32 protein-coding genes and 1 tRNA gene are annotated in these 43924 nt (G+C 35.2%); 10 read left to right on the plus strand and 23 right to left on the minus strand.

The genetic code is table 11. The annotated features are described in order from the left end of the window. Both GOQ24_RS02585 and GOQ24_RS02590 read left to right on the plus strand, forming a co-directional pair. On the plus strand, nt 1–702 hold a 702-nt coding region (locus GOQ24_RS02585), incomplete at its 5' end, for a hypothetical protein (RefSeq protein ID WP_208103206.1). Between the two features lie 15 nt (nt 703–717). Next, nucleotides 718–1416 carry a hypothetical protein gene (locus GOQ24_RS02590; RefSeq protein WP_155090718.1) on the plus strand — a complete coding sequence of 233 codons (699 nt, stop codon included), beginning with the start codon at nt 718–720 and terminating at the stop codon, nt 1414–1416. A gap of 94 nt (nt 1417–1510) precedes the next feature. Here the strand turns inward: GOQ24_RS02590 and GOQ24_RS02595 are convergent, their stop codons facing one another. The 10 genes from GOQ24_RS02595 to uvrC form a co-directional block, all read right to left on the minus strand. Continuing rightward, complete coding sequence (locus GOQ24_RS02595) at nt 1511–2461, minus strand: aldo/keto reductase (protein ID WP_155090717.1); 951 nt, start codon at nt 2459–2461, stop codon at nt 1511–1513. A 90-nt stretch (nt 2462–2551) separates the two neighbouring features. Further along, entirely contained in the window at nt 2552–5326 is a 2775-nt protein-coding gene (locus tag GOQ24_RS02600) for a TonB-dependent receptor (protein WP_155090716.1), read from the minus strand. A gap of 118 nt (nt 5327–5444) precedes the next feature. Beyond that, nucleotides 5445–7055 carry a glucose-6-phosphate isomerase gene (gene pgi / locus GOQ24_RS02605; RefSeq protein WP_155090715.1) on the minus strand — a complete coding sequence of 537 codons (1611 nt, stop codon included), beginning with the start codon at nt 7053–7055 and terminating at the stop codon, nt 5445–5447. 4 nt (nt 7056–7059) lie between these two features. Further along, entirely contained in the window at nt 7060–8307 is a 1248-nt protein-coding gene (locus GOQ24_RS02610; protein ID WP_230381470.1) for a M23 family metallopeptidase, read from the minus strand. A 30-nt stretch (nt 8308–8337) separates the two neighbouring features. Further along, entirely contained in the window at nt 8338–9237 is a 900-nt protein-coding gene (locus GOQ24_RS02615) for a tryptophan 2,3-dioxygenase family protein (RefSeq protein ID WP_230381474.1), read from the minus strand. A gap of 18 nt (nt 9238–9255) precedes the next feature. Further along, nucleotides 9256–10035, minus strand: coding sequence for a DUF3108 domain-containing protein (locus tag GOQ24_RS02620; protein WP_155090713.1), 780 nt, complete (start codon nt 10033–10035; stop codon nt 9256–9258). Between the two features lie 260 nt (nt 10036–10295). Further along, the gene (gene hppD, locus GOQ24_RS02625; RefSeq protein ID WP_155090712.1) at nt 10296–11456 is read right to left on the minus strand and encodes a 4-hydroxyphenylpyruvate dioxygenase; all 1161 of its coding nucleotides are present in this window, start codon (nt 11454–11456) and stop codon (nt 10296–10298) included. 30 nt (nt 11457–11486) lie between these two features. Beyond that, on the minus strand, nt 11487–12653 hold the full coding sequence (locus tag GOQ24_RS02630; protein WP_155090711.1) for a homogentisate 1,2-dioxygenase: 1167 nt from the start codon (nt 12651–12653) through the stop codon (nt 11487–11489). A gap of 280 nt (nt 12654–12933) precedes the next feature. Continuing rightward, nucleotides 12934–15171 (minus strand): patatin-like phospholipase family protein, encoded by a 2238-nt coding sequence (locus GOQ24_RS02635; RefSeq protein ID WP_155090710.1) that lies wholly within the window; start codon nt 15169–15171, stop codon nt 12934–12936. 19 nt (nt 15172–15190) lie between these two features. Beyond that, complete coding sequence (gene uvrC, locus GOQ24_RS02640) at nt 15191–16987, minus strand: excinuclease ABC subunit UvrC (RefSeq protein ID WP_155090709.1); 1797 nt, start codon at nt 16985–16987, stop codon at nt 15191–15193. Between the two features lie 356 nt (nt 16988–17343). Between uvrC and GOQ24_RS02645 the strand changes: the two genes are divergently transcribed. From GOQ24_RS02645 to GOQ24_RS02655, 3 genes are all read left to right on the plus strand, one after another. Further along, nucleotides 17344–18294, plus strand: a complete 951-nt coding sequence (locus GOQ24_RS02645; RefSeq protein WP_155090708.1) for a succinylglutamate desuccinylase/aspartoacylase family protein — start codon at nt 17344–17346, stop codon at nt 18292–18294. Then, complete coding sequence (locus tag GOQ24_RS02650) at nt 18291–18854, plus strand: 5-formyltetrahydrofolate cyclo-ligase (RefSeq protein WP_155090707.1); 564 nt, start codon at nt 18291–18293, stop codon at nt 18852–18854. Before GOQ24_RS02645 ends, GOQ24_RS02650 begins: the two co-directional genes overlap by 4 nt. Nucleotides 18855–19013: 159 nt before the next feature. Next, on the plus strand, nt 19014–22178 hold the full coding sequence (locus tag GOQ24_RS02655) for a S41 family peptidase (RefSeq protein WP_155090706.1): 3165 nt from the start codon (nt 19014–19016) through the stop codon (nt 22176–22178). A gap of 41 nt (nt 22179–22219) precedes the next feature. Here the strand turns inward: GOQ24_RS02655 and GOQ24_RS02660 are convergent, their stop codons facing one another. From GOQ24_RS02660 to recO, 4 genes are all read right to left on the minus strand, one after another. After that, nucleotides 22220–22819: a lipoprotein signal peptidase gene (locus GOQ24_RS02660; RefSeq protein WP_155090705.1), complete on the minus strand. Its 600-nt coding sequence runs from the start codon at nt 22817–22819 to the stop codon at nt 22220–22222. Between the two features lie 85 nt (nt 22820–22904). Next, nucleotides 22905–23291 carry a TraR/DksA family transcriptional regulator gene (locus GOQ24_RS02665; RefSeq protein WP_155090704.1) on the minus strand — a complete coding sequence of 129 codons (387 nt, stop codon included), beginning with the start codon at nt 23289–23291 and terminating at the stop codon, nt 22905–22907. A gap of 9 nt (nt 23292–23300) precedes the next feature. Continuing rightward, nucleotides 23301–26702, minus strand: a complete 3402-nt coding sequence (gene ileS / locus GOQ24_RS02670) for an isoleucine--tRNA ligase (RefSeq protein ID WP_155090703.1) — start codon at nt 26700–26702, stop codon at nt 23301–23303. A gap of 94 nt (nt 26703–26796) precedes the next feature. Further along, nucleotides 26797–27513, minus strand: a complete 717-nt coding sequence (gene recO, locus GOQ24_RS02675; RefSeq protein ID WP_155090702.1) for a DNA repair protein RecO — start codon at nt 27511–27513, stop codon at nt 26797–26799. A gap of 275 nt (nt 27514–27788) precedes the next feature. On the opposite strand from recO, the gene GOQ24_RS02680 reads away from it, so the two are divergent. After that, nucleotides 27789–28541, plus strand: a complete 753-nt coding sequence (locus GOQ24_RS02680; RefSeq protein WP_155090701.1) for a PdaC/SigV domain-containing protein — start codon at nt 27789–27791, stop codon at nt 28539–28541. A 42-nt stretch (nt 28542–28583) separates the two neighbouring features. After that, entirely contained in the window at nt 28584–30041 is a 1458-nt protein-coding gene (locus GOQ24_RS02685; RefSeq protein WP_160339052.1) for a lipopolysaccharide biosynthesis protein, read from the plus strand. Nucleotides 30042–30123: 82 nt separating this feature from the next. On the opposite strand, the gene GOQ24_RS02690 is transcribed toward GOQ24_RS02685, so the two are convergent. The 8 genes from GOQ24_RS02690 to GOQ24_RS02725 all read right to left on the minus strand — a co-directional run bounded on the left by GOQ24_RS02690 (nt 30124) and on the right by GOQ24_RS02725 (nt 40852). Beyond that, nucleotides 30124–30921: a M48 family metallopeptidase gene (locus GOQ24_RS02690; protein WP_155090700.1), complete on the minus strand. Its 798-nt coding sequence runs from the start codon at nt 30919–30921 to the stop codon at nt 30124–30126. Nucleotides 30922–31075: 154 nt separating this feature from the next. Then, nucleotides 31076–32719, minus strand: a complete 1644-nt coding sequence (locus GOQ24_RS02695; protein ID WP_155090699.1) for a DUF4139 domain-containing protein — start codon at nt 32717–32719, stop codon at nt 31076–31078. A gap of 16 nt (nt 32720–32735) precedes the next feature. Beyond that, on the minus strand, nt 32736–34106 hold the full coding sequence (gene radA, locus GOQ24_RS02700; protein WP_155090698.1) for a DNA repair protein RadA: 1371 nt from the start codon (nt 34104–34106) through the stop codon (nt 32736–32738). Nucleotides 34107–34528: 422 nt separating this feature from the next. Beyond that, on the minus strand, nt 34529–34810 hold the full coding sequence (locus tag GOQ24_RS02705) for a F0F1 ATP synthase subunit epsilon (RefSeq protein WP_155090697.1): 282 nt from the start codon (nt 34808–34810) through the stop codon (nt 34529–34531). Nucleotides 34811–34830: 20 nt separating this feature from the next. After that, nucleotides 34831–36345, minus strand: coding sequence for a F0F1 ATP synthase subunit beta (atpD, locus tag GOQ24_RS02710; RefSeq protein ID WP_155090696.1), 1515 nt, complete (start codon nt 36343–36345; stop codon nt 34831–34833). 152 nt (nt 36346–36497) lie between these two features. After that, nucleotides 36498–38342, minus strand: a complete 1845-nt coding sequence (gene glmS / locus GOQ24_RS02715) for a glutamine--fructose-6-phosphate transaminase (isomerizing) (protein WP_155090695.1) — start codon at nt 38340–38342, stop codon at nt 36498–36500. A 20-nt stretch (nt 38343–38362) separates the two neighbouring features. After that, nucleotides 38363–40015 (minus strand): DUF4270 family protein, encoded by a 1653-nt coding sequence (locus GOQ24_RS02720; RefSeq protein ID WP_155090694.1) that lies wholly within the window; start codon nt 40013–40015, stop codon nt 38363–38365. 33 nt (nt 40016–40048) lie between these two features. Beyond that, a complete protein-coding gene (locus GOQ24_RS02725; RefSeq protein WP_160339053.1) occupies nt 40049–40852 on the minus strand; it encodes a glycogen/starch synthase in 804 nt (267 codons plus the stop codon). A 109-nt stretch (nt 40853–40961) separates the two neighbouring features. Here GOQ24_RS02725 and panC point away from each other — a divergent pair, with 109 nt between their 5' ends. From panC to GOQ24_RS02740, 3 genes are read left to right on the plus strand one after another with little or no spacing between them, the layout of a single operon-like run. Then, nucleotides 40962–41810: a pantoate--beta-alanine ligase gene (gene panC / locus GOQ24_RS02730; RefSeq protein WP_155090692.1), complete on the plus strand. Its 849-nt coding sequence runs from the start codon at nt 40962–40964 to the stop codon at nt 41808–41810. An 11-nt stretch (nt 41811–41821) separates the two neighbouring features. Further along, the gene (gene panD, locus GOQ24_RS02735; protein WP_155090691.1) at nt 41822–42172 is read left to right on the plus strand and encodes an aspartate 1-decarboxylase; all 351 of its coding nucleotides are present in this window, start codon (nt 41822–41824) and stop codon (nt 42170–42172) included. 8 nt (nt 42173–42180) lie between these two features. Beyond that, nucleotides 42181–43143 carry a YbhN family protein gene (locus GOQ24_RS02740; protein ID WP_155090690.1) on the plus strand — a complete coding sequence of 321 codons (963 nt, stop codon included), beginning with the start codon at nt 42181–42183 and terminating at the stop codon, nt 43141–43143. Between the two features lie 694 nt (nt 43144–43837). Here GOQ24_RS02740 and GOQ24_RS02745 read toward each other — a convergent pair. Further along, a tRNA-Asn gene (locus GOQ24_RS02745) sits at nt 43838–43911 on the minus strand. Nucleotides 43912–43924: the final 13 nt, after the last annotated feature.

Below are 43924 nucleotides of genomic sequence, written 5' to 3' on the forward strand. Positions count from 1 at the left end.
ATATATACAAATTTAACATTGAAGTTTTTTAAATATATTTTCCTTCTTGCTGTAGGTGTATTTCTTTACTATTTATTAAAGGATACTGCACCTTTTATGTATAAAGTATACAAGGAGTTCTTTTCAACAGAATCAGCTATACCAACAGCTATAAAGAAAATGGTTACTTACAAAAAGTATGAAACGACAATTATTGCAAAAGGGAGAATAGAATCTGATATAACTGTATTTTCGTATCAACCAGAACAGGTTACTTTAAAACTGCAAACAGCTGATCAAGAGGTTTTCGAATATGTAACAGTTAGAGACGGTATAAATTACTATCAATTAGGAGATCAAGTAAACTTATATCGCGATACCAAAACAAGTAAGCAATATATATTCGATTATGATCAGCAAACTGACATACTAATACAACTCGCAGTTATTCAATTAGTTCTTTACTCTATTGGTAAAATGTCCACCTCGTTAAAAGGACGCTATGGAAGTCTTATAATTGTAGGTGTTCAATATATACTTAGACTTCCTACATTTACTTGTCTAATGCTTTTGTTAATATATCTCAATATCGATCTGGCCAATAGGGTAGAAAATGGAGATAGGATACCAATATATTTAGTTACATTCTTTGGAAGTATCCTATACATAGTCTTTATTATTAAGCTTTATCTCTATATCTCAGAAGCTAAAAAAGACAAATAAGCTCATTTCCTAAATATGAAAAAATATATTATCAAGAAGATTCCACTTATTGCGTTAGTTTTATTCTTAATCTTTGTACTATATCCCTATCGTCACTTTCCGATGGCATTTGTCAATATGATTTCTTCTTCAGAAATGCCATTAGGTAAGCATATCATAGCAATTACCTCTTATGACAAATTAAAAGGAACAGTACAAGATATAAAACAAAATAGGAGAGAGATTGAGAAACATATAGGTCTACTCAATGAGAAAGGGGAATACATAAAACACAAAGTAGATTCTAACGAATACGATTTCTACAAAACAGGCAAACAGATAACTTATTACCAAAATCCTTTCAGTCAAGAAACTTATGTCTTTGATTTGGAAACCCAAATATACCTGATAATTCAGATAGGTTTTGGATTGTTAGTTGTTTTTTTCTTAATGTCTAAACTCAGAAAGCTATTAAGTACGAAGTTTAAGTTTATTTATCTATTGTATATCTACTTATTTAAACCACTATTTTACACTCCTTTAGCTGCACTTATCATCTATACTAATATAACCCTTTATCAGTCTGTAACTGAAGAATCCATAGATTATCCCTTGAGTATCGTTATACATATCTTATCTGGTATCGCTTTGATAATCTATTTATATGATATGATCATACTTTTGTACTACTATACGAAAACTAAAAATAAAAGAATAATTAATTCACTTCAGTAGAATATTAGTTTTTAAGAGAATAATAAACAACAAAGGGACACAGTACGCATCCCTTTATTATTTTGCTATCCAATATGGTATTATTCGAAATCACCTAATATTCACTTGCTTTATCTAACAACACTAATTCATCACTTGTTAGCGCAATTTCTAATGCCTTAAACAAACTGTTCAATTGTTTATCAGAAGTAGCACTCACTATGGGAGTACTTATTGTTGGTTGATGTAATTGCCACGCAATCGCTATTTCTGCAATTGTTGCATTATGCTGCTTTGCTACATCCTCGCATTGAGCGATTATGCGAAGTCCCCTTTCATTGATATATCCCTTAACCATTTCTCCTCTCGAACTACCTTCAATATCTTTTAATGATTGGTACTTCCCACTTAAGAAGCCACTCGCTAAGGCAAAATAAGGCATTACAGCCAGCTTATCTTGTGTAACAAAGTCAATATACTCTTGCTCATACTTCTGGCGGTCATAAAGGTTATACAATGGCTGGAGCGCAATATACTCAGACCAGCCTTTATCTCTGGCAATAGAGTTACTACTTTGTATGCGGTCAACCTCCAAGTTAGATGCACCAAGATATCTAACTTTACCTGCTCTTACTAAGTCATTAAAAGCATTCATCGTCTCTTCAACACTTGTACCCAAATCATCGTGATGAGAGAAATACAAATCGATATAGTCTGTGTTTAATCTCTTTAGGGAAGCATCAACACCCTCTATGATCTGTTTTGTTGATAAACCACGTTCAACGCCTTTCATACTTCCTCCTACTTTAGTAGATAGCACAATGTCGTGACGACGTTTATTTTGCTTTAACCACTTACCTATTATAGTTTCTGATTCGCCTCCTGAATTTCCTGTTACCCAATGAGAATAATTATTTGCCGTATCTATGAATACCAAGTCATTATCAAAAAGCTGATCTAACATCCGAAATGATTCCCTTTCATCTAATGTCCAACCAAATACATTGCCCCCAAACGACAACCTTGGAACCATTAAGTCCGATTTACCTAATCTATATTTACTCATAATTTACTTATCATTTACCTCTCTAAATTACACAATAAAAAAAGGAGATCATTACTGACCTCCTTTTTTATGATATATTTTGTATAACTCTTAGAAGTTATAACGCAATGTAAAGTTCCAAGCTCTACCGTTTCCGAAGAAAACTTCGTTAGCAGTGTCAACACCTTTCCAGTTGTTACCTGTTGCTTTTGAATCACCTTCGTGAATATTAGTTCTTGAATAAGAAATATAAGTAGTATCAAATACGTTGTTTACGTTTACACGCATAGTAACGCTATTTTGTTTTTCTTTTCCTACTTCCATTTTATAAGATAATCCAGCATCAAATAAATTGAATGCAGGTAACTTAATAGATCCTTTATGTTTTGAAGTACCAAAGTCATTTGGATTAATAGCTGCATAGAATTTATCATTGTAACGGAAGTTACCATCTACTTTTAATCCTGGTAAAATTTCATAAGCTGCTCCTAAATTGAAGATAAACTGTGGTGCATCACCAACTTTAACACCATCTAAGTATAAAGTCTTGTTCATTGGAGCATTTGTATTTGGATCAAGAATTGGTTGATTAGTTCCCTCATCTAAGAAATCTGCAGAAACATTACCTTTATATTGCCAATCTCCCCAAGATAAAGATCCTGTAATATCTAAACGATCAATTGGATTATAAATAAAGTCAAGTTCCATTCCCACGTGTACTTGTTCAATTCCATAAAGGTTAGCATAACCTGGAGTCTGTACACCATCTTTTCCTACACCAAAGATATCTCTTTCAAATACACGTTGAATTCTATCTTTCCAAGATGTGCGGTATAAGTTAAGGTTAGCTCTGAAGTTATCAAGACGCAAACCATACCCTAACTCTAATCCAAAAATCTTTTCATTTTTCAAACTTGGGTTAATATCATTGCTATTATTGATATAAACACCATTGTTCATAAATGGCTGACGAGAGAAGTACCCAGAGTTAACGAACACATTGTGGTTCTCGTTAATATTGTAGTTAAAACCTCCTTTTACACTACCTCCTGAAAGACTTTTCCAAGAAGTTTTATATGTATCAGCACCTTCAGCTTCATTTCTATTATATCTCATATAGTCAATTCTTCTGAACCACTGATTTGAGATAGACCCTTGAACAAACACAGTTAAATTGTCTTTGCTGTACTCTACTTGACCAAATCCACCTAACCATTTAACGTTACCGTCATTGTCATAAGCAACTTTATCTCTTTTACTCCAATCAACCCAAGGATTAGCAGGAGCTTTACTGTTATAAGTAGAAGAAATAACTCTTTGTCCATCAGTTTTGTGTTCAACATCCACATACCCTTGTGCACCTAATAAATCATCTAAAACTTGGAAGTGGTATCCAACATAAGTACGAGCATCAACTCCAATATCAAAATTCCAATTCTCGTTAACTTTAGCGTTTAAGTTCATCACAGTTCCATACCAGTCATGTGAATTTACACTTGTACGACGAACAAAACCATTGTTTTTATCAGAATAATACTCTCCGTTGATACGCTTTTTATCAGCTCCAAAATCTGCTACATGCTTTCCTGAGTTCCAAGCAGCGATATCATCGAAACGAATATTACCGTACATGTCCTTAAACATTGCATCTCTTTGGCTTTTACCGTTGATTTTACCAATTGAACCATTTCCTCCTCCACGGCCCCAAGAACCATAAGCAACAGTATTCAAAGTAAAAATATCATTAATTTTATAATCCCAGTTTAATGAAGCTACTGGTTTGTTATAGAAGTTACGAGCCCAAGAATAACCTTCTCCATTATACGTTCCATAATCAGGATTATATCTTCTATTTGGCTTACCGTCTCCACTATACTTTAAGTAATCTTCAATTGTTGGGTTAGTACTTCTTTGATTGTGCCATTGATTTGCACCTGTAAAAGTAAACTGTACATTGTGTTTACTATCTTTTGATCTATACCCTAAACCTAAGAAATAAGCAACACTTTCGAAATCTGTCCCTTGAACATAACCATCACCTCTTGTATAAGACATCAAGATAGAAGCAGACAATCCGTTATCTAAAATTCCTGTATTATACGAAGCTGATCCTTTGAAATAGTTATCATTACCGATACCAGCAGATAATGAACCTCCTTCTTTCATATCAGACGTTTTTGTCAAGATATTCATTGTACCTCCTACAGAAGAAATAGCAATTTTAGAAGATCCTAATCCACGTTGTACTTGTACTGCTGAAGCCACATCTTGAGCACCAGCCCAGTTAGACCAATACACAGAACCACCTTCCATATCGTTAACAGGCATACCATTAACTAATACAGCAACGTTCTTTTGGTCAAATCCACGGATATTAATTTTAGAATCTCCAAATCCTCCTCCTCCTTGAGAAGCATACACTGATGGAGTAGTGTTTAAAATTTCAGGAAACTCTTGAGAACCAAGTTTTTCTTGAATAACAGAAGCTTTAATTGTAGAAACAGCTACTGGTGTCTTACGGTCTTTTGCTACGTCAGCAACTCCCATAATAACAATGTCCTCAAGCATATTTTCATCTGCGTTTAGAACAATTGTTCCCAAGTTAATTTTATTGTCAGCCCCAACTTTAAAAGGTACTGTTTTTGTTTTAAATCCAATGAAAGAGATCGTAATCTCACCACTGTCTTTTGAAACATTTAGTTCAAAATCTCCATCCATTCCTGTCGATGTACCATTTTGACTACCTTTAACTAATACTGTAGAACCTGGTAAACCTTGTTTAAACTCATGGTCTACTACAATACCTGTTACTTTGTTTTGTGAAAGTGCAGATGCTGATGCGAGTACAACTACGCAAGATAGCATCCAGTTCTTCAAATTTTTCATTGTAAAAGTGTAAGTGATAAATTATTTTTTTCGCAACAAATGTACAAAAACATATAACCTTAATGTTATGTAGACATTAATTTTAACTTTTTACTTCTATTTAGAAAAATTCTAAATCCTAATTCGATAAATAATAGTTGATTAAGAAGCTTGTAGAACAGTCGTGCTCACTGACTTTTTTTGACTTTATCTCCTCCTGAATATTCTTTGCTAAAACTTTTCCATACTCCACGCCAAATTGATCAAAGCTAAAAATGTTCCAAATAATTCCCTGAACAAAAGTCTTGTGTTCATACATTGCAATAATCTGACCTAAAGTTTCAGGGGTCAACTGTTCAAACAAAAAGGTATTTGTTGGCTTATTTCCTTCAAAATCTCTGAAATTCCTCAACATTTCTAATTCGCCTTCTTGCCTTTTTCGACCGCGCTTCCCTTTTAACAAAGCTTCAGTTTGTCCAAAAAAATTAGACATCAATATATCGTGGTTTGTCTTGTCCTTGTCGTGAAATGGTTTTATAAATCCAATAAAGTCAATAGGAACAACCTTCGTACCCTGATGAAATAATTGGAAAAATGCGTGTTGGGCTGTAGCTCCAACTTCTCCCCATATCAAAGTACCTGTTTGATAATTTACAGGCTGACCTTCTCTGGTTTTATCCTTGCCATTGCTCTCCATGATCATCTGCTGTAAGTGAGCAGGCAGACTGCGTAGTAAACTGCTATAAGGCACAATAGCTTCAGTCTCGTATTGATAGAAATTATTATACCATACACTAAGCAATGCCAGAATAACAGGAATATTTTGATCAAAATCAGACTGTCTAAAGTGCGTATCCATTTGATAAGCCCCCTTCAACAATCGCTCATAATTGTCATACCCTAAAGCCAAAGAAATAGAAATACCTACTGAGCTCCATAAAGAAAATCTTCCCCCAATAAAATCCCACATAGGGAAAATATTAGTTTCTTTAATACCAAAAGCAATCGCTTCTTGATTGGCAGAAGTTACAGCAACAAAGTGCTGTTCAACACTCCCTATAATATTTGAATCTAACCAAGCTTTGACATGCTTAGCATTTTCAATTGTTTCTTGCGTAGTAAATGTTTTAGATACAACCAAAACCAAAGTAGTTTCAGCATTTAGTTTTGCCAATAGAGGAAACAAATAATCATCATCTATATTCGATACAAAGTGAACGTTGAGCTGATTACTATAATTATCCAATGCCTCGACAACCATCTTTGGCCCCAAATCAGATCCACCTATACCGATATTTATAACATCTGTTATTGCCTTACCTGTAGCTCCAAGATACCTGCCTGAAATGACATCATTCGAAAATAACTTTATCTTTTCTCTTGTCTTGTAAACCTCTTTTGAAACATCCTCTCCGTCGACAAAAATAGGTTGCTGAGAAAAATCTCTTGATACAGTATGAAGAACCGCCCTATCTTCAGTTACATTAATCTTATCACCCGTAAACAGAGCCTCTATAGACTGTTTTAAATCTACTTCATTAGCTAAATCCAGCAGCAACTTCATTGTTTCTGCAGTCACCTTATTCTTTGAATAATCTAACAACAATGAATTCCATTTTACATGAAAGTCATTAACTCTATCAGCATTTTCAGCAAACAAATGCTGCATCTGTACAAATTCCATCGATTTAAAATGCTCACTTAACTTCTTCCAAGCATCTGTTCTTGATGGATTAACACTTTTCAACATGTAACTACTCTTGTAAAAATTTTGTTTGTATAACCTTATCTAATTCTGCTTTCAAAGGTACGATATGTTCTTTAAATGACGGTATATCTTTTTTATCCATTGGTTCAGAATTAGGTAAAACTTGTGAAAGTGGATCTACTTGCACGCCATTTTTCCAAAATCTATAACAAACGTGAGGGCCTGTTGCTAAACCAGTACTACCAACTAAACCAATTGTTTGCCCTTGGTCAACATACTGACCAACTTTCACTAAAATCTTTGACATGTGTAGATACTGTGTTGAATATGTTCCGTTATGTCTAACTTTTACATAATTTCCATTCCCAGCAGTATAACCAGCTCTTTCAACTACTCCTGAAGCAGTTGACATAATAGGTGTTCCTGTAGGAGCCGCATAATCAGTACCATTGTGAGATTTCCATCTTTTTTGTACGGGGTGAAAACGATTCTTAGTATATCGCGATGTTATTCTAAAGAATTTCAAAGGAGCTTTCAAGAACATACTCTTCATTGGACGACCTTCTTCATCGTAATAATCAGTACTCTTAGCACCAGATCGTTTATATGGGAATGAATATAAATCCTTACCTCTGTAATTAAAGTACGCAGCATCAATTTTTGAAATACCAACATACACAGTATCATTGATATACTTTTCCTCAATCGTAACAGCAAATCGATCATCTGGTTGCAACTTAAAAAAGTCAATCGACCATGCAAAAATCTGCGACATTCGCGTTGCCAAAGATTGATCCACACCCTCCTTCTGAAGACTCATTGATAGAGACCCTTCAATAGTTGACGCTATAGTTCTTCGTTTTATCGTAACAGGATAAGTGATTGTATATGCAGTAATAGAATCGCGCAAATCTATCACTTGATATCCAGCAATACTCGGATGGTATATAAATGCAGCTAACTTCTCTGGATCATTTTTATACTTCACTAAAGAATAAGGCTGTCCTACACGCATACCACGCACATTAATCGTATCTTTTACTTTAGTTACGATATTGTGAACTTCAGTAGCTCCAATATTATTCTCTCCAAATATCTTTCCAAGGTTATCTCCACTGCGAATCGTATCATCGACAACTTCAAAATCCTTTAAACTAAATCCATATAATTCAGCGACTACTTCATCAATATGTTCCGAATTATCACTCTCCTCAATTATAACATCATTATTATTATTCTCTTTACAAGCATAAAGAGATAAAACCATCAAAAAACCACAAAAAACTCGCTTCAAACCCTATCTTTTTTTCAACTTAACTTTTACTTACTTTCCCCAATTCTCAATTTCCTCAGAAGACCAAAGTTCTGGAAAGAAAATTCGCTTTTGGTATTGAGGCAACATATACTTCTTCCAATCGCTTCCTCCCGTTGCTTCAGAGGTACCTTCTGGTCCTTCCAAATACTTTAAAGCAGCATTATAATGACCCATTACCCAAGTAATATTAACTGTCCTATCATAATACCTCATCGCCTCAATCAAAGAAGGGGTATCTCTTACTTCTTGAGGCAATTCAACAAATTTCTGCCATAAATTTGTTTTTTCATAATCTTTCATGGCATTAATGAAAACTTTTTTGTACTTATTTTCAAACTCAGCTAACAAATATGACTTTTTACCTGTCTTATAGTCTTTACCGGCTGCCTGCCAATACATCAATTCTAACGCATCCTCCTCTGAAATATTTTGACTTAGTGTACTTTTAAAGCGAAAATCAATCAAATTTCTCCAATCCGTAGAGCCAAACTCTATTAAACGGTACTGAGCACTCTGAAATCCACTTGCTGGAGTTAGTGTCGTTCGAAATTGCATATACTGATTTCGATCCATACCATCCCCCATGATATCAAAAGAGGAAGTAAGCATATCAAAATAACGTGTGATACGCTGTAAACGCTCGACAAAAAAATCAGCTGTTATGTTTTCTTGACTCCCCACTTGATCAATCTCCCATAAAATCATTTTGAACAAAAGTTCATTTATTTGATGATACAGGATAAAGACCATTTCGTCTTTCACAGTAGTTCGTTGTGTTTGCAGGGACAACAGAGAATCAACTTGAATATAGTCCCAATAGGTAAGCGGCTTAGCATATACCAGACCTTCTAAATGCGTATCTAAATTCTGATTAATAGCACCAAACTTATCCTTTAGCGCATCTAACATTTTATCGTGTTCCATAAACTATTTACCTATAACTTCCAACTTCGACACTAAACCACTAAACTCTTCCAAATCTGCTTTCAAAGACCCTACTGCTAAACTGGCTTTAATTCGCAAAGGCACTTTATTATTGTCAGCCGAAACCCATACTGTCAAACTTTCCTTTTCCTTAAAAACGCGACCTGCCATAACGTAAGGTCTAAACTTTAGTGTTTTTATTTTTCCAAAATTAGTCTTTAAAGTCTCCTCTCCTAAATATTTCAACTTAAATCGAAATACCTCCCCATCAAAGAACATATCAATTTCTACTGATTCATTCTTTTTCAGTTCATTCAACTTGGGATATTTTCTCAAATAGTAAAATGCAGAAACAATATCCTGTACGTTTTTCACGATAGGATAAGTATTCTCCTTAGACTTTTCGTAGTCTTTCACTAAAACTTTATTGGATTTGTAATCAAAAAAACCTTCTTGATCCTTCGTATATCCTCCTTCGTCAATTTTTCGAACAAAGCGATGTGGGATCACTTTATCGCGTTCAAAATAACTTTGATAATCATCATATACTTTAAAAAACATCTTTGGCACTCCAGTAGTATAGCCAATTCCTTGTGCATGAAATACAGGAACACCATTCTGAACGGTCTCTGTTAATTTCAATGTTGCAATACCCGCATTCAAAATTCCATAGCTGATACGAAACTTCAAAAACTCACCGGCGTCAAATGCCTTTACATTTTTCTGAGCTGCAACACTTCCAATTTGGAAGAAGATTACAAGAAGAAGAAATAGTTTTTTCATAGTTGATTCTAATTTTATTCAAAAATAGCAAACAAAAAAACCCAGCCAAATAAATGACTGAGTTTTTATGCTATTAACCAACCAAAAAACTATAAATTATGAAAAATTTATTACACTCAAATAAAGCTTATGACGACCTTATTTTTGCGAGTGCAAATGTATAACTTTTTCATTAGCAAGTCAACTCATAATTAGCTTTAACTTACATTTAACTTAATAGTTCTCAAATGTTGGTTTTTTAAGTTTTAATTAACTGAATTTTAAAGGGTTCCTCGCTTTTCTTGCTCCCTTTCAATTGATTCAAATAACGCCTTAAAGTTACCAGCACCAAAACCGCGGGCACCCATTCTTTGGATTATTTCAAAAAACAATGTCGGTCTATCTTCTACAGGTTTTGTAAATATTTGCAATAGATAACCTTCCTCATCAGCATCAATCATTATGCCTAACTTCTGCAATTCTTTAATATCTTCTTTCATCATGTCCATGTGAACACCTAAGCGATTGGGAATCATATCGTAGTAAGATTGCGGTGGAGCTGATAAAAATTCAACACCTCTACGCTTCATAGCAGCAACTGTCTTGATAATATCATCTGTAGCTACAGCAATATGTTGTACCCCCGCCCCATTATAGAAGTCAAGATACTCCTCGACTTGAGATTTTTTCATTCCCTCTGCAGGTTCATTAATTGGAAACTTAATCCTTCCATTTCCATTCGACATTACTTTACTCATCAGTGCAGAGTACTCAGTATTAATTTGTTTGTCATCAAAAGACAAGAAGTTTACAAACCCCATGACATCCTCATACCACTTTACCCAAGTATTCATTTGGTTCCAACCAACATTTCCCACCATGTGATCGACATATTTTAATCCTACTGGTTCAGGGTTATAATCTGTTTCCCACTTTACAAAACCAGGCAAAAATACACCATTGTAGTTCTTGCGTTCTACAAACATATGAACCGTTTCTCCGTATGTATATATACCCGCTCTAACGGTTTCACCAAATTCATCCTTCTCTACGATTGGCTCCAAATAAGATTTCGCACCACGGCTTGTTGTTTCCTCATAAGCTTTACGCGCATCTTCAACCCACAAAGCCACGACTTTTACACCATCTCCATGTTGTACAATATGATTATTCAATTCAGATTCTGCAGTCAACGGAGTAGTCAAAACAATGCGTATTTTATCCTGTACTAATACATAAGATGCTCTATCTCTCACTCCCGTTTCCAATCCTGCATAAGCTAAAGACTGAAAACCAAAAGCGGTTTTATAAAAATGGGCTGCTTGTTTCGCATTCCCAACAATAAATTCAACGTAATCTGTTCCTAACAATGGCAAAAAATCTTGAGCTCCCTCAAATATTTTTTCCAAGCCAAATTCTACAGACTTGACTTCTTTACTCATAATTTATAGTTTTTTAAGTTGTTGTTTTTCTTAATTTTCTGGATCTAACCAAGACTGGTAATATTGCTCATCAGCAATCTTCATCGCTTCTTCTGTTACCATCAATGGCTTAAATGTATCAACCATCACGGCTAACTCTTCCGTGCTAACTTTACCAATAGATCGCTCTGCCGCACCAGGGTGTGGTCCATGAGGGATTCCGGCAGGATGAAGTGAAATATGTCCCGCAGCAATATCATTTCTACTCATAAAATCACCATCTACATAATAGAGAACTTCATCACTATCTATGTTTGAATGATTATATGGTGCAGGTATCGCTTCTGGATGATAGTCATATAGTCTTGGCACAAATGAACAAATTACAAAGGCATCGGTTTCGAATGTTTGATGCACAGGAGGTGGTTGGTGAATCCTCCCTGTAATAGGTTCAAAATCGTGAATAGAAAAAGCATATGGATAATTATAACCATCATATCCCACGACATCAAATGGATGTGTAGCATAGATCATATCAAATATCTCATCTTGTTTGCGTACCTTAATCAAGAAATCACCTTTTTCATCGTGTGTTTCAAGTTTATCTGGTCTGCGAATATCGCGTTCACAAAAAGGTGAATGTTCAAGTAGTTGTCCAAACCAATTGCGGTATCTTTTCGGTGTGTAAATAGGCCTACGCGACTCGACAATAAACAATCTATTGTCCTGCGTATCAAAGTCCATTTTATAAATTATTCCACGGGGAATTAATAGGTAATCTCCGTATTCAAATTTTAAGTTACCCAACATGGTGCGCAACGTTCCCGTGCCACGATGAACAAAGATTAACTCATCTGAATCCGTATTTTTATAAAAGTAATCCTCAGTTGATTTCTTAGGAGCAGCCAAAACAATGGTACAGTCGCTATTGGTCAAGACAGCTTTACGGCTTTCTAAAAAATCATCCTCCGGTCGAACTTCAAACCCTCTAAAACGATAAGATTGAATATTATTTGATTTGGCTACTTTTGGCGCAACACTATACTGCCCCAAAATCTTCTTTACCTGTGTAGGTCGGTGTACATGGTACATATTGGTAGACATTCCGTCAAATCCAATGGTACCGAATAATTGTTCGTAGTACAAGTCCCCATTCTCTTTTCGGAAAATGGTGTGACGTTTAGGGGGAACTTTCCCTAATTGATGATATAAAGGCATACTTATTTATATTTTTTGGTTGGTAATAGATAATATAAAAGTAATGTTACCTCATTCAGGATTTCTCTTGATGAGGAACTTTAAATAAGCCAATAAACCGTCCCATTGTATTTTCATAATATCACAAATATCGAAATAATTTTATCTTATGCAAATTTTTATCCAAATATTATTTCACATACCACAATTTTAATACCTCAACATTAACTATATCACAAAAAAGGGGCACTTGGTAAAACCAAATGCCCCGAAAATTATAATTTCATCATTGAATCTTCTTCTAAAACCAAAAACCAACGGCAAATACTGTGTAAGTTCGACCCGTATCAGGCGAATACGTAAATTTTGCTTCGATTGGTCCCAAAACGGTTTGCATACCATATCCTACAGCATATCCAGAGTATTTAATCTTCGAAAACCAATTCGAAGTTGAAAAAATATCTTCTCCTGCATTAGCGTAGTTTGCTGAGAAATTGATGTGGTGCTTTTTAAAAATTTCATAATCTAACTGTATGGTACCAGCAATAAATGAATCTCCTCCAATCCCCAACAAATCATATCCATAGAATGGAATCAAATTATCGCGATCTGCAAAACCATAGCCTCCCAAAGCATATCCAAATCCAAAGCTCGGTAGATTTCCGATTACTGCACCTAATCTTGATTTTAAATCAATCGCTAATTTGTCCGTTATGCGCGTTGCATACCCTACTTGACCAGTTATAGTAGAAAAGTTCTTAAAATTATCTCTAAAATCACTGGAAAGGAAGAAATTCCTATACTCTCCCTTCAACAGAAAACCGCTGCGAGGAAAATACATATTGTCATAGGTATCAACTAAGACATTTACAAAACCTCCCAAATAATGACTCGCGTCAAAACGCGCATCTTCTTGCCTTAAGGTCTTACTCTTTATATCTAAATATCTATGCTCAAATCCAACGCTTAACAAATACTTTTGTTGATAAAAAGTCTGAAAGTACAACCTGTTTTCAAGATCTGCATAATCGACATTGAACTTACTTGGAGCACCATCTATATCAAGATCCCCGCCTGTTGCTTCTACCATCATGCTATAAGGTAAATCTCGACTAAACTTATTGTACTTTGAATTGATTCCAACACTCCAATAAAAACCGTTATCGACAAAATAATTAAAATTATATCGCACATTATCGCCAAGAGCTAAATCAATCGAGGCAACGTCACTTTTCAAGAATAGCTTCTTCTGTGTAACATTTACTAATGCAGCTGCTTTATACAAAGCGTCATAATGCACCCCTAATTTTAAATAGCGATTCACCGGATTCTCTACAAGATCCATATCTAAGTCATCTCCTTCTCCAGTAGTACTGCGATTAAACTTATAGGAAATGCTACTGAAGTTTTCTGTTCCGTTCAATTGTGTAATCCCCTTGTCTAACTGATCAAAAGAAACTTTGCTAAATGGCTTAAAACCAAGCTTACCGTGAACATAACGCTGAGTGTACTTGCTTAAACCATCAATATTAATATCTTTTATATTCAGAGAGTCAGTGTATTTCTCAACATAGTGATTCTCCTTTACTTTTGGAGTACCACCTATCGCTCTAAGTTCATCTATCACCTTTTCTGTCGCTTCCTCTCCTCTTTTAATAATCACCTCACCGGAGTCAAAAGATACCACAGAATACCCTACAATATCAGGTTTAATATAAATATTCGTAAAAGGCTTTTTAGCGTTCATTTGGTTGATTGTCGAGAAATTTGAAATCTGCAATAACAAATCTGGAGCGCCTTCCATCTCTTCACTCGTTTTCAAACCATCTTGCACATCAACCCCGATAATAACCTCAGCCCCCATCTTCTTAAGCTCGTGAAGTGGGTAGTTATTAACAACTCCTCCGTCAATTAAAAATCGACCGTCGATCTCTACTGGCGCAAATAATGAAGGAAAAGCACCACTGGCCAAAATAGCTTGGGGCAGATACCCTTTATCTAATACAACCGCCTCCCCTGTCTCAGCATCTGTAGCAATACATAAAAACGGGGTCTTTAATTCGCTAAAATCTCTTATATGACGGACATGTGCCAACAACTTATTCATCAAGTTATAATTGTACATCCCACGTGATAAAGCTTTTGGAAAACCTATTTTAAAATTGTTAAATGGCAGCGTCAAAGCGTATATTTCGTCATTCTTCTTTTCATAGAATGACTTGGAAATACGAGGAATATAATCCTTTATAAGAGCCGACACATCAATTGAGTTAAAAATGGAATCCAGCTCCGAAGAAGTATACCCTGCAGCATAAAGTCCTCCAACAATTGCACCCATACTCGTACCTGCAACATAGTCTACCTTTATCCCTTCTCTTTCCAAAACTTTCAACACCCCAATATGTGCTAACCCTTTCGCACCTCCTCCACTTAAAACAAGTCCTATTTTAGGCTTGTGATTTGTCAACGTATCATTCTGGGCTTTAACTCCTGCGGAACCCAACAGAAAAAGTAAAACAAATAGGTATATTTTTTTCATATATTGCTCATTTTGAGCGCTAATTTACTTTAAAATATTCAATTAATAGTTTAGTTTTTGATTTTCCTACCACCTTTTCTAACTCTTCTTCTGAAGCTTCTTTAATCTTTTTGGTAGATTTAAAATGATTCATCAATGTTACTTTTGTCTTTTCACCTATTCCTGGTATATTATCCAATATACTCGTGATCGCATTTTTACTGCGTTGATTGCGGTGAAAGGTAAGCCCAAATCGATGCGCTTCATCTCGAAGGTGAATTATTACTTTCATCGTTTCAGAACGCTTGTCTAAATACATCGGAATGCTGTCTCCAGGATAAAAAATCTCCTCTAATCGCTCTGCCAAACTAATAATAGGAACTTTTCCTCTAATTCCGAGCTTCTCAAGACTTTTTAATGCGACACCTAATTGTCCCTTACCTCCATCTATGACAATCAAATCCGGTAATGCCTCGCCTTCTTCAATCACCCTTTTATAACGGCGATAAACGATTTCCTCCATTGTGTCATAGTCATTTGGCCCAACTACAGTCTTCACATTAAAGTGTCTGTAATCCTTTTTGCTTGGCTTTCCATCTTTAAATACAACACAAGCAGAAACGGGATTTGTCCCTTGAATATTCGAGTTATCAAAACATTCAATATGCCTTGGTTCGCGATTCAAGCGCAAATCCTTTTGCATTTGTTGCATTATTCGATTTACATGGCGTTCTGGATCGACAATTTTAATCTGCTTCATCAAGTCAACACGGTAATATTTAGCATTGCGTTCAGACAAATCTAACAGCTGTTTCTTATCACCTAATTTGGGTACAGTCACTTTTATACTATCTGCCACCTCAACCTCAAACGGAACGATAATCTCTTTTGAATTCAAATTAAAACGCGTTCTCATCTCCGTAATAGCCAGTTCAAGCAACTCTACATCGGTCTCGTCTAACTTCTTCTTCAACTCCATAGTATGTGATCGAATAATAGCCCCATAAGACACTTGCAAAAAATTGACATAGGCTGCAGATTCGTCAGAAATGATGCTAAAAACATCAACATTGCTAATTTTAGGATTGACAATAGTCGATTTGGATTGATAATTTTCCAACAAGTCTATTTTATCTTTCACCTTTTGAGCTTCCTCGAACCTTAAATCCGAAGCTAATTCAAGCATATAGGATTTGAACCCTTTTAAACTCTCTTTGAAATTACCCTTTAAAATATCGCGGATTTCTAAAATTTTCTTTTCATACTGTTGCTCCGTTTCATAGCCCTCACAGGGTCCCATACAATTTCCAATATGATATTCTAAACAAACTTTAAACTTACCAGAACGAATATTACTCGATGTCAAATCTAAAGTACAAGTACGCAAAGGATACAACTCTTTGATTAAATCAATCAAAGTGTGTACGGTCTTAATATTTGTATATGGTCCAAAATACTCAGATCCATCCTTAACCATTCTCCTGGTCATAAAAACACGGGGAAAGGGCTCTCTTTTTATGCAAATCCAAGGATAACTCTTGTCATCTTTAAGCAATACATTATAGCGCGGTTGAAGTCTTTTAATCAAATTATTCTCCAACAATAAGGCATCCGTCTCTGTGGGTACGACGATATGCTTTATGGTCACAATTTTCTTCACTAATACGTTCGTCTTCGCGTTATCGTGAACCTTGTTAAAATAAGAACTAACTCTCTTTTTTAGATTCTTTGCCTTACCGACATACAATATCTTATCGTCCTTATCATAGTATTGATAAACGCCTGGTTGATCAGGTAATGTCTGTATCTGAATCGCTAAAGAAGGGGAAACTTGCATAAGTAAATATTATACTCACAAAAATACTAAAACTATTTATACTCCATACGGATTACAAATCTACGAGAACTGTTAGACGCAATATATTATATCTCTACTGTCGAGTTCCCGATATCACAGATTTAAAATCCATGATACTCTACTCCCTATCATCCCTATATGTTCGGCAGATGATAGCATAGTGATAGGCTTATTATGGTACTTTTTAGCCGACCACAAGCCTATCAATAGCCGACCACAAGCCGACCACCCTTTAAATAAAAGCTAAAAACACCATTATTCATGATTTGTCTGGGTCGATTAAAACGCAAATCCGAAACTTTTAATATCTTCACATTTTGAAAAGCAAGAGTACTATGAAGATACTTGAAGAAACGATACAACCGGGAGAAACTAAAACACTGAACCTCGAAATCGCACGACTACATACAGCGACGAAACTTAAAATACCTGTTATAGTATCAAGGGCAAGAATAGAAGGCCCTACAGTATTGCTCTCTGCTGGACTACATGGAGATGAATTAAATGGAGTAGATATCGTACGTCAGATTGTACATCGCGGAATGAATGTTCCTAAAAGAGGAACTATTATCTGTATCCCAGTTATTAATATATTCGGATTCATCAACCAGTCAAGAGAATTTCCTGACGGTAGAGACATGAATAGGGTGTTCCCTGGTAGTAAAACGGGGTCACTTGCAGGGCGTTTTGCTCATTATCTCGTGAACTATATCTTACCACATGTGGATTACGCAATTGACTTTCACGCTGGAGGTGCGAGCAGATTTAATGCTCCGCAGATTAGAATCGCTCCAGAAAACTTGGAGTTAGAGGAATTAGCAACCATCTTCCACCCTCCCTTCTTATTGTACTCAGCACAGATTGCGGGATCTTTTAGAAATGCTTGTGCCAAGAAAGGAATCAAGATGTTGTTATTCGAAGGAGGAAAGTCCTTGGATATCAATTCTGAGGTATCAGAAATGGGAGTTGAAGGAACTAAGCGATTCTTGCATTCTTTTGATATGTTGAAAGACGAATTTAGTACCTGTCTGCCTAAAGAGAAAATGACTATTATCACCAACTCTATTTGGGTTAGAGCAAAGCGATCAGGCTTACTACACGATCAGGTTAAAATAGGTTCGTATGTAGAAAAAGGAGCTGTATTAGCTGAAATTTCAGATCCTTATGGAAAGGAAAATACTGCAATTAAAGCACCTAATGCAGGCTATATCATCAATGTTAATGATGCCCCTATTGTCTATCAAGGAGATGCTGTATTTCACATCTCAAAAACATTAAAAAAATGAATAAAGAAGAATTAAGATTAAAATATAAAACCTTACGCGATAACTTAGAACTCAATAGAATAGATGACCTCAGTTTAGAGATTGCCAATCAAGTATTACAATTACCCATTTGGGATAAAGTGAACTACCATCTATTTCTAAGTATTCGCAACAAGAAAGAAATAGATACAGAATACCTACTGCAGATATTAGCGGGCAAGGATAAGAATGTAGTCTTATCTAAATCTAATTTTAAAGAGGGAACATTATCACACTACCTCTTGACGGATAACACTACAATAAAAGTCAATAGTTATGGGATTCCAGAACCTATAGACGGCATCCAAGTAAGCGAACAACAACTTGATGTAATCTTCGTTCCTCTATTAGCCTATGACAAGAAGGGAAATAGAATCGGTTATGGCAAGGGGTTCTATGATAGATTCTTAGCAAAATGCAAGCCTGATGTAATTAAAGTAGGATTAAGTTTCTTCCCTCCAGAAGACCTTGTCATCGATGTAAGAGAAGGAGATATCCCCCTTGACTATTGCATCACACCAACAGAAGTATATCGATTTTAAATCATTATAAAACGGGACATTATTAAATTATTGTCTCGTTCTTTTTTTAAGTTCATTTCATCAGACAACGTTACACTTAGCATAATATGATTACATAAAAGGCATTCTATATTAGTCCATTACCGAAAATATTTTTATGTTTAATAAAAATATTAACCAATGATTAAAAATACAATCACTTTACTAACACTTTCTCTTCTAAGTGTAGCATGGGGACAGCATTCGCCAAAATTTGCTTCAACTCCATCGCTAAGTCCCGATGGCAAAACTACTTACTTTAGCTATAACGGCGATATATGGCAAGCTCCAACTGCTGGAGGAGAAGCCTTAAGAATAACAGCATTAGAAGGCAATGAAACTAATCCCCGCGTGTCACCTGATGGCAAGTGGTTAGCATTCACCTCAGGGCAATACGGCAATAAAGATGTTTTCTTGATGCCCCTAACTGGCGGACAAATCACACAGCTAACTTACCACCAGGCCTCTGACGAAGTAGAAAGCTGGAGCTGGGACAGCAAACAAATATACATTACCTCAAATGCCAATAACAACTTTGGCTCCTATGTGATTGACCTAAATGGCGGTACTCCAAAACCCTTATTTACCAACTACTTTAACAACACAAATGGATTAGTCGTTACTCCATCTGGTGAATACCTTTTTACAAGCTCTATGGAAAGCGCAAGTCAGACGACTCGTAAGCGCTATAAAGGAGAGAACAACCCAGACATACTTGGCTATAATCCAACTACGAAAGAATTCAAATCCTACACAGATTATGAAGGAAAGGATTTTAATCCTACCGTTGATAAGCAAGGTAAAATATACTTTATTTCAGATGAGAACAATGGTAACTATAACTTATACACCTTCGACAACGGGAAAAAAGTAGCCTTGACTAATTTCGATACTTCTATCAAAAAGCCTTATGTATCTGCTGATGGTAGCAAAGTTGTCTTTGAAAAAGACTATATGATTTACGTATTTGACACAGCTACGAAATCTGTCACTCCGTTAACTACTACTGTAAATACAAATAAGGCTATTGAAAAGGAACAGTCCTATGTAGTTGAAGATAATATCAGCTACTTCGATGTTTCACCCGATACAAAGAAGATTGCATTCGTTAGTCGTGGGATATTATTCGTATCTGACATCGAAGGAAAATTCATTCAAGCAGTAACGGATGGCAAAGAACGCGTTATGGAAGTAAAGTGGCTAAAAGACAACGAGACTTTGTTGTATAGTCAGACTTTTAATGGATATCAAAACTGGTTTAAAAGATCCGCTAATGGCAAGGGAAATCCCACTCAATTAACTAATGATAATCGCAACAACAGAGATATTACTTTAAACAAAGAAATGACTAAGGCGGTCTATCTTAGTGGACGAGATGAAGTGAGACTATTAAACCTAAAGGACAATACTTCTAAAGTAATTGTCAAAGACGAAATATGGGCATTCCAAAACTCAACTCCTTCTTTCTCTCCTAATGGGGAATATGTACTATTCACTGCTAAGCGCAATTTTGAAGAGGACATCTTTATTCACCACATCACAAAGAATGAGACAATCAACTTAACGAATACTGGAGTAGCCGAGTCTGCGCCATATTGGTCTCCTAATGGCAAGCATATCTACTTTATGAGTGATCGACTTAATCCTTCTTATCCATTGGGAATGCAGAATCCGAGTATCTACCGTTTCGCTGTTGATTGGCAAACAGAAGCCTTTAAATCTGATCAATTTGACAAGTTATTTGTCGATAAGAAAGAGGAAATCAAAAGTGAAATAACAAAGAAGGATAAAAAAACACAAGATAAAAAGGCAAATTCAACAAAGATAGACGGCAAGATCGTCACTTCTATCAAAGTAAATACGGATGGATTACTTGACCGAATAGAATTAGTAAGTGATCGCTTTGGCAATCAATATAATCCGATCGTATTTGCAGATGATACGAAAGAAGTGGTATTCTATAACACAAATCAAGAAAACGGAAAAAGCAATTTATACAAGACAGTTTACGAGGACTTTGAAGATAACAAAAGTGAAAAAGTATTTGACAAACGCGCTGATCAATTGCTGAAACGAAATAAGAATGTGTACGCTTTAATCGGAGGTAATATCTATAGCTTCGAGTTAAGTAAAGGAAAACCTGAGCAGATTAAAATCAAGCACAACTTTACAAAAAACTTAGCAGATGAGTTTAACCAAATGTATTATGAAACATGGGCTGGTGTAGAGGAAAACTTCTACGATGAGACGTTTCACGGCATAGATTGGAATAAAATGAAAGACCATTTCGCTCAGTATTTACCTCATGTAAACAGTAGAAGTGACCTCCGTATCTTACTGAACGATATGTTGGGGGAATTGGGATCTTCTCACTTGGGATTCAATACTACGGGAACGGAGGAGAAAACCAAACTGAACTATAGAACATACGACACAGGTATTGTATTTAGTACGGACAAGCCATATGAAGTAGAACGCATTGTGCGTAAATCTCCAGCTTATGCCACAGATATAAACATTAAACCAGGGGATGTATTAACCAAAGTGAATGGCCAAGAGGTAGCAGACAAAGTGAATAGAGATACTTATTTTACCTTCGCAAATACACAAGAAGAAATAAGCTTAACTTTCAATAGAGCAGGTAAAGAAATTACCTCTAAACTACATCCAATTTCCTTCATAGAAATGAAATCACTTTTGTATGACGAATGGATATATACAAACAAACAACGCGTAAATGACCTTAGCAACAATCGCATTGCCTATTCGTATATGAAAAATATGACGTCAACTGAGTTAGACAGATTCTTACTTGATATGGTAGAACAAGAAGCTAACAAGGAAGGGGTTATCTTAGACTTGCGTTACAATACTGGGGGCAACGTACACGACAAGGTATTAAACTTCTTATCACAAAGACCATATTTACAATGGAAATACAGAGAAGGGAAGTTAACAGTACAGAGTAACTTCACTCCAAGTGGCAAACCAATAGTACTGCTTATCAATGAATCATCTCTGAGTGATGCCGAGATGACTGCTGCAGGATTTAAAGCGTTAAAGCTTGGTAAAATTATCGGTCAAGAGACTTATAGATGGATTATCTTTACCTCTGGCAAGAGCTTAGTTGACGGTTCTTCGTATAGACTACCTTCGTGGGGTACATATACTTTAGACGGGCAAAACTTAGAAAAAACAGGTGTTGCACCAGATATTTACGTTAAAAACACTTTCGTAGATAGATTAAACAACAATGATCCTCAACTTGAAAGAGCTGTACAAGAAATTTTAAAAGAAATCAAATAGCCCTATAACAAAAATGAGCTTCCAAATGGAAGCTCATTTTTTTATGAATTTTTAAAAATCTTTTTATTAAATACGATTAGGATACCTACTCCGACAGATATTGCCACATCAGCTAAATTAAATATAGCATTAAAAAAGGTAAAATACTTACCTCCCCATATAGGTAACCACTCTGGCAATGTACCTCTCCAAATAGGGAAATAAAACATATCTACAACCTTTCCGTGAAACCAAGTACCATAAGGATCATCCGAAAACAATGTCGCTATTTGTGAAGGCGTACTCTCATTGAATATTACACCATAAAAAACAGAATCAATTATATTTCCTAAAGCCCCAGCTAATATCAAAGCAATCGCCACTATCAAATAATTTGACTGTCTCTTTTTTATTGAATCATTTAACCACCAAAAAATACCACAAACAGTGACAATGCGAAAAGTAGTTAAGGCTAATTTTCCATACATTCCGGGTAAAGCTACTCCCCAGGCCATTCCCTCATTCTCAATAAAATGAATTCTAAACCAATCAAATACGAGGTAGTAGTCATCATATAGAAAATTAGTTTTGATATAAATCTTTAACCATTGATCCAAGACCAATACAACCAATATAAGTAGACTTGCTTTCTTTAATGACATTTTTTCTTTTTTATCCTGACAAATGTAATTTAAATTAGGATATAAAAAAAACGCTCAATACTGAGCGTTTTAAATTTATTAAAGATTAACGTTGCATGTTCTTTGCTTCAATACTCATTGTGGCATGAGGAACCAATTTCAATCGTTCTTTGTCTATTAATTTCCCTGTCACTTTACAAACACCATACGTCTTGTTTTCAATGCGTATTAAGGCATTCTTCAAATCACGAATAAACTTTTCCTGACGAATTGCCAATTGTGAATTTGCTTCCTTAGACATCGTTTCACTACCTTCCTCAAATGCTTTAAACGTAGGAGATGTATCATCTGTTCCGTTGTTTAAGTCATTCATGTAAGCGCTCTTGATCAATTCTAAATCAGCTTGTGCTTTCACAATCTTTGCCTGAATAAGCTCTTTGAACTCCGCTAAATCTGCATCAGAGTAGCGTACTAATTCACCTGCTTCTTTCATAATTAAAACTTATTTTATAACCAACACTCGCGTACTTAGCCCATCAAATTCTAATTCTACACCTTCCGCCAATTCAGGTACAAAACTTAATGTCGAAGTTAATGTTTCCGATTTTATATAATCTTCATTTGCTAAAACCGCCTCTTTTATTTCTTTTTGTTCTTCTAAGGTTATTGCAATCTTATCTGTTACTTCAAAACCAGAATCTTTTCTAATATTCTGGATTCTATTTACAATCTCACGTGCAATACCTTCTTTGCGCAAATCATCACTTATTTGAATATCTAATGCTACTGTTATACCACCTTCATTAGCAACTAACCAACCTTCGATATCCTGTGAAGTGATTTCCACGTCTTCCAATGTTAAGATAATACTTTTTTCTGTTAATTTTAATGAAATCTCTCCGTTTTTTTCAATCTCATTGATTTGATCAGCATTAAAATTCTGTATTTCCTTAGAAATCAATCCCATATCTTTTCCGAAACGAGGTCCCAATACTTTAAAGTTTGGTTTGATCTGTTTCACTAAGATACCTGAAGCATCATCTAACAACTCTATTTCCTTTACATTTACTTCAGCTTTAATCAAATCAGCTACAGCTTCTATCTCTTTTCTTTGATTCTGATCTAAAACAGGAATCATCACTCTTTGTAATGGTTGACGAACTTTAATCATCTCCTTCTTACGAAGTGATAACACAAGCGAAGAAATAGTCTGGGCTTTGTGCATTCTACTTTCTAAACCTGCATCTACTACATTCGCATCAAATTCAGGGAACTTAGCCAAATGTACAGACTCAAAGCTTTCCTTAGATGAAGTTAATGTTAAGTCTCTGTAAAGCTTATCCATAAAGAATGGAGCAATAGGGGAACCTAACTTAGCTATTGTCTCTAAACACGTGTATAGTGTCTGGTAAGCTGCCAATTTATCTTGTCCATACTCTCCTTTCCAGAATCTTCTTCTACATAAACGAACATACCAATTACTCAAGTTCTCTGTAACAAACTCTGTAATTGCGCGAGCTGCTTTAGTTGGTTCATACTCTGCATAGCACTCATCTACTTTTTGAATTAAAGTATTCAATTCAGATAAAATCCAACGATCGATCTCTGGTCTGTCTTTTAAAGGTACATCAGCCTCCTCGTATTTGAATCCATCAATATTGGCATATAGAGCGAAGAATGAATATGTATTGTATAATGTACCGAAGAATTTTCTTCTGATCTCTGTAATACCCTCTAAGTCAAACTTAAGGTTATCCCAAGGATTAGCATTTGAAATCATATACCAGCGCGTTGCATCTGGCCCATGTTCTGCTAATGTAGCAAAAGGGTCTATCGTATTTCCTAAACTCTTAGACATCTTTAGTCCATTCTTATCTAATACCAATCCATTAGACACTACGTTCTTATATGCTTTTGTATCAAATACTAATGTCGCAATTGCGTGTAATGTATAGAACCATCCTCTTGTTTGATCTACTCCTTCTGCAATAAAATCAGCAGGATATGACTTATTGTTGTCAATTAAATCTTTGTTTTCAAACGGATAATGCCATTGTGCATAAGGCATCGAACCAGAATCAAACCATACATCGATAAGGTCTGTCTCGCGATACATCGGTTTACCTGATGAAGATACAAGTACTACCTGATCTACAACATTCTTGTGTAAATCAACTTTTTCATAGTTATCTTCTGACATGTCACCAACAACAAACCCTTCAAAAGGATTAGTCTTTTGTACGCCTGCAGCAATAGATTTATTTATTTCATTGATTAACTCCTCTACAGAACCAATCACTAATTCTTCTGTTTTATCTTCAGATCTCCAAATAGGTAATGGAATACCCCAATAACGAGATCTTGAAAGGTTCCAGTCATTGGCATTCTTCAGCCAATTTCCAAAACGCCCTTCTCCCGTCGCTTTTGGTTTCCAATTCACTTCTTCGTTTAGTTCAAACATACGGTCTTTAACTTCCGTAATTTTAATAAACCAAGAATCTAATGGATAGTATAATACAGGTTTATTTGTTCTCCAACAATGTGGGTAACTGTGAACGTACTTCTCTACTTTAAAAGCCTTGTTTTCTTCTTTTAAGCGAATAGCTATTTCTACGTCAACTGAACGCTCTGGAGCTTGTCCCTCATCATAGTATTCATTCTTCACGTACTTACCTCCAAGGTCTCCCATCTCTTTTACGAAACGACCTTGTAGGTCAACTAACGGAACTAGATTCTCGTCTGCATCTAAGATAAGCATTGGTGGAACTTCTGGAGAAGCCTCTTTTGCTACTTTAGCATCATCCGCACCAAATGTAGGAGCTGTATGCACAATTCCTGTTCCGTCTTCTGTAGTCACGAAATCACCTGATATTACTCTAAACGCATTCTCTGGATTCTGGTAAGGCAATGTATATGGCAATAATTGCTCATATTTAATACCCACCAAGTCTGCACCTTTAAACTCCTTTACTACTAAGTAAGGAATCTTCTTGTCACCTTCTTTATATGCGTTTAATTCTTCCTCTGTTTCAACTGCAGCAAATTTACCTGCAAATTGCTTACCTACTAATGGTTTTCCTAACACGACATTGATCGCCTCACCCGTATACTGGTTAAACGACTTGACTAATACATAATCAATCTTAGGTCCTACTGTTAATGCAGTATTCGAAGGTAATGTCCAAGGTGTAGTTGTCCAAGCTAAAAAGTGAACAGTCCCAAATCCTTGTAGAAAAGAAGGCAAAGTTTCTTCGATCGCCTTGAACTGAGCCACGATCGTAGTATCTGTAACATCTTTATAAGCACCCGGTTGATTAATCTCGTGAGAGGATAATCCCGTACCTGCTTTTGGAGAATATGGCTGAATTGTATATCCTTTGTACAACAAATCTTTGTCGTAAATCTGTTTTAACAACCACCATACTGACTCCATATACTTAGACTTATAAGTAACATAAGGGTCATTCATATCAACCCAATACCCCATCTTTTCAGTTAGGTCGTTCCATAAATCTGTATAGCGCATTACAGTTCGCTTACAAGCTTGGTTGTATTCTTCTACTGTAATCTTAACGCCAATATCTTCTTTTGTAATTCCCAATTCTTTCTCGGTACCTAACTCAACAGGTAATCCGTGAGTATCCCATCCAGCCTTACGCTTTACTTGATATCCTTTTAATGTTTTATATCGACAAAAAATATCTTTAATCGCACGAGCCATAACATGGTGAATTCCTGGCTTACCATTTGCTGAAGGTGGTCCTTCAAAAAATACGAAAGGCTTATTATCTTCTCTCGTACTAATACTTTTCTCGAATATTGATTGTTCTTTCCAAAAATCAAGCATCTCAGATGCTACCCCTGTCAAATCAAGACCTTTATATTCTCTAAATTTAGTGCTCATCGTTATTATTATACTATTTTTTATCAATTGCGCGAATTTAAGCATTTTCCTTTAAATACAACCTAATTAATTGGTTGGAAAAAGATTAAAAATACTAATTGCTAAATACTTCCTTTAATATTTCAAGTGATTTTGGCTTCTTAAATGAACTCAAATGCTCTTCAAAATAACGCATCATCAACTCTAATAATAATTTCCTATCTCGTCCTGTGAAAACCTTTTGATCATCTTCAAAGCCTAAGCTTAACAGTCGTTTAAATACTATTGTCTCCTCAGCATCAAAACAACGGGAATCGTATTCCATACAGAATACACCCTCTACCCAATTAAAGTAAAAACAATCTAAAAAGGTGTCATCAGGGTAAAAACCAAAATACTTTGTCAGTTCTTTTAAGAGAATCAAGTGAAAATTTTGAGTTTCATCGTGTGTATCAAGCCACATCAAAGCAGTCTCAACAAAATCAAAAAAATGTTCATCTCTCTCCTGTTCACTCACTATATGATGCAAAACCTCCCCCACAAAAATGGCTATACTATTCTTTGAGAAATCATAGTACATATCTTGATAAATATGACTTACTCTTATTTCTTTTAAATATTCCATAGCCCCTTTATTCTTAAAAGTAAACTCTACCTCAAGATTCATCAAGGGCTGAAAGTAAGCGTTCTTTTGTGCGTTTTTCCCTTTTGCAAAAGCATTTCTAACAAAAAAAGTTTGTACCCCCACTTCTCTCGTTAGACATTTGACTATTAAGCTTTTCTCTTGATATTTTATTGCACTTAGTACAATAGCCTTTGTTTTGACTAACATACAAATTATTCTTTAAATTCCCTCTCCTTCTTTGGCTCTGAAAAAGCACTCTCCAAATATACGCTACATATACCTGAGTTGCTACTTCTTCTTTTTTAATAAACTACACAAAACACTTCCTTAGCAAAAAATACTATACCTCCATGAGGAAAGCATACTTAAACCACAAATGATATGATAAACTTTTTTGCAATAAAATGCGTGCGATTAAGTATATTTAAGAAAATATAAAGCACTATTCTACTATATTATATAGCTTTGTAAAAAATGAAACTATGAAAAAACTATTTTGCATTCTTTTCTTGAGCTTAATTGCCGTAAGCTGTACAGACAAAACAACCGAATCCTTGCCAATTTCTTTTGAAGATGAGGAATTTGAAGCAAGCTATACAAATGAGGAAGGAAACACAGAAGTTACAATAAAAGTTCCTATAATCACAGCTCACGAAAACTTGATCTACGATAATATAAACAAAGTAATTTTAGAGGAAATCACTGAACTCGTTTCGTTTGAAAGTGATTTAACACAAACTACTTCTTACATCGATTTAACTGAATCTTTTATTGAGGCTTACAAAGACTTTTCGCAAAAGTTTCCAGATGATAACTTACCCTGGAAAGCAAAAGTAAAAGCTGATAAAACATTTTTAAACAACGATATTCTCTCTATTAAAATAGAATACTATACGTTTGCCGGTGGGGCACATGGGTATAAGGGAAAAAAGAGTTTAATCTTTGATATGAAACAGGGAGTACTTCTCAATCAAAAAGATTTATACAAGGACTGGGAGAGTATTTCAAGACTATTAAGTTCGAAAATAGCTTATATAAACGATTTAAAAGATAGTAAAGGAATAGTTGAGTACCCTGAAGATCTCTTTATCAAAGACGACAGTGTAATCATGACTTATGTAAATCCTTCTAATTTTCCCTTTACGGATGAAAAAGACGAAATTGTTTTCTTAAAAGAGGACATTGCGCCATACTTTAAAATTAATATTCAAGAATTAGAAGACGAAGATCAATAAATTTGCCCCTCCAACTGCAAAGTGAATACAAAAGAATAACACGTGAGTATATATAAAAAGATATTTAAACAAACTGCTATTTATGGTTTAGCAGCTGTTTTTCCAAAAGTAATAGGATTCTTCCTTGTTCCTTTTCACACAGATTTAATGAAAAATGATGCTTATGGGCAATACAGTGTCATTTTTTCTATTATGATGTTCTTAAATGTGATTCTCTCATTTGGAATGGAAACTGCTTTTTTTAGATTCTACAATAAGAAAGAGAACAAGCAAGAAGTAGTAAACAATAGTTTATTATTCTTGACCTGTACGACATTAGTCTTTGCATGTATAGGCTTATTAACTATAGATTATTGGGTAGCCCTTCTAAATATCCCTATTGACATCTTACAGTATGTTTTGGGTATTCTAATCTTAGATGCATTAGTAATTGTCCCATTTGCCAAGTTAAGAGCAGATCAGCGACCTGTCTTTTATAGCATCATAAGAATAGCAAATGTCTGTATTTATACTTTTTTAAATGTATTCTTCCTATACTTACTGCCTTTGCTTAGTACAAAGTATCCAAATAGTGTCTTCCAGTCTATTTATATTGAGGATTACCAAGTATCTTATATTTTTATAGCCAATCTTACAGCAAGTTTATTTACGTTCTTAGTTTTTTACAAAGATTACCTGAATATCAAACTGCGCATAGACAAATCTCTAATACAAGAGATGCTCAAATACAGTTTCCCAATAATGATTGGTGGACTTGCTTTTGCAATTAACGAAAGCTTTGACAAGATATTACTTGAGCGCCTACTCCCAGCGGATATTGCATTATCAGAAGTAGGAAAATATGCTGCTTGTTATAAATTAGGCTTATTCATGGTGCTATTCAGACAAGCTTATACTTTGGGAATTGAACCATTCTTCTTTAACTATGCAAAGAACGATGACGCTCCAACGAAGTACGCAACGATTACAAAATACTTTACAATTTTTGGAAGTGCTATTATGTTAGGAGTCATAGTCTTTTCAGATATTTTAAAAGTACTATTCATACGCAATGAATCTTATTGGGATGCGATGATCGTAGTGCCACTCATCATTTTAGCTAACTTGTGTATGGGAATATACACAAATCTATCCGTTTGGTACAAACTTAGAGATAAGACAATGGTAGGTGCTTATATTTCTATTTTAGGAGCGATACTCACCTTAGTATTTAATTATTTGCTTATTCCAATATGGGGCTATATGGGTTCAGCTATTGCCACGCTAATTGCGTATGGATCTATGATGCTCATATCGTATGTACTTGGACAAAAACACTACCCTATCCCTTATGATAAAAAAGCTATTACGGGATATATGGGATTATCTATATTATTGTCATTTATCTATTTCTATTGTTTCAGAGAAAACTATTTTATTGGAATAGGGACAATTATAATTTTTGGTATAGTGATCTGTATCAATGAGAGAAATATGCTGAAAATGATGCTCAAGAGATAGTTTAACTTCTGCAAAATACTGATAAAACAAAAAGAGTCACTCCAATAGGAGCGACTCTTCTTTATTATAAAACTCTGTTAGACTACTTCTTAGCCTCTTTCTTAATTTTATCTTCTACACGTTTTACGCGTTTCTCACTATCAGGGTGACTTGAAGACATTTTTGCTCCTAAAGATTTATCAGCGCCATACTCTTTTTCCATATCTACAAATTTCTGAAAACCATCTGCTAATGCTTGTGGGTTCTTTCCATTAGAAACTAAGAATTTATAAGAATAATCATCCGAATCCGTTTCTTGCTTTCTCGAGAAAGATGCTCCCATTAATTTTTGAGACATTCCTCCTAAATCCGAATTCATCAAATCAGCAACAGTTCCCTTCGTAGATCCAACGTATTTAGCTGCTGCTTCTGTTAAAAGGATTTGTTTATAAGCATTTTTAGTATGCTCTAATTTCACGTGACCAATTTCGTGACCAATGATACCCAATAATTCATCATCAGTCATGATGTCCATTAAAGAAGAAAAAACACGTACACTCCCATCTGCACAAGCAAATGCGTTAATGTCTGTAACGTAATACACTTTGTAGTTTAAGTCTAATCCATCATAATTTTTATAAGGACCGAAGATGCGCTCAAGACGTTCAGCATATTCACGCATATCTTTTTGCTTAGAGTTTAACTCACAAACAGGATTGTTCTCATCCATCCATTTTACAGCTTCTCTTGCCGATTGTTGAATCTCTGCATCAGACACTGTAAAAGCTGATACAGCTGTAGTTAAAGCTTCTACTTTCTTACCACCCAATTTACCAAATTGAGCTTGAGCTGTTGTCATACCCAAAAAGACAACCGCTGCAGTTAATAAAATTTTTTTCATACTTGTTAACATTTTACATATACAAATGTAGATTAAAAAATGATTGCTCTAACTACTCCATTGACAGAATGAGTAAAAAGGACTGTCTTTTTATAGAAAAAGCGAAACAGAGTTTGTTTCGCTTTTTCTATAAAGTACTTACTATCCTATAAACCTATTTCAGGTCTAATATTTGATTCTTATCTGATCGCACTTGATAACCAAAGCGAACAGACTTACTTTCATTTCCTTTCAATCTAAGATCCCACTTCACAAGCCCTTTCTCTTCATTAAGCTTTCCTGATGAAGTCTCTGTTAATTCTACTTCTATGTCTTTATTAGAACTGATAGGATATTGATCTTCTACTTGTATATTGATCTGCTCAGCTTTGTTGTTGCGGACAGTAATATCGTATACGAAGTTTTGAGACTTTTTAGAAGATAACATCTTAGTACCTGATTTATCTTTTAATAAGATACGAGTAACTGCTACTTTAGGGTCTTTACCCATGTTTAGTTTCATTTCCTCTTCTGTGTTTGCAGGGTTCAAGGTTGTCTTACCAACATATACACCATCAAAGATTACGTTTGCCTCCCCTGTTAATAAGTTATAATTACCATAATCCTTAATCGTTGCTACTAAATAAGCATTTAGGTCAAGCTTAGGAGCTACATAATATTTATACTCCGCAGGAATAGAAAAGTCGTTAAGTGTAACACTATGTGACTTATTATTAGACATCACCGTGTATGGAATATTTATATCAAATGATACGTTTAACTGTGATTCATTGACTTGGGTAAAAGTACTCATTGTACTCTCTTCATATACAACAGCATCCTTTAGCATAGAAGATGACTCTGTTTCATAACTCATTTTAGCAGACATATCTGCCATTACATTTAATTTTTTATTTGCATTTCTATTATATGCAGAAGTCGTTACATAAGTATTATAATCAAGGAACCACGTTCTCCAAGTAGGGATAACATTACTCTGATTCGCTACACCACTTGTCAAACTAAGATTCACACCTCTCCAATCAATACCAGAACTCTGCTTTACATCCGCTTTATACACGACCTTCACAGGAGAGTTAATCTTCTCTACTCTTAGGTCATAAAAAGGCTTCCATGACGCAGCATTCGTTAAATACTTAATCTGAAAAGGCACTTCACCCTCTCTGTCATTCATTACTTGTATAATCAGTTTACCCTTGCTAGATTTCTCACTTTTGCCTTCGTTAAAAGCAAGCTTATCTTGTAAATTGGTTAGTCGAGTATTAAGGTCTTCCTTCTTCTCGTTTAACTTATCTAACTCTGTACTCAGCTGTAGTCTCTTTGTTTTATAATAGTCTACCATCTTCATCACTTCTGCAGTAGTTGTTCCTTGTTCTCCACCTACTTTCTGATTAGAGTCTAATAAATCAATTGTTCTACTTTCTACATCAATAGCATTATTCACTTTCTTTAATTCAGTTTGAACTAATTTAATACTATCCCTTACAGGCTTCAACAATGGAGAGTCTACTGCACTATCATATTCTTCTACATAGCGATTACTATACTGTATAGCCATTACTGTAACCTCAGATATAGATCCGATCTGTATAGTAGACTCGTTTAGATAATCAGCTACATTAGTGATCACCACTTCTGAAGTTCCCTTAGGCAGCTTCACTTTAGCCTTATGCGTTAATTCTGCACTGTTAAAGTACACTCGAGCACTCTCTAGCTTAGCAGGAGTAAATACAGGCTTCTGTGCCCATGTCATAACCGTAGTCAAAGCTAATGCAACAATCGTTAAGTTCTTTTTCATAGTATTCAATTTTAAGTTATCCGAAGAGGTATTCGACTACATCTTCAATCTTAGTCACTAGAACAACCTTAATTCCTCTTCCTGTATGACTAATCTTATTATATTTTGAAACAAAAATAGTAGAGAAACCAAGCTTCTCTGCTTCTTGTATGCGTTGATCTACTCTATTTACAGGTCTTATCTCACCAGATAACCCCACTTCCCCTGCAAATGTAAAATCTTTACCTATCGATACATCTTGATCAGATGATAATATTGCCGCTACTACTCCTAAGTCAATAGCTGGATCATCTACTGTAATTCCACCTGTGATATTTAAGAATACGTCTTTCTGCCCTAATCTAAATCCAGCTCTTTTCTCTAATACGGCAAGGATCATATTCAGTCGTTTCAGATTATATCCCGTAGCACTACGCTGTGGAGTACCATATACAGCTGTACTCACTAAAGCCTGCACCTCTACCATCAAAGGTCTCATTCCCTCTAATGTTGCCGCAATAGCTGTACCTGATAATTCTTCTTCCTTATGCGATATTAGTATTTCAGACGGGTTAGACACCTCTCTAAGACCACTTCCTTGCATCTCATAAATACCAAGTTCTGCTGTAGAACCAAAACGATTTTTATGTGCTCTTAGTATTCGATACACGTGATTTCTATCCCCTTCAAACTGCAATACGGTATCTACCATATGCTCAAGCATTTTAGGCCCTGCTATACTTCCATCCTTTGTTATATGTCCAATGATCAACACTGGAGTTCCAGTTTCTTTAGCAAATTTGGTTAGCTCTGCTGTACACTCTTTGATCTGAGACACTGTCCCAGCAGAAGATTCAATATATTCTGTATGCAAAGTTTGAATAGAGTCAATGATTAATACATCAGGCTGTATCTCCTCTATTTGACGAAAGATGTTCTGTGTATTCGTTTCTGTGAGGATATAACAGTTGTCATTAGCAGGATTAATACGCTCTGCTCTCATCTTTATCTGTTTCTGACTCTCCTCTCCTGATACATAAAGAGTTTTAAAAGGTAAACGCAAAGATATCTGTAATAATAATGTACTTTTTCCTATCCCAGGCTCACCACCTAAAAGTACCATAGAACCAGGTACCAGTCCACCTCCTAAAACACGATTAAGCTCCCCATCCATCGTATTCATACGAATCTCCTCTGTACTGTCAATCTCTCGTACCTTTAGAGGCTTTGCTACCTTCTTCATGGTATTAGGAGAACTACTTACTGCTTTCCACGCTGTCTTTTCTTCTTTTTGGATTACCTCTTCTACTAACGTATTCCACTCTTTACAAGCATTGCATTGTCCTTGCCATTTAGCGTATTGTGTACCACAACTCTGACAGAAAAAAGCCGTCTTTACTTTTGCCATTATTCTATAAAAAATTAATATCTAGTCATTCAAATTTACAATATTAATACTCAAACTTGAACTAATTTACCACCAATTTATAAGACTCAAAACCTAGCAACAATACAATTATAGCCTCGCACGATATTTTAAGAAAAACTACTTTAATGCATAATAAAAAGAAAATCACACTAAACAAGCAAGGGAACAACCTCTAACGAAGTGGATAAACTGAAACCTAAAATAAGCCAAACACCTACTATGATTAATCGTATGTGCAGGTGTAAACAGGGAATGACAAAGGACACGTCTAAACAATTTGGCAATAGTTAACTGGCCATTATCTATTAAAAAACTTATGTCTTAGAATAAAAGCAAACCTACTATAAACAAAAAAGACCTACTCAATGAGTAGGTCTTTTATTTATTTTGAAAACTAACAATTAGTTAGCTAAGATTATAATCTTGTTGTCACTTAGTTCAATAGTTCCAAGATTAATAGGTAAGTGATACGTATCATTACTTACTTTTTGGAATTTAGAAATAAATGCATCTTCAATAGAAATGTTAGTTCCTGTAAACTTCACATCACCCTTAGTCAAGATTGACACAATTGGCGCGTGGTTATTTAGCATTTGAAACTCACCTTTAACTCCTGGTACTGATACAGAAGTAACTTCTCCAGAGAATAAGGTAGCTTCAGGTGATACTATTTCTAATTTCATAATGATTTGTTTTTAAGTGATTATTTAATTTCAGCAAGCATTTTCTCTCCAGCTTCGATAGCTTCTTGGATAGAACCTTTTAAGTTGAATGCTGCCTCTGGTAAATGATCTAATTCACCATCAATAATCATATTAAATCCTTTGATTGTATCTTTAATATCAACTAATACTCCTGGGATACCTGTAAATTGTTCAGCTACGTGGAATGGTTGAGATAAGAAACGTTGAACACGACGAGCTCTGTGTACAGCTAATTTATCGTCTTCCGATAATTCTTCCATACCTAAGATAGCGATGATATCTTGAAGTTGTTTATATTTTTGTAAGATTTCTTTTACTCTTTGCGCACAAGCATAGTGATCTTTACCTAAAATTTCTGGAGTTAAGATACGTGAAGTAGAATCTAATGGATCTACTGCAGGATAAATACCTAACTCAGCAATTTTACGTGACAATACTGTAGTAGCATCTAAGTGAGCAAACGTTGTTGCTGGTGCCGGGTCAGTTAAGTCATCCGCAGGAACGTAAACCGCCTGTACAGAAGTAATAGATCCTTTCTTAGTAGAAGTAATACGCTCTTGCATCGCACCCATTTCAGTTGCTAATGTAGGTTGGTAACCTACTGCAGAAGGCATACGTCCTAATAACGCTGATACCTCAGAACCTGCTTGTGTAAAACGAAAGATATTATCAACGAAGAATAATACGTCTTTTCCTTGGTCATCACCTGCTCCATCACGGAAGTACTCAGCGATAGTTAACCCAGATAATGCAACACGTGCACGTGCTCCTGGTGGCTCATTCATCTGACCGAAAACGAAAGTTGCTTTTGAATCTTTCATTCCAGGTCTATCAACTTTAGTTAAATCCCATCCTCCATTCTCCATAGAATGCATGAAATCTTCACCATATTTAATAATACCTGACTCTAACATCTCACGTAATAAGTCATTACCCTCACGAGTACGCTCACCAACTCCTGCAAATACAGAAAGTCCACCGTGTCCTTTAGCGATATTGTTAATTAACTCTTGAATCAATACTGTTTTTCCAACTCCAGCACCACCGAATAATCCAATTTTACCTCCTTTTGAATAAGGCTCAATTAAGTCGATTACTTTAATACCAGTGAATAATACTTCAGTTGAAGTAGATAAATCTTCAAATTTTGGAGCTGGACGGTGAATTGGCAATCCATTTGCACCTTCTTTAGGTAAATTACCAAGACCATCAATAGCGTCTCCCACTACATTAAACAATCTACCAAATACCTCTTTACCAACTGGAACTTGGATAGGAGATCCTGTAGCAGCTACTGCGTAACCTCTACTTAACCCGTCTGTTGAGTCCATTGAAATTGTACGAACTGTATCTTCTCCAATGTGTGATTGTACTTCAAGTACTAATTTAGAACCATCTGGTTTAGTGATTTCTAACGAATCATAAATTCTTGGAAGTTCGGCATTCTCAGTGTTGAAAACCACATCAACTACTGGTCCGATAACTTGCGCAACTTTTCCTGTAACTTTAGACATTGCTTATGTATTTATTTAACAGCTATTTACGTTTATTGAAAAATTCTTGTTTTTCAGAGTGCAAAGATAGTTTTTTTCTCTGAAAATTAAAATGATTGAATTTTTATTTTAAATAAAAAATGCGAACCTACAATAGGAACGCATTTTTTCTATTACTCTACCGTCACCGACTTCGCTAAATTACGAGGCTGGTCAACGTTACAGTTCCTTAAAACTGCAATGTGATATGATAACAATTGTAATGGAATTGTCGTGATAATCGGCGTTAAAGATTCTGATATTCCAGGAACTTCGATAACGTGGTCCGCTAATTCACGAACTTGCTTATCACCTTTAGTAACAATTGCGATTATTTTACCATTTCTCGCTTTAATTTCTTGAATATTACTAACTACCTTGTCATAGTGCTCTTGCTCTGGAGCAATCACGATAACAGGCATGTGTTCATCAATTAAAGCAATAGGCCCATGCTTCATCTCTGCAGCTGGATATCCTTCTGCATGTATGTAAGAGATTTCCTTTAATTTAAGGGCTCCTTCTAAGGCAACTGGGTAATTATACCCTCTACCTAAATACAAACAGTTTGTAGCATCTTTATAGACTTCAGAAATCTTTAATATCTCCTCGTTCTTTGTCAATGCTTCTTCTACACGTTCTGGAATTAACTCTAATTCGTGTAGGTATTTTAAATATTCAGAATTTGCTAAAGTTCCTTTTGCCTTAGCCAATCTCAATGCTATTAAAGTCAACACTGTAATCTGTGTTGTAAATGCTTTTGTAGATGCAACACCAATCTCTGGTCCTGCATGCGTGTATGCTCCTGCGTGTGTCTCTCTCGAAATAGATGACCCAACCACATTACAAACACCAAATACAAATGCTCCTTTAGACTTAGCCAATTTAATAGCTGCCAACGTATCTGCTGTTTCTCCTGATTGAGATATAGCGATAATAACATCACCACTATCGATAATTGGATTTCTATATCTAAATTCTGAAGCGTATTCAACCTCTACCGGAATCCTTGCAAACTCCTCAATAACATACTCTGCTACTAAAGCAGCATGCCATGAAGTACCACAAGCGGCAATAATGATTCGCTTTGCATTCAAGAACTTATCAATATTGTCCTCGATACCAGCCATTCTGATAATCCCTTGATCCGCTAATAAACGTCCTCTGAATGTATCCTTGATAACCTCTGGTTGTTCGTATATTTCCTTAAGCATAAAATGGTCATAACCATTTTTCTCAATTTGCTCTAAATTCAATTGTAACTCTTGTGCATAATGATCCACTAAAGAATCATCTTTAATCTTGCGGATACGCAATGGTTTGTGCAAGCGAATAACAGCCATTTCTTCATCTTCTAAATAGATGGCGTTATTAGTATACTCAATAAAAGGTGATGCATCAGAAGTAATAAAATACTCATTATCACCAATACCAATTGCCAATGGGCTTCCCAAACGAGCCGCCACTATTTCATCTGGCTTTTTAATATCCATAACTGCAATTGCATAAGCTCCAACAACTTGGTTCAATGCAATCTGAACAGCCTTACCTAATTTTACACCTTGTGTCTTTTGTACATCTTCTATCAGGTTTACTAATACCTCAGTATCTGTATCTGAATGAAAAACATAACCTCTCTTAATCAACTCTTGTTTTAGAGTATCGTAATTCTCTATAATTCCATTGTGAATAATTACTAATTCACCAGAGTTCGAAAAATGAGGATGTGAATTAACATCATTTGGAACCCCGTGTGTAGCCCAACGTGTATGTCCAATTCCTATTGTACCTTTTTTTATAGCTTCATCACTCTTCTCTACTAAGTCCGCTACCTTTCCTTTTGTTTTACACAAATTGATTTGTTCGCCATCAAAAATTGCAAGACCTGCACTGTCATATCCTCTGTACTCTAATCTTGACAACCCTTTTATAATCACTGGATAAGCATCTCTATGCCCAATATAACCTACGATTCCACACATACTTAGTAATTGCTATAATGTTATTTAACAGTTTTTGTATAGAAAATTTCTAATTTCATTTTTTTCACTCCCGCAGCACCTGTTGTACCATTAATTACAGTTCCAATAGGAGTTGTAATTGTAATAGAAGGCATTTGCGTTATATTCTTCGGTGTATTCTCTATTACTTTCGAATCACCATCCTCTCCACCAGTGTACAAATCTTTATAATTGATTTGACCAATTGTGGAAGTAAAACTATTTGATGCACTAATGGCCAATTTTGGACTCACTAATGTTTTCGATTTAATTAAATTCTGAATGTGGTCTTTTATTCTAAATGTATAAGAATTCTTAGCTTTTTTAGAATCCTCACCTCCTTTTTCAAAGGCCCCACCATAAATAGGTTTTGATGTAGCAGCATCTGCAATAAAATCAGGAATGTTAGAAGTGCTATCAAAATTGTATAAATACAATCTTTCTGGATTAATTTGACCGGCCATAGATGCCTCATCAGTATATACCGTTAAGAAAGCGTCATTAATTAAGACATTTTGTTCTCTTAAAGCTTTTAACTCAGCAAAATCGTTTTCTTTGAACAACTCGATAACAGCAATACTACCTTCTCCTCCTCCAGTTACAAACAACTTGTCATCACCTAATTCTTTATTTGGTGCACTTTCATACACATCTTCTACCTTAGTATCATTTTCTTCTAAATTCACTAAAATATTTTTCGAAACAGCTAAATTAGCAACACTTGGATTTGCATAAGTTAACAAAGGTAATTTTACCTCACGACGAATTTTATTAGTCGTTTCAGTACCATCTTCATTCTTCTTTTTCTCCTCTTGCGTATAAGCTACTCTCAAATATCCTTGAGCTGGGTTCACAAGTAGAATTGTTCCCTCTCCACTTCCCATAGAAGAAGCTTTTAGGTATAATCCTCTAAATTTATTCTGAAATTCATCAGCACTTGCAATATCAGCTAACTTGCTTTGAAAGTGTGCTTTATCCAAGTTTATCCACATTCCTGCAGGTAATACCTCTTTTACTATTCTCTTTCCATTATCATCTACCTGATCATTGCCATCCTTGTCTTTCTTATACAACACAATACCTCTATTGTCCACAAGAACCGTTGTGTTCTCATTCAAAACACTTGAAAGGCCATTAGGCGTATTTTCAAAAAGTTTACTTTGATTGCTAAAGTATTTTCTACCTCCTCCTAATGGATCATCATTAGTCATTAGGTAATCATGTTGAAAAACTTCCAACTTAAATATTCCATTCCCGTATCTACTTTTCAACTTATAAGAAGTAACATCGTTCTCCACTTTTTCTACTTCCGTATTGTAATAAGGCAAATAGATATAAGCTGAATCCACCTGGATTGTATTGTCAATCTCGTTCAAGATACTTGGAGTAGCAAAGTTTAGAGCAATACTTTTAGATTTAACTCCAAAAATACCATCATCATAAGAACCTATCGAAACCTCAGGTAATCTTGAAGCATCTGTTGGTCCATAAGGTTGGTTATATGCCTTAATATCTTCTACGATATATGACTCTACTTGGTATTCTCCACCTCCAATAATGTCTGCGCCAGTCTCTGTAAAATCGCTGTCACAAGCCTGTAGTGTAATTAAACCTAACGAAAGGAATAACCCTTTGATGATATTTTTCTGATTCATGTATTAATAACAGAATTTTTTAATTAGTTTATCTTAAAAGAATTTCTTGTAAAACTCTGAATAAGCCTCTGCAAATTGATCTTTACCGACGTAAGGTAAAAAAGGTTTTTTAATAGATTCTATATATTTTGTTAAATTTGAATCTACATTCTCTGAAGCGATGATTACACCATCTGAATGGTTAATCGCATTCTTCATAATATTATCGTAAGTAGATTCACCAAATTCAGAAATCACTTCCTCTGGTAACTCATCAAACGCAACTTTTGCTTTCATATTGTTGCTCAAGTCACCTTCAAACCCTTTTTCAAATACAGATGTAACAATTTTTGTATCTGCAAAGATTGTTTCGTCTTTGTAGTAGTGTTTTAAATAAACTGGTAATAAAGAAGCCATCCACCCTTGAACGTGAATAACATCAGGTACCCAATTTAATTTCTTAACTGTCTCTATAACTCCTTTTGTAAAGAAGATTGCCCTTTCATCATTGTCTGGAAAAAGTTTTCCATCATCATCTGTAAACGTAGACTTGCGCTTAAAGTACTCATCATTATCAATGAAATACACTTGGATACGCTCCTTTGGAATTGAAGCAACTTTAATAATCAAAGGCATATCCATATCATTCACTACCAAGTTCATACCCGATAGTCTAATTACTTCGTGTAATTGATGTCTTCTTTCGTTAATACTACCATATCTCGGCATAAAAATTCTTATTTGCCCACCTTGATCGTTGATCATCTTTGGAGCGTCATAAGACATTAATGAAACTTCATTTTCTGCTAAATACGGTACCACTTCAGATGATACGTATAATATCCTCTTATCTTTCATCTTGATTTTTAATTTCTTTTGTGAAATAAATAAACGTTGCAAATTTACAAAATTTTATGGAGTTATTTCTTAAATAACTAATTTTGCCATTATTTTAAACACGAAGCGGATGTTTCTTTTTAGTACAAAAGCCGATTTACAAGCGTATTTAAAACCATTACGTGATGCAAATAAGGCTATAGGTTTGGTACCTACGATGGGGGCTATTCACAATGGTCACCTGTCATTAATGGCACAATCATTAAATGAAAATGATTGTACGGTAGTGAGTATTTTTGTCAATCCAACGCAATTCAACAATGCAGACGATTTAGCAAAATACCCGCGTACATTAGAAAGAGATATTGAGACAATATCCTCTCTTTCTGAACAAATTGTTGTATTTGCGCCTTCAGTGGAAGAAATCTACGGTGACAATGCAGTAGCTCAATCATTTGATTTTGACGGATTAGAAAATGAAATGGAAGGAGCTTCACGCCCAGGACACTTTGATGGGGTAGGTACTATTGTAAGCAAACTTTTTGAATTAGTACTTCCCACAAAAGCATACTTTGGAGAAAAAGATTTTCAACAATTGTTAATCATCAAGAAATTGGTAGAAAAAAAACACATCCCCGTAACAATTGTAGGTGTGCCAATTTTCCGCGGTGAAGATGGTTTAGCAATGAGTTCACGCAATGAGCGCATTTCGAATGACGGTTTGCACAAAGCAACTTTTTTATACGAAGTGTTAAAACAAGCTAAAACACTATTTGCAACAGAAAGTATTGAAAAAGTTCAGCAATTTGTTGATAGTGAATTTAAAAATAATTCTAACTTTGAACTCGAATACTTCACCATTGCAAGTGAAGAAACTCTAAAACCTGTCATTCAAAAAACTGAAGGACAGAAATATAGAGGTTTTCTAGTTGCACATATTGAAGGTATTCGCTTAATTGACAATTTATCATTTAATTAAACAAACTCAAAATGCAAATTGAAGTTGTAAAATCAAAAATCCACCGTGTAAAAGTAACTGGAGCAGATTTACATTATATCGGTAGTATTACGATTGATGAAGTTTTAATGGAAGCCTCTAACATCATTGAAGGAGAAAAAGTTTCTATTGTTAACATCAATAACGGAGAACGCTTTGAAACTTATGCTATTCCAGGACCAAGAAACAGTGGAGAAATCTGCTTGAATGGACCTGCTGCGCGTAAAGTACACAAAGGAGATATCATCATTATCATTACGTATGGTATCCTGGATTTTGAAGAAGCTAAAACATTTAAGCCTTCTATTATTTTTCCTAATGAAGAAACAAATCAATTAGGTTAATACTCAAATTGAAAAAAAAAATAAGCAAAATAGCCAATATACTACTCCCACTTTTGTTGGGAGTTTTTTTGGTTTATTACGCTTTCCGTCAGTTTACCTCTGAGCAGATCGACGAGATGATACAGTACTTTAAAGGTGCTAATTACAACTACATTTTCATCGCCTCAATCTTTTCTATTTTAAGCCTTTGGGCGCGAGCCTATCGCTGGAAATTTGCTTTGAAATACATGGGGCATTCCTGCTCTACGACAACCAATTTCATGGCGATATCCATAGGGTACTTATTAAACTTAACAGTTCCTCGATCAGGAGAAGTATCACGTGCTTTAGTGTTACAGAAATACGAGAAAGTTCCCTTTGACAAAGGATTTGGGAGTATCGTATCAGAACGTATAGTTGACTTATTTTGTTTGCTATTCTGTGTATTACTCGCGTTATCGCTACAGTTTACAGTACTAAAGGACTTCCTGTCAAAATATGTTCCCTTCGAAAAATTACTTATTTTAGGAATCTTAGCTCTTGTAGGAGTCGCTACTATTTATTTTGTTTTCAAACACTTAAAGTGGAAGGTAATCACGCTTATCAAAAACAAACTAAGAGGCTTGGGAGAAGGCTTGAGTAGCACCATGAAAATGCCCCATAAGAAATCATTTCTTTTCTATACACTGTTGATTTGGGTAGGTTATATCGCGACTTTCTACTTTGGTATGCATGCCTTACCAGACACAAGTGGATTAAGCTTTCCTATTGTCATATCGTCGTTTGTTGCAGGTAGTTTTGCTGTTTCGTTTACCAATGGAGGCTTTGGAGCTTTCCCATTAATCATTGCACAACTTTTACTCCTTTTTGATGTATCACTTGTAGCAGGAACTGCATTTGGATGGATTCTATGGACTACTCAAACAGGGATTGTAATCATTTTCGGTGCACTTTCCTTTCTTTTTTTACCTATCTATTACAAGGGAAAGTAGGTTACTCATGTGTTGACATTATCACAACCATTTTTAGAATTAATCCCTTGTTACAAGCAACAGCTATCCCTCTACAACACTCATTGAACTTAATCTTATCTCATCGCGAACTCAACAATAGTTCTTACCTAAACGACCTATAAGCTTATTCACAAAATTTGCATGTGATCCCAATATTCTGTTTTGCCAAATTAACCTCCACCTACTTGTAAAGATGTAGCCACTTTCTTCGAGTATTCTCGCAGTTTGCTTGGGGTTTTCTTGGAAAAACAAGGCTTCCTACAAGCAAAACTCGAAGAATACCCCAAGAAACCTCTTAGAAAGTCCAAAGAAAACACAGTTATTCCCTGTGTTTAATTCACCCTGAAGGACTTCAACTCTATCGTTGCCTCAATTCTTTCCAAAGTAAAAAGGCTCAAACAATAAATAAGTATTGAAAATTAGGATAACTGCTTAGATCAATGATTGACTACTTCTTCTTAAGCGCTTTTAACCACTAAAACACATCAAACTCACTAAAATTTACTCAAAACACAAACTTTTTCCACTGTAAGAGGAAAGGATAAACGAGAAAGAATAGAAATATTATTAAGATTGTGTTCTACTTTAGACTCAAATGTGTTAACCACATACTTCCAGAACAACAAAAAGTAGTGTAAATAAAAAAAGCCAGACATTTCTGTCTGGCTTTCTGCTCCCCCTCTTGGGCTCGAACCAAGGACCCTCTGATTAACAGTCAGATGCTCTAACCAACTGAGCTAAGGAGGAAGGTGTGTTACCT

It is taken from the genome of Myroides sp. LoEW2-1, assembly GCF_009767705.1.
In the GTDB taxonomy this organism is placed as follows: Bacteria; Bacteroidota; Bacteroidia; order Flavobacteriales; family Flavobacteriaceae; genus Flavobacterium; species Flavobacterium album_A.

Coding starts and splice junctions, on each gene's coding strand:
- GOQ24_RS02590 (WP_155090718.1), top strand. CDS start 718: ATGAAAAAATATATTATCAAGAAGATTCCACTTATTGCGTTAGTTTTA.
- GOQ24_RS02595 (WP_155090717.1), bottom strand. CDS start 2,461: ATGAGTAAATATAGATTAGGTAAATCGGACTTAATGGTTCCAAGGTTG.
- GOQ24_RS02600 (WP_155090716.1), bottom strand. CDS start 5,326: ATGAAAAATTTGAAGAACTGGATGCTATCTTGCGTAGTTGTACTCGCA.
- pgi (WP_155090715.1), bottom strand. CDS start 7,055: ATGTTGAAAAGTGTTAATCCATCAAGAACAGATGCTTGGAAGAAGTTA.
- GOQ24_RS02615 (WP_230381474.1), bottom strand. CDS start 9,237: ATGTTAGATGCGCTAAAGGATAAGTTTGGTGCTATTAATCAGAATTTA.
- GOQ24_RS02620 (WP_155090713.1), bottom strand. CDS start 10,035: ATGAAAAAACTATTTCTTCTTCTTGTAATCTTCTTCCAAATTGGAAGT.
- hppD (WP_155090712.1), bottom strand. CDS start 11,456: ATGAGTAAAGAAGTCAAGTCTGTAGAATTTGGCTTGGAAAAAATATTT.
- GOQ24_RS02630 (WP_155090711.1), bottom strand. CDS start 12,653: ATGCCTTTATATCATCAATTAGGGAAAGTTCCCCCTAAACGTCACACC.
- GOQ24_RS02635 (WP_155090710.1), bottom strand. CDS start 15,171: ATGAAAAAAATATACCTATTTGTTTTACTTTTTCTGTTGGGTTCCGCA.
- uvrC (WP_155090709.1), bottom strand. CDS start 16,987: ATGCAAGTTTCCCCTTCTTTAGCGATTCAGATACAGACATTACCTGAT.
- GOQ24_RS02645 (WP_155090708.1), top strand. CDS start 17,344: ATGAAGATACTTGAAGAAACGATACAACCGGGAGAAACTAAAACACTG.
- GOQ24_RS02650 (WP_155090707.1), top strand. CDS start 18,291: ATGAATAAAGAAGAATTAAGATTAAAATATAAAACCTTACGCGATAAC.
- GOQ24_RS02655 (WP_155090706.1), top strand. CDS start 19,014: ATGATTAAAAATACAATCACTTTACTAACACTTTCTCTTCTAAGTGTA.
- GOQ24_RS02660 (WP_155090705.1), bottom strand. CDS start 22,819: ATGTCATTAAAGAAAGCAAGTCTACTTATATTGGTTGTATTGGTCTTG.
- GOQ24_RS02665 (WP_155090704.1), bottom strand. CDS start 23,291: ATGAAAGAAGCAGGTGAATTAGTACGCTACTCTGATGCAGATTTAGCG.
- ileS (WP_155090703.1), bottom strand. CDS start 26,702: ATGAGCACTAAATTTAGAGAATATAAAGGTCTTGATTTGACAGGGGTA.
- recO (WP_155090702.1), bottom strand. CDS start 27,513: ATGTTAGTCAAAACAAAGGCTATTGTACTAAGTGCAATAAAATATCAA.
- GOQ24_RS02680 (WP_155090701.1), top strand. CDS start 27,789: ATGAAAAAACTATTTTGCATTCTTTTCTTGAGCTTAATTGCCGTAAGC.
- GOQ24_RS02690 (WP_155090700.1), bottom strand. CDS start 30,921: ATGAAAAAAATTTTATTAACTGCAGCGGTTGTCTTTTTGGGTATGACA.
- GOQ24_RS02695 (WP_155090699.1), bottom strand. CDS start 32,719: ATGAAAAAGAACTTAACGATTGTTGCATTAGCTTTGACTACGGTTATG.
- radA (WP_155090698.1), bottom strand. CDS start 34,106: ATGGCAAAAGTAAAGACGGCTTTTTTCTGTCAGAGTTGTGGTACACAA.
- GOQ24_RS02705 (WP_155090697.1), bottom strand. CDS start 34,810: ATGAAATTAGAAATAGTATCACCTGAAGCTACCTTATTCTCTGGAGAA.
- atpD (WP_155090696.1), bottom strand. CDS start 36,345: ATGTCTAAAGTTACAGGAAAAGTTGCGCAAGTTATCGGACCAGTAGTT.
- glmS (WP_155090695.1), bottom strand. CDS start 38,342: ATGTGTGGAATCGTAGGTTATATTGGGCATAGAGATGCTTATCCAGTG.
- GOQ24_RS02720 (WP_155090694.1), bottom strand. CDS start 40,015: ATGAATCAGAAAAATATCATCAAAGGGTTATTCCTTTCGTTAGGTTTA.
- GOQ24_RS02725 (WP_160339053.1), bottom strand. CDS start 40,852: ATGAAAGATAAGAGGATATTATACGTATCATCTGAAGTGGTACCGTAT.
- panC (WP_155090692.1), top strand. CDS start 40,962: ATGTTTCTTTTTAGTACAAAAGCCGATTTACAAGCGTATTTAAAACCA.
- panD (WP_155090691.1), top strand. CDS start 41,822: ATGCAAATTGAAGTTGTAAAATCAAAAATCCACCGTGTAAAAGTAACT.